62 protein-coding genes and 1 pseudogene (2 of these 63 cut by a window edge) are annotated in these 57,671 nt (G+C 35.4%); 25 read left to right on the forward strand and 38 right to left on the reverse strand.

Annotation, left to right across the window (positions count from 1 at the left end; genetic code table 11):
* The 3 genes from SJY24_RS19830 to exsG all read right to left on the reverse strand — a co-directional run.
* On the reverse strand, positions 1-621 hold the beginning of the coding sequence (locus SJY24_RS19830; RefSeq protein WP_377865899.1) for a lipase family alpha/beta hydrolase. 984 nt of this gene lie to the left of the window's left edge; only the first 621 of its 1,605 coding nucleotides appear in the window; its start codon is at positions 619-621; the stop codon falls past the left edge of the window.
* Positions 622-891: 270 nt separating this feature from the next.
* Positions 892-1,101 (reverse strand): hypothetical protein, encoded by a 210-nt coding sequence (locus tag SJY24_RS19835; RefSeq protein ID WP_000830289.1) that lies wholly within the window; start codon positions 1,099-1,101, stop codon positions 892-894.
* A gap of 238 nt (positions 1,102-1,339) precedes the next feature.
* A complete protein-coding gene (gene exsG, locus SJY24_RS19840; protein WP_000395676.1) occupies positions 1,340-1,492 on the reverse strand; it encodes an exosporium protein ExsG in 153 nt (50 codons plus the stop codon).
* Between the two features lie 208 nt (positions 1,493-1,700).
* Between exsG and SJY24_RS19845 the strand changes: the two genes are divergently transcribed.
* From SJY24_RS19845 to SJY24_RS19875, 7 genes are all read left to right on the forward strand, one after another.
* Entirely contained in the window at positions 1,701-2,651 is a 951-nt protein-coding gene (locus SJY24_RS19845) for an excalibur calcium-binding domain-containing protein (RefSeq protein WP_377865900.1), read from the forward strand.
* A 202-nt stretch (positions 2,652-2,853) separates the two neighbouring features.
* On the forward strand, positions 2,854-3,561 hold the full coding sequence (gene ric, locus SJY24_RS19850; RefSeq protein WP_377865901.1) for an iron-sulfur cluster repair di-iron protein: 708 nt from the start codon (positions 2,854-2,856) through the stop codon (positions 3,559-3,561).
* A gap of 255 nt (positions 3,562-3,816) precedes the next feature.
* Positions 3,817-6,222 carry an NADPH-nitrite reductase large subunit gene (gene nirB / locus SJY24_RS19855; RefSeq protein ID WP_377865902.1) on the forward strand — a complete coding sequence of 802 codons (2,406 nt, stop codon included), beginning with the start codon at positions 3,817-3,819 and terminating at the stop codon, positions 6,220-6,222.
* Positions 6,223-6,237: 15 nt separating this feature from the next.
* Positions 6,238-6,555, forward strand: coding sequence for a nitrite reductase small subunit NirD (gene nirD / locus SJY24_RS19860; protein WP_377865903.1), 318 nt, complete (start codon positions 6,238-6,240; stop codon positions 6,553-6,555).
* Positions 6,556-6,617: 62 nt separating this feature from the next.
* Complete coding sequence (locus tag SJY24_RS19865; RefSeq protein WP_377865904.1) at positions 6,618-8,042, forward strand: uroporphyrin-III C-methyltransferase; 1,425 nt, start codon at positions 6,618-6,620, stop codon at positions 8,040-8,042.
* Positions 8,039-8,752 carry a sirohydrochlorin chelatase gene (locus SJY24_RS19870; RefSeq protein ID WP_377865905.1) on the forward strand — a complete coding sequence of 238 codons (714 nt, stop codon included), beginning with the start codon at positions 8,039-8,041 and terminating at the stop codon, positions 8,750-8,752. Before SJY24_RS19865 ends, SJY24_RS19870 begins: the two co-directional genes overlap by 4 nt.
* Complete coding sequence (locus SJY24_RS19875) at positions 8,745-9,218, forward strand: precorrin-2 dehydrogenase (protein ID WP_377865906.1); 474 nt, start codon at positions 8,745-8,747, stop codon at positions 9,216-9,218. Before SJY24_RS19870 ends, SJY24_RS19875 begins: the two co-directional genes overlap by 8 nt.
* A gap of 194 nt (positions 9,219-9,412) precedes the next feature.
* On the opposite strand, the gene SJY24_RS19880 is transcribed toward SJY24_RS19875, so the two are convergent.
* The 7 genes from SJY24_RS19880 to moaA form a co-directional block, all read right to left on the reverse strand.
* Positions 9,413-9,610, reverse strand: coding sequence for a PspC domain-containing protein (locus tag SJY24_RS19880; RefSeq protein ID WP_377865907.1), 198 nt, complete (start codon positions 9,608-9,610; stop codon positions 9,413-9,415).
* Positions 9,611-9,879: 269 nt separating this feature from the next.
* Positions 9,880-11,049 (reverse strand): nitrate transporter NarK, encoded by a 1,170-nt coding sequence (narK, locus tag SJY24_RS19885; RefSeq protein ID WP_002031603.1) that lies wholly within the window; start codon positions 11,047-11,049, stop codon positions 9,880-9,882.
* 80 nt (positions 11,050-11,129) lie between these two features.
* The gene (moaD, locus tag SJY24_RS19890; protein ID WP_377865908.1) at positions 11,130-11,363 is read right to left on the reverse strand and encodes a molybdopterin converting factor subunit 1; all 234 of its coding nucleotides are present in this window, start codon (positions 11,361-11,363) and stop codon (positions 11,130-11,132) included.
* On the reverse strand, positions 11,360-11,830 hold the full coding sequence (locus tag SJY24_RS19895; protein ID WP_377865909.1) for a molybdenum cofactor biosynthesis protein MoaE: 471 nt from the start codon (positions 11,828-11,830) through the stop codon (positions 11,360-11,362). The genes moaD and SJY24_RS19895 overlap by 4 nt, the downstream gene beginning before the upstream one ends.
* Positions 11,831-11,874: 44 nt before the next feature.
* On the reverse strand, positions 11,875-13,164 hold the full coding sequence (locus SJY24_RS19900; protein WP_377865910.1) for a molybdopterin molybdotransferase MoeA: 1,290 nt from the start codon (positions 13,162-13,164) through the stop codon (positions 11,875-11,877).
* 42 nt (positions 13,165-13,206) lie between these two features.
* Positions 13,207-14,220: a molybdopterin-synthase adenylyltransferase MoeB gene (locus SJY24_RS19905; protein ID WP_377865911.1), complete on the reverse strand. Its 1,014-nt coding sequence runs from the start codon at positions 14,218-14,220 to the stop codon at positions 13,207-13,209.
* 17 nt (positions 14,221-14,237) lie between these two features.
* Complete coding sequence (moaA, locus tag SJY24_RS19910) at positions 14,238-15,251, reverse strand: GTP 3',8-cyclase MoaA (protein WP_377865912.1); 1,014 nt, start codon at positions 15,249-15,251, stop codon at positions 14,238-14,240.
* A gap of 477 nt (positions 15,252-15,728) precedes the next feature.
* Here moaA and SJY24_RS19915 point away from each other — a divergent pair, with 477 nt between their 5' ends.
* On the forward strand, positions 15,729-16,421 hold the full coding sequence (locus SJY24_RS19915) for a Crp/Fnr family transcriptional regulator (RefSeq protein WP_212090556.1): 693 nt from the start codon (positions 15,729-15,731) through the stop codon (positions 16,419-16,421).
* Between the two features lie 119 nt (positions 16,422-16,540).
* Here SJY24_RS19915 and narI read toward each other — a convergent pair whose 3' ends face one another.
* The 4 genes from narI to SJY24_RS19935 are packed head-to-tail and all read right to left on the reverse strand — an operon-like array spanning position 16,541 to position 22,946.
* A complete protein-coding gene (gene narI / locus SJY24_RS19920; protein WP_377865913.1) occupies positions 16,541-17,230 on the reverse strand; it encodes a respiratory nitrate reductase subunit gamma in 690 nt (229 codons plus the stop codon).
* A gap of 17 nt (positions 17,231-17,247) precedes the next feature.
* Positions 17,248-17,778 carry a nitrate reductase molybdenum cofactor assembly chaperone gene (narJ, locus tag SJY24_RS19925; RefSeq protein WP_377865914.1) on the reverse strand — a complete coding sequence of 177 codons (531 nt, stop codon included), beginning with the start codon at positions 17,776-17,778 and terminating at the stop codon, positions 17,248-17,250.
* 19 nt (positions 17,779-17,797) lie between these two features.
* A complete protein-coding gene (gene narH / locus SJY24_RS19930) occupies positions 17,798-19,273 on the reverse strand; it encodes a nitrate reductase subunit beta (protein ID WP_377865915.1) in 1,476 nt (491 codons plus the stop codon).
* Positions 19,263-22,946: a nitrate reductase subunit alpha gene (locus SJY24_RS19935; protein ID WP_377865916.1), complete on the reverse strand. Its 3,684-nt coding sequence runs from the start codon at positions 22,944-22,946 to the stop codon at positions 19,263-19,265. Before SJY24_RS19935 ends, narH begins: the two co-directional genes overlap by 11 nt.
* Before the next feature lie 480 nt (positions 22,947-23,426).
* Between SJY24_RS19935 and SJY24_RS19940 the strand changes: the two genes are divergently transcribed.
* From SJY24_RS19940 to SJY24_RS19960, 5 genes and pseudogenes are all read left to right on the forward strand, one after another.
* Positions 23,427-23,927: a hypothetical protein gene (locus SJY24_RS19940; RefSeq protein ID WP_377865917.1), complete on the forward strand. Its 501-nt coding sequence runs from the start codon at positions 23,427-23,429 to the stop codon at positions 23,925-23,927.
* A 47-nt stretch (positions 23,928-23,974) separates the two neighbouring features.
* A pseudogene (locus SJY24_RS19945) lies at positions 23,975-24,324 on the forward strand (hypothetical protein).
* A 507-nt stretch (positions 24,325-24,831) separates the two neighbouring features.
* Entirely contained in the window at positions 24,832-25,794 is a 963-nt protein-coding gene (locus tag SJY24_RS19950; protein ID WP_377865918.1) for an AAA family ATPase, read from the forward strand.
* Complete coding sequence (locus tag SJY24_RS19955; RefSeq protein WP_377867281.1) at positions 25,794-27,008, forward strand: DUF58 domain-containing protein; 1,215 nt, start codon at positions 25,794-25,796, stop codon at positions 27,006-27,008. Before SJY24_RS19950 ends, SJY24_RS19955 begins: the two co-directional genes overlap by 1 nt.
* Positions 27,005-29,233 carry a transglutaminase TgpA family protein gene (locus SJY24_RS19960; RefSeq protein ID WP_377865919.1) on the forward strand — a complete coding sequence of 743 codons (2,229 nt, stop codon included), beginning with the start codon at positions 27,005-27,007 and terminating at the stop codon, positions 29,231-29,233. Before SJY24_RS19955 ends, SJY24_RS19960 begins: the two co-directional genes overlap by 4 nt.
* A 96-nt stretch (positions 29,234-29,329) precedes the next feature.
* Here the strand turns inward: SJY24_RS19960 and bsaA are convergent, their stop codons facing one another.
* A complete protein-coding gene (bsaA, locus tag SJY24_RS19965) occupies positions 29,330-29,812 on the reverse strand; it encodes a glutathione peroxidase (RefSeq protein ID WP_000219424.1) in 483 nt (160 codons plus the stop codon).
* Between the two features lie 224 nt (positions 29,813-30,036).
* On the opposite strand from bsaA, the gene SJY24_RS19970 reads away from it, so the two are divergent.
* From SJY24_RS19970 to SJY24_RS19985, 4 genes are all read left to right on the forward strand, one after another.
* Entirely contained in the window at positions 30,037-30,246 is a 210-nt protein-coding gene (locus SJY24_RS19970) for a DUF3925 family protein (RefSeq protein ID WP_002127081.1), read from the forward strand.
* A gap of 98 nt (positions 30,247-30,344) precedes the next feature.
* Complete coding sequence (locus SJY24_RS19975; protein ID WP_377865920.1) at positions 30,345-31,316, forward strand: MBL fold metallo-hydrolase; 972 nt, start codon at positions 30,345-30,347, stop codon at positions 31,314-31,316.
* 85 nt (positions 31,317-31,401) lie between these two features.
* Positions 31,402-31,836: a hypothetical protein gene (locus SJY24_RS19980; protein ID WP_377865921.1), complete on the forward strand. Its 435-nt coding sequence runs from the start codon at positions 31,402-31,404 to the stop codon at positions 31,834-31,836.
* A gap of 310 nt (positions 31,837-32,146) precedes the next feature.
* Positions 32,147-32,389 (forward strand): hypothetical protein, encoded by a 243-nt coding sequence (locus tag SJY24_RS19985; protein ID WP_377865922.1) that lies wholly within the window; start codon positions 32,147-32,149, stop codon positions 32,387-32,389.
* Positions 32,390-32,443: 54 nt separating this feature from the next.
* Here the strand turns inward: SJY24_RS19985 and SJY24_RS19990 are convergent, their stop codons facing one another.
* A complete protein-coding gene (locus tag SJY24_RS19990) occupies positions 32,444-33,124 on the reverse strand; it encodes a DUF3600 domain-containing protein (protein ID WP_212090525.1) in 681 nt (226 codons plus the stop codon).
* Positions 33,121-33,699, reverse strand: a complete 579-nt coding sequence (locus SJY24_RS19995; RefSeq protein WP_000651115.1) for a sigma-70 family RNA polymerase sigma factor — start codon at positions 33,697-33,699, stop codon at positions 33,121-33,123. Before SJY24_RS19995 ends, SJY24_RS19990 begins: the two co-directional genes overlap by 4 nt.
* Before the next feature lie 206 nt (positions 33,700-33,905).
* Here SJY24_RS19995 and SJY24_RS20000 point away from each other — a divergent pair, with 206 nt between their 5' ends.
* Together SJY24_RS20000 and SJY24_RS20005 are read left to right on the forward strand one after the other, a co-directional pair.
* Positions 33,906-34,892, forward strand: coding sequence for a quinone oxidoreductase family protein (locus SJY24_RS20000; protein WP_377865923.1), 987 nt, complete (start codon positions 33,906-33,908; stop codon positions 34,890-34,892).
* Between the two features lie 29 nt (positions 34,893-34,921).
* Positions 34,922-35,560, forward strand: a complete 639-nt coding sequence (locus tag SJY24_RS20005) for a zinc dependent phospholipase C family protein (protein ID WP_377865924.1) — start codon at positions 34,922-34,924, stop codon at positions 35,558-35,560.
* 44 nt (positions 35,561-35,604) lie between these two features.
* Here SJY24_RS20005 and SJY24_RS20010 read toward each other — a convergent pair whose 3' ends face one another.
* From SJY24_RS20010 to SJY24_RS20035, 6 genes are all read right to left on the reverse strand, one after another.
* A complete protein-coding gene (locus tag SJY24_RS20010; protein ID WP_098477982.1) occupies positions 35,605-35,988 on the reverse strand; it encodes a VOC family protein in 384 nt (127 codons plus the stop codon).
* A gap of 70 nt (positions 35,989-36,058) precedes the next feature.
* Positions 36,059-36,853: a sugar phosphate isomerase/epimerase family protein gene (locus SJY24_RS20015; protein WP_097809110.1), complete on the reverse strand. Its 795-nt coding sequence runs from the start codon at positions 36,851-36,853 to the stop codon at positions 36,059-36,061.
* 382 nt (positions 36,854-37,235) lie between these two features.
* Positions 37,236-38,405, reverse strand: a complete 1,170-nt coding sequence (locus SJY24_RS20020; RefSeq protein WP_000588605.1) for a DEAD/DEAH box helicase — start codon at positions 38,403-38,405, stop codon at positions 37,236-37,238.
* Between the two features lie 19 nt (positions 38,406-38,424).
* On the reverse strand, positions 38,425-38,952 hold the full coding sequence (locus SJY24_RS20025; protein WP_000460232.1) for a hypothetical protein: 528 nt from the start codon (positions 38,950-38,952) through the stop codon (positions 38,425-38,427).
* A 90-nt stretch (positions 38,953-39,042) separates the two neighbouring features.
* Complete coding sequence (locus SJY24_RS20030) at positions 39,043-40,731, reverse strand: formate--tetrahydrofolate ligase (protein ID WP_377867282.1); 1,689 nt, start codon at positions 40,729-40,731, stop codon at positions 39,043-39,045.
* Positions 40,732-40,825: 94 nt separating this feature from the next.
* The gene (locus SJY24_RS20035; RefSeq protein WP_001051563.1) at positions 40,826-41,506 is read right to left on the reverse strand and encodes a class I SAM-dependent methyltransferase; all 681 of its coding nucleotides are present in this window, start codon (positions 41,504-41,506) and stop codon (positions 40,826-40,828) included.
* Positions 41,507-41,865: 359 nt separating this feature from the next.
* Between SJY24_RS20035 and SJY24_RS20040 the strand changes: the two genes are divergently transcribed.
* Positions 41,866-42,204: a hypothetical protein gene (locus SJY24_RS20040; protein WP_001253195.1), complete on the forward strand. Its 339-nt coding sequence runs from the start codon at positions 41,866-41,868 to the stop codon at positions 42,202-42,204.
* Between the two features lie 30 nt (positions 42,205-42,234).
* On the opposite strand, the gene SJY24_RS20045 is transcribed toward SJY24_RS20040, so the two are convergent.
* The 4 genes from SJY24_RS20045 to ytfJ all read right to left on the reverse strand — a co-directional run bounded on the left by SJY24_RS20045 (position 42,235) and on the right by ytfJ (position 44,251).
* Positions 42,235-42,447, reverse strand: coding sequence for a hypothetical protein (locus SJY24_RS20045; protein WP_000711203.1), 213 nt, complete (start codon positions 42,445-42,447; stop codon positions 42,235-42,237).
* Between the two features lie 69 nt (positions 42,448-42,516).
* On the reverse strand, positions 42,517-42,837 hold the full coding sequence (locus SJY24_RS20050; protein ID WP_000761191.1) for a hypothetical protein: 321 nt from the start codon (positions 42,835-42,837) through the stop codon (positions 42,517-42,519).
* Positions 42,838-42,888: 51 nt separating this feature from the next.
* Positions 42,889-43,665: a hypothetical protein gene (locus tag SJY24_RS20055; protein ID WP_000014098.1), complete on the reverse strand. Its 777-nt coding sequence runs from the start codon at positions 43,663-43,665 to the stop codon at positions 42,889-42,891.
* A 160-nt stretch (positions 43,666-43,825) separates the two neighbouring features.
* Positions 43,826-44,251, reverse strand: coding sequence for a GerW family sporulation protein (ytfJ, locus tag SJY24_RS20060; protein WP_377865925.1), 426 nt, complete (start codon positions 44,249-44,251; stop codon positions 43,826-43,828).
* Positions 44,252-44,383: 132 nt separating this feature from the next.
* On the opposite strand from ytfJ, the gene SJY24_RS20065 reads away from it, so the two are divergent.
* On the forward strand, positions 44,384-45,169 hold the full coding sequence (locus tag SJY24_RS20065; protein WP_377865926.1) for a GNAT family N-acetyltransferase: 786 nt from the start codon (positions 44,384-44,386) through the stop codon (positions 45,167-45,169).
* Positions 45,170-45,194: 25 nt separating this feature from the next.
* Here the strand turns inward: SJY24_RS20065 and SJY24_RS20070 are convergent, their stop codons facing one another.
* From SJY24_RS20070 to SJY24_RS20105, 8 genes are all read right to left on the reverse strand, one after another.
* A complete protein-coding gene (locus SJY24_RS20070) occupies positions 45,195-46,076 on the reverse strand; it encodes a phosphotransferase family protein (RefSeq protein WP_377865927.1) in 882 nt (293 codons plus the stop codon).
* A 31-nt stretch (positions 46,077-46,107) separates the two neighbouring features.
* The gene (locus SJY24_RS20075) at positions 46,108-46,536 is read right to left on the reverse strand and encodes a GNAT family N-acetyltransferase (protein WP_212090503.1); all 429 of its coding nucleotides are present in this window, start codon (positions 46,534-46,536) and stop codon (positions 46,108-46,110) included.
* A gap of 3 nt (positions 46,537-46,539) precedes the next feature.
* The gene (locus SJY24_RS20080) at positions 46,540-46,905 is read right to left on the reverse strand and encodes a cupin domain-containing protein (RefSeq protein WP_377865928.1); all 366 of its coding nucleotides are present in this window, start codon (positions 46,903-46,905) and stop codon (positions 46,540-46,542) included.
* Between the two features lie 11 nt (positions 46,906-46,916).
* Positions 46,917-47,402 (reverse strand): GNAT family N-acetyltransferase, encoded by a 486-nt coding sequence (locus tag SJY24_RS20085; RefSeq protein WP_377865929.1) that lies wholly within the window; start codon positions 47,400-47,402, stop codon positions 46,917-46,919.
* A complete protein-coding gene (locus tag SJY24_RS20090) occupies positions 47,399-47,965 on the reverse strand; it encodes a 2'-5' RNA ligase family protein (protein WP_377867283.1) in 567 nt (188 codons plus the stop codon). Before SJY24_RS20090 ends, SJY24_RS20085 begins: the two co-directional genes overlap by 4 nt.
* Complete coding sequence (locus SJY24_RS20095) at positions 47,966-48,532, reverse strand: GNAT family N-acetyltransferase (protein WP_377865930.1); 567 nt, start codon at positions 48,530-48,532, stop codon at positions 47,966-47,968.
* A 232-nt stretch (positions 48,533-48,764) separates the two neighbouring features.
* Positions 48,765-49,892 (reverse strand): metallophosphoesterase, encoded by a 1,128-nt coding sequence (locus SJY24_RS20100; protein WP_377865931.1) that lies wholly within the window; start codon positions 49,890-49,892, stop codon positions 48,765-48,767.
* 150 nt (positions 49,893-50,042) lie between these two features.
* On the reverse strand, positions 50,043-50,465 hold the full coding sequence (locus SJY24_RS20105; RefSeq protein ID WP_002127030.1) for a GNAT family N-acetyltransferase: 423 nt from the start codon (positions 50,463-50,465) through the stop codon (positions 50,043-50,045).
* A 131-nt stretch (positions 50,466-50,596) separates the two neighbouring features.
* Between SJY24_RS20105 and pdxR the strand changes: the two genes are divergently transcribed.
* Positions 50,597-51,997, forward strand: a complete 1,401-nt coding sequence (pdxR, locus tag SJY24_RS20110) for a MocR-like pyridoxine biosynthesis transcription factor PdxR (protein WP_377865932.1) — start codon at positions 50,597-50,599, stop codon at positions 51,995-51,997.
* A 46-nt stretch (positions 51,998-52,043) separates the two neighbouring features.
* Here the strand turns inward: pdxR and SJY24_RS20115 are convergent, their stop codons facing one another.
* Complete coding sequence (locus tag SJY24_RS20115) at positions 52,044-52,901, reverse strand: YitT family protein (protein ID WP_000732300.1); 858 nt, start codon at positions 52,899-52,901, stop codon at positions 52,044-52,046.
* A 169-nt stretch (positions 52,902-53,070) separates the two neighbouring features.
* A complete protein-coding gene (locus tag SJY24_RS20120) occupies positions 53,071-54,279 on the reverse strand; it encodes a macrolide family glycosyltransferase (protein WP_377865933.1) in 1,209 nt (402 codons plus the stop codon).
* A 386-nt stretch (positions 54,280-54,665) separates the two neighbouring features.
* Here SJY24_RS20120 and SJY24_RS20125 point away from each other — a divergent pair, with 386 nt between their 5' ends.
* From SJY24_RS20125 to SJY24_RS20135, 3 genes are read left to right on the forward strand one after another with little or no spacing between them, the layout of a single operon-like run.
* Positions 54,666-55,544 carry an aminoglycoside phosphotransferase family protein gene (locus tag SJY24_RS20125; protein ID WP_377865934.1) on the forward strand — a complete coding sequence of 293 codons (879 nt, stop codon included), beginning with the start codon at positions 54,666-54,668 and terminating at the stop codon, positions 55,542-55,544.
* Between the two features lie 23 nt (positions 55,545-55,567).
* Positions 55,568-56,455, forward strand: coding sequence for a GNAT family N-acetyltransferase (locus tag SJY24_RS20130; RefSeq protein ID WP_377867284.1), 888 nt, complete (start codon positions 55,568-55,570; stop codon positions 56,453-56,455).
* Positions 56,448-57,161: a class I SAM-dependent methyltransferase gene (locus SJY24_RS20135; RefSeq protein WP_377865935.1), complete on the forward strand. Its 714-nt coding sequence runs from the start codon at positions 56,448-56,450 to the stop codon at positions 57,159-57,161. The genes SJY24_RS20130 and SJY24_RS20135 overlap by 8 nt, the downstream gene beginning before the upstream one ends.
* Positions 57,162-57,181: 20 nt before the next feature.
* Here SJY24_RS20135 and alr read toward each other — a convergent pair whose 3' ends face one another.
* Positions 57,182-57,671, reverse strand: the final stretch of a protein-coding gene (gene alr / locus SJY24_RS20140; RefSeq protein ID WP_377865936.1) for an alanine racemase. It continues 686 nt past the right edge of the window; only the last 490 of its 1,176 coding nucleotides appear in the window; its start codon lies off the right edge, out of view; the stop codon is at positions 57,182-57,184.

Here is a 57,671-nt window from a genome sequence, read left to right on the forward strand (position 1 = left end):
TATTTGTAATGAATATGTCCCATCATCTTTTTGTCCTAATATAGAGGCAAGCCACCCTGCCCACCAACTATATGATAAATCCGCTAAATTTGATCCGTAATGTGGAGTGGCAAGCGTAATAACATTTCCAACAAATCGATTCGCTCCATATCCAACTAACGCAGCTTGTGTATCGATACCACCTTTACTGTGAGCTACAACATTTACTTTTTTACCAAAATGATTATAAATTTCTTCAAGCTTTTGTGCTAACAATTTTCCATTGTCCCATTGGCTAGCAGATCCTTTCCCCGCGGCATCATATAATTGAATCAATACAGTCTGATAGCCTGCTTTCAAAGCATAATCGTACATATCATTCATATCATGATATACTGTCTTTCCATACCAACTATCCGCATTACCATTTCTTCCTTGTACAAAGAGAATTGGTGGTTTATTCTCATCATAATTAGCAGGCTTCTGACCTAAAAACCATTCTCCAGGAGTAAATACTTCTTGATCTGGAAAGCCAGTCTTAAGCTCTGTTACAGCCTCTGCGTGTACATTTGTACTAACAACCATCGGACTCATAAAACAAAGTACAATAAGTAATACGATACACCTTTTCATAATCCCCATTAAAATCCCCCTTTTCCTCTTGAAAGAAAGTGCCACCATTACATTGGACATCAATTGTTTTAAAATTCCATTTAATCAATTACTTTTACGATACATTTGAATAAGAAATTAATAGCCACATTCCTTTCTTATCAAACGTTATTCTCTCAGCATTCCTTCATTCCTTTTTGCAAGAATCATTTTAAATATTTCTCAATAAAGCTTTCTCTTTACCAAAGAAGCTGCGTATAAAAGGTCTCTTTAATAACCTTTTATACGCAGCTTCTTTATTTAAAACTCGATGATGTACTCATCATCATATTTATCGTATTGCAAACCAGCTCCTATTTTCAATTCTGTAACTTTATCTCTCAGAAATGGTGCATCTTCTATTTTACTAGTTGCAATTTCAATTCCGTATTTCTTTGTTAAATGCGCTAACTCTATTAAAAACCATTCTCTTCGCAACGCGACTGGAATATCATACGTCCGTCTTTTCATATATACTAGCACCTCATATTTTTTCATTATTAAAAAAGTACCACTTCTACTTTCGATACACTTTTTAAAACTATCGTTTCTCATCAAAGGCCAATGAAACATTATAGTATATGCATGTCTGTTTTAAACGTGCTATGGCAAAAATAATATTAAAAAACTCATTTAGTTTACATAAAAAAATTATGTAATAGTAAAAGGGTAAGGCTTGTCCCTCATCCTTTTACTATCAAAAGCTAAATTAAGAACATCTTGGTACACCTAACGCTAAGAATAAACCTGCTACTCCTGCTGTAATTGGCACTTTCAACGTAATAACATCATCTACTTTTGTTACTAAAAAGTAAGCATTCCCTTCTTGTAACACGCAATTCACTAATAATTGAAATTCCATACAAATCTCCTCCTTTCAATCGATATACTATAATTTATGAAATCTCTTTCAAAAAGTAATAGTAAATATATCCATTTTTCCTTATATATAAAATAAATGTTTATATGTCTATTAAAAATATTAATTTTCTAAATTAATATAAAACGTGTACTATCCAATAAATCCCTATATAATCAATAGAGAAAATCTTACAAACGGAGGTATGAAAATGGCGATTTTGAGTAATATTGGTGTAGCTTTATTTTTGATTGCTATCATTCTTTTAATCTTATGCATCATTTCACTCTTTAAAAAAAATGGAAAAGCAAAACAATATGGTCGTTCTACCGTTATTCTTTTTATGATTTCAATTGTTTTAATGGTGACCGGCACAACAAAATCTGAACACCCATTCATCGAATTTTTTTCTACTTTAAGTTTCATTCTATTTGTATTCTTCCTTGTCCTAGCAATATTATCTGTAATTAAAAAGACAGGTGTAGCAAAAAAACAATTTATTATCACAGCTATTTTATTTGTCATTTTTGTTGCGCTATCAGGTATTTCAAGTCCTTCTTCTGAAAAAACGACAGCAACGAATAAACAAGTTGCTTCTAATAGTGAAGAGAAAAAAGATGACGAAAAGAAAAAGGAATTAGAAAAGAAAGAGGCGGATGAAAAAACTCGTAAGCAAGAAGATGAGAAACGCCAAGCTGAAGAACTAGCTCGTAAGCAAGAGGATGGGAAACGCCAAGCTGAAGAACAAGCCCGTAAACAACAAGAAGAGCAACAGCGTCAAGCTGAAGAACAGGCCCGTAAACAACAAGAAGAACAACGCCAAGCTGCTGAGCAAGCTCGTAAACAACAAGAAGAACAACAACGCCAAGCCGCTGAGCAAGCTCGTAAACAGCAAGAAGAGCAACAACGTCAAGCCGCTGAGCAAGCCCGCAAACAACAAGAAGAGCAACAACGTCAAGCCGCTGGACAAGCTCGCGTACAACAGGAACAACAAAAAGCACAGCAAACTCAAACAAAACCTGCTTCAGGAAATACAAGTAACGCATATTACAAAAATTGTGATGCAGTTAGAGCTGCTGGGAAAGCTCCTTTATATAGAGACCAACCAGGTTATAGCTCTAAACTTGATCGTGATGGCGATGGGGTTGCATGTGAAAAATAGTAGTAAAAAAGAAGCTTCTAGTAAGCTTCTTTTTTTATTATCAGAAACTATTGCGACGAATGCCCCTCCTCTTCCTTTTATAAAACTCATTTTATTATTCTCAAATCAGACACATAAAAAGTGATTTCAATCACCACATTATTTTTCATTTATCGCTATTCTTAATTTAGATATTACATTTAAACTTTATGGAGGCATTCATATGGAACATACATTTACTGAAACTTCAATTGTTGGTGAGATTGTTACACAATTCCCGAAAGCTAGTGATCTTTTTAAATCATATAGAATAGATTTTTGCTGTGGTGGTAATAAGCCACTTATTGATGCAATTCATGAAAGAAATTTATCAGCTTTTGAAGTAATTACAGAGTTAAATACGCTTTATCATAATACGAAACTATTAAATGAATCTGAAATTGATTGGAACAATGCTTCTTATCGCGAATTGATTGATTATGTAATTAATAAGCATCATCGTTATTTAAATGAAGAGTTACCGCAGTTAAGTCCATATGTGACGAAAGTATTACGCGTTCATGGAGCAAATCAACCTCATTTAGCTCAAATTCATAAGCTATTTCATGAACTTAAAATGGAATTAGAACAGCATTTAATTAAAGAAGAAACGGAAGATTTCCCATTAATTTTAGAATTTGAACAAAATCCAACTGATGAAAACTATGAAAAGTTACGCAAAGTAGTAGATGAGTTGGAAAATGAACATAGCCACGCCGGAAATATTATAAAAGAACTTCGTAAGATGACAAATGACTTTACTCCACCAGAAGGAGCTTGCGGCACTTACCGCCTTGTTTACCAGCGCCTTGAAGCCATTGAATCTGATTTATTTGAGCATATTCATTTAGAAAATAATATTTTATTTCCACGTGCAATTACAAAAGCATAAATAAAGTGCAGGACATGAGTATTTCTACTCATGTCCTGCTTTTTTATTACGTGAAAAACATTCACACTTCCCCATCTCACCTATCCACTCATATTAACAAATTATCCTCTCCCTTCTCCCTTCACATAAACTCGAATTTTAACAATTTGTGAATGATTATAAAAATGTGATAAATATCACATCTCCCCCTTTTTGGATTTTCTATAATAGAAATATAATTCTTTGTTCAGTATTTCACAGAAAGGGGAAATAAATATGAAAAAACGTTTAGTTATAATCGGAAATGGTATGGCTGGAATACGCTGTATGGAAGAAATATTAAAACATGATAGTGATTCATATGAGATTACTATTTTTGGAGATGAACCACATCCAAACTACAATCGCATTATGCTCTCTCATGTTCTACAAGGCAAAACAAATATGCAAGATATCATTATGAACGAATATAGTTGGTACGAAGAAAACGAAATAACTTTAAATACAAACGAGAGAGTTCAAAGTATTAACCGCGAGGAAAAAGTCATTGTCACAGAAAAAAATCGTACTCTTACATACGACAAACTCATTATCGCAACAGGTTCTAGTGCTTTTATTTTACCAGTTGAAGGTTCTACCCTTCCTGGTGTAACAGGATTTCGAACAATTGAAGATACACAATTTATGATGGATACCGCTAAAGAAAAGAAAAAGGCCGTTGTCATTGGTGGTGGATTACTCGGTTTAGAAGCCGCAAGAGGTCTTATTGACTTAGGAATGGACGTACATGTTGTTCATTTAATGCCTAGCCTAATGGAGCAACAACTAGATACGAAAGCCGCTTCCCTATTGCGTGAAGATTTAGAAGCACAAGGCATGAAGTTTTTAATGGAAAAGAAAACTGTAAAAATTCTTGGTACAGACTATGTTGAGGGCATTCAATTTGAAGATGGTGAAGTTGTAGATTGTGATTTAATCGTAATGGCTGTTGGAATACGACCAAATACGAAAATAGCAAAAGATGCTGGTCTCATTGTCAATCGAGGCATTGTAGTCAATGACTATATGCTTACAAATGATGAATCCATTTATGCAGTTGGCGAGTGTGCAGAACATGATGGTATCGCTTATGGACTTGTTGCTCCTCTTTATGCACAAGGGGCAATATTAGCGAAACATATAACGAATTTACAAACGAATGGATATACGGGCAGTATCGTCGGTACGCAATTAAAAGTTGCAGGTTGTGATTTATTCTCTGCTGGCCAAATATATGAAGATGATCAGACGAAAGCAATATCAATCTTTGATGAATGTAAACGTTCCTATAAAAAAGTATTAATTCGTGACAATAAAGTCATTGGTATCGTTTTATATGGTGATACAGCTGACGGTACACGCCTCTTTAGCATGTTAAAGAAAGAAGAAGATATACAAGAATATACAGCTGCTTCCCTTCTTCACAAAGCTGGTGAAGAAAGCGAACTTGACGTTGCTACAATGAGTGCGGATGACACAATTTGTGGATGCAATGGCGTTACGAAAGGTGCAATTGTTCATGCCATTTTAGAACAAGAGTTAACTACTTTTGAAGAAGTTAAAGGATGCACGAAAGCCGCAGGATCTTGTGGTAAATGTCGTCCGCTAGTAGAACAAGTTTTATCTCATACACTTGGAGATGCTTTTGATGCCTCTGCACAATCTGCTGGTATGTGCGGATGTACAACTTTATCACGTGATGAAGTTGTAGCAGCAATTCACGAGAAAGGTTTAAAATCGCCAAAAGAAGTACGAAATGTTCTTGGTTTTGCCCATGAAGATGGCTGTTCAAAATGTCGTCCTGCTTTAAACTACTATTTACGTATGGCGATTCCAGAAGAATATGCAGACGATAAATCGTCCCGTTACGTTAATGAAAGAATGAATGGTAACATCCAGCATGATGGTACATTCTCTGTTATTCCACGTATGTATGGAGGCGTTACAACAGCAGATGATTTAATGAAAATTGCTGAAGTTGCGAAAAAGTATGATGTTCCTCTCGTGAAAATTACAGGTGCGAGCCGAATCGGCTTATATGGTGTTAAGAAACAAGATTTACCTAACGTATGGGCTGACTTACATATGAATTCTGGATATGCGTATTCAAAATCGCTTCGTAATGTAAAATCATGTGTCGGTTCTCGCTTCTGTCGTTTCGGTACGAAAGATTCACTAGGACTTGGTATGCTCCTTGAACAGTCATTAGAAATGGTAGATACACCTCATAAAATGAAAATGGGTGTAACGGGTTGTCCACGTAACTGTGCGGAAGTACTGACGAAAGATTTCGGCGTTGTGTGTGTTGAAAATGGATTCCAACTTTATATCGGCGGAAATGGTGGTACGGAAGTACGCGAGGCTGATTTTGTAATGATTGTCCCTACTGAAGATGATGTCCTTCGCATCGCTACAGCTTACATGCAATATTATCGTGAAACTGGTATTTACGGAGAGCGTACTGCCTACTGGACAGAACGACTAGGCTTCGATCACATAAAAGAAATACTACAAGATACAAGTAAGGTCACGATGTTAAATGAGCGTTTCCAAACAGCTCGTAGCACATATACGGAAGCTTGGGGACAAGCACTAGAAACGAAGTCTTTAAAAGCGATGTATGAAGTAGAAACTGTAAAATAAGGAGCTGTGATCTATATGATACAAACGAAAGAAAAAATAAGAGTTATGTGTGCGGAAGACCTTCCTATTCAAATCGGTAAAGAGGTGCAAATAAAAGGTATGTCTATCGCCCTATTCCGCCTTTCAAATGGCGATATTCGAGCTGTAGAAAATCGTTGTCCTCATAAAAACGGACCGTTAGCAGAAGGAATTGTATCTGGAGAATTCGTCTTTTGTCCACTACATGATTGGAAAATTTCATTACTAACAGGTGAAGTTCAAAAACCTGATGACGGTTGTATTCAAACTTATGAAGTAGAAGTTATTAATGGTGACATTTATATATACATGTAATTTTTAAAAAAGGAAGCCTCCCCCTTGGCTTCCTTTTAAATAAAAATAGATGAGGTGCGATTATGAACGGATATGTATATTTAGTTGGTGCAGGACCAGGTGATGAAGGGCTTATTACAAAGAAAGCGATAGATTGCTTAAAGCGTGCAGATATCGTCTTATATGACCGCTTATTAAATCCTACCTTTCTTAATTATACGAAAGAAACATGCGAACTTATTTATTGCGGCAAAATGCCAAAGAATCATACTATGCGTCAAGAAATGATTAATGCCCACCTCCTTCAATTTGCGAAAGAAGGAAAAACCGTTGTCCGCTTAAAAGGCGGCGATCCCTCTATTTTTGGCCGTGTTGGTGAAGAAGCAGAAACTTTAGCAGCAGCGAACATTTCATATGAAATTGTACCAGGTATTACATCTAGCATCGCCGCTAGTAGCTATGCAGGTATCCCCCTCACCCACCGTAATTACAGTAATAGCGTGACTTTACTAACTGGGCATGCAAAAGGTCCTTTAACCGATCATGGAAAATATAATTCATCCCACAATAGCGACACAATCGCCTACTACATGGGTATAAAAAACTTACCTACAATTTGTGAAAGCTTACTACAAGCAGGAAAGAAAACAGATACGCCAGTAGCAGTCATTGAGTGGGGTACAACTGGAAAGCAGCGCGTTGTCACAGGGACACTATCAACAATAGTTCATGTCGTCCAAAACGAAAATATTTCTAACCCTTCTATGACAATTGTTGGTGATGTCGTTTCCTTACGTAATCAAATCGCTTGGAAAGAACGTAAACCATTACATGGTAAAAAAGTTTTATTTGCATCCGCAACGAATAAAGAAAGTTTAATAAAACAAATGTTACAAGAATCCGGTGCAGAAATATATCAAATTCCAACTTTCAAAAGGGAAGAATACACATTAACATCTGAACAAATCAATGAAATTTTTAACGTTGATCGCCTTGTATTTTGTTCAGCTGAAAGTGTAGAAATCTTGATGCGATCATGTAGTAAAGACCAGAAAGATATTCGTTCCTTACAGGCGAAACTGCAGTATATGAACGTTGCCACTCAAGAAAAACTTATGCAATATGGGCTACTAAGTAAACAAGCAGAGTTCTCTTCCGATACAACTATTTATTTAGGCAGAAATATTAATCGAATTGGTTTTATTCAAGAAAAAATTGGTGCTGGGTCTTATATGATGACTCATGAGTATACAATTGATCATCGCTTCGATGAAATTCATTCTCGTATGCTTTCTGAATTCTCATGGGATAGCATAGTATTTGAAGGACGTGCTTCTATTGATACGTTTCTAGCAGAAATAAAACGCCTTAACTTTATCGATATTCTTACTCTCCCATTCTCGTATACTGATATTCCAACTTTACACTATGCAAATAAAGTCGGATTTCATAACGTAGATCATCAATTACAAGATATTATTATGAAGAAAGACATGGTGGTACGATGAAAGGAATTGTATATGTTGGACACGGTAGTCGCCTGCAAGAAGGTAATGAACAATTCATTCACTTTATTCAATCTGTTATGAAAGAACGTAACGAACGGATTCAAAAAATGGCTTTTCTTGAACTTACAAATCCTACCATTCAGGATGCAGTTACAGAAGCAATAATAGAGGGAGCAACTGAAATAATGATTGTACCTGTTTTATTATTTGCGGCAGCTCATTATAAACGTGATATTCCTTTTGAAATAGAGCAACTACAAAAGAAATATCCATATATAGCATTTTCAGTTGTACCACCTTTTAGTACGCATCCACATATGGTGGAACTTGTAGCAAAAAGAATACGTGAAACTATGCCATTGCAAGGTGGTAGTAGTATTTTACTCGTAGGAAGAGGTAGCAGTGATCCTCAGCCCATTTATGAATTACAACAAATCGGAACAGCTGTCGAACGAAAACTCGGTATGTCAGTATCGTGCTCCTTTTTAACGAAAGGAACCCCCACTTTTACTGCTGAGCTCAAGACTATAACATCGACTGCGTCCCATGTATATGTCATGCCGTACCTTCTCTTTACCGGTTTGTTACTTCAAAAAATCAAATTGCATACAAAAAAATATGATCACGTTACAACTTGTAACTGCCTTCAGTTTGATACATACATGAAATTAGTATTATTAGAACGAATGGAGGAATGTGTGTATGTATAACATGTACCCTCTTATGTTTAATCTAAATAAAAAAGTGGTCGTTATCATTGGTGGAGGTAAAATTGCATATCGAAAAGCGTCTGGATTAAAAGGTACAGGCGCTTTTGTCACCGTTATCAGCCCAGAGATTTGCGAGGAAATGAAGGAACTTCCTTATATTACTTGGAAGCAAAAAACTTTTAGTAATGATGATATTAAAGATGCTCACCTTATTTATGCAGCTACAAATCAACATGATGTCAATATGATGGTCAAACAGGCCGCCCATAATTTTCAATGGGTTAACGTTGTAAGTGATGGTACAGAATCATCGTTTCACACACCTGGTGTCATACGAAATGATGAATATGTTGTAACGATTTCAACTTCAGGTAAGGATCCATCGTTTACGAAGCGTATGAAGCAGGAACTAACATCTATTTTTCCTAATCTTATAAAAAAGCTTTCTCGTACACATAAATCATAATCTACCTCTTATCTAACTATGAATGTACTTTGGACAAACGTTTTTTAGAGGCGTTTGTTCTTTCTATGATTAAACAAATAATTGACACTCCTACCGCTTAGTGGAAGTTCTTTTCTCATATCCTAGACGTGTAAGAGGCGGAGTGCCTTTATCTACTTGTTCTGTTAAAGGTCCTATTATTTAAGTTCATACATTTATCTCTTCATTTCTTTATCTGTAGGCAAAACAATTGCAGCTATTATATAAATTAACACTGTTAATCCACTAGTAAAAAAGGCTGATAATGCCGTCACTATTCGAAGGATACTAACATCAATTCCATACTTATCGCTTAAGCCACCTAATACACCTGATACTTGTTTATCTTGAGTAGACTTATATAATTTTTTCATCTAAACACCCCGATCCAATTAAATATTTGTATGCTAAAAATTAGTTTAATCTTTGGAAGAGATTTAAAATTCCTTTTACTAACCTACCCTTTAATTGAATAACATCTACTATCTATATATTAACATAAAATCCCATAAACCTTATGTTTTTCATTTTAAAACCATATTATTTTAGAAAACAAGCTTTTGTTAAGATAGCAATAAAACATGTTGAAGCCTATTACTAAAAGAACCATCCCATAATACTTTGGGACGGTTCTTTTTCCTTATTAATGATTCTTTAACATCACTAACAGCTTCTCTTGGCTATACATCCACACTGTAATGATTAAACAAGCAAGCGCTACTTCTGATAATGCCATAAATCCAATTGCATAATGACCTGTCAGTTGGAATAGTAATGTTAAAATTAATGGCGGGAAGAATCCTCCTAATCCACCTAAAGCTGACACAACCCCATTTACAATCCCTGCTTGCTCAGAGAAGTACATTGGGACAAGCTTAAAGATTGTTCCATTTCCAATACCTGCACAGAATGCAACTAGTAAGCAACCAAACGTATACACGTTCATGCTAGGCATGAATGATAAAACAATACCAGATAGTGTTAAGCCGATAAATACGAAGATTAATATTTTAAATGGATTAAACTTATCCCCGAGCCAGCCACCAATTGGGCGCATCATTGTTGCTAATACGATGAATCCAGCTGTCCGCATGCCTGCATCTACTTTCTCTAATCCGAAGTGAGATACTAAAAAGTTTGGTAAATATACTGTAAATGCAACAAATGATCCAAATGTTAAAAAGTAAAAGATACATAGAAACCATAGCTTTTCATTTTTATATACACCTTTTATTTGTTCCATTAATGGTGTATTCACCTTTTTTTCCTTACGATCGCCTAATAAAAAGTTCATAAGTGCAAATGCTGCAAGTAAAACTAAATAACACTGTACTGTCGTTCTCCAGCCAACTGATGTCGCAATTACAGGTGCTAAAAATGAAGTAATTGCTGTTCCGGCGTTACCGACACCGTAAATACCATTTACAAAACCGTGACTCTCTTTCGGAAAGTATTTCGGTAAAGAAGTTACCCCTACGGAGAATACGGCCCCACCGATCCCTACAAATAATCCACCAATAATTAAATCCATCATTGAATTGGCAACACTAATATAAAAGACAGGAAATAATAATAGAATAAAACTAATAAAGAATAATTTTCTTGCTCCGTAACGATTTGTCCAATAACCAATTGGAATACGAAGAATAGAACCTAAAATAACCGGTACTGCTGTGACCATAGAAATTTGTCCCGCAGTTAATGGAATATCCGCTTTAATATAAGGCATTAATGATGATAAAATGACCCATACCATAAAACCGATAACTAGATTAGAAGTTTGTAAACTTAATTGAAAATTAGGACTTTTCATCCTGTTCCCTCCTATGTATGCATAGTTATATTCATTCTCTCCAGCCTAATCACGTCCTAACATGATTAGGCTGAAAAGAATCAACCACCACTTACTGGCGGAATCATTGCTACAATATCGCCAGTTTGAATGATGTCATCTTCATTTGCATACTCTTCATTTATGGCGACCATAACCTCGTTTGAAATTGCTACGTTATATTCCTTAACCAGAACTTCCTTTAGTTCAGCAACCGTAATATTTTCACAATCTATATGCAAGGCCGGTTTACTTGCTTCTTCTTGCAGATGTGCAAATAATAGTACTTCAATCATGTTCTCATCTCCTTTTCAGGCTCGCCATTTGCATATGCTATTTTCTCTAACTGATCACCTATCCATGACTCACCATCTTCCCAAAACTCTTTCTTCCAAATCGGAACAGCTTGTTTTATGCGTTCCATAATATATTCATTCGCTTCATAAGCTGCTTTCCGATGTGGCGTAGAAACGGCGACAACAACAGCAAGATCAGAAATTTCCAATGTACCAATGCGATGTGTAATTGCTACATATGTCCCAGGCCACTTCTCTTCTACTTCATTACCAATTTTCTCAAGCTGTTTTTCCGCCATCGTCTTATAAGCTACATACTCTAAATATAGTGTACGACGTCCTTTCGTAAATTCTCTGACAGTACCAATAAAAGTAGTAACCGCACCACATTCACGCCGAATTACTTTATTCGTAACACTTTCAATTGAAATAGGAGTATCAATTACTTCATAATACGCATGTGTCATTTTGCACCTCTTATCTTTGTATAAGTTAGCAATCTATTTTTCTATTATTTGTATGATCGAAGTGGTTCTTCCCATGGCCACTCGCTTCCTAAGCTCGATTCTAATAACAGCACCGAAACAGTTATTCCTGCTTCAAATCCTCTCGTCCCTCCCGGCAGGACGATAAATGCATTCGCTTCTGCAAGTGAAGAAATTGCACTAGATTTATCTAAACCAACTGGTGTAACTTGCAATTGGCCATCTACAATTTCCACTCTCCCTCTTACAAAACGAGTAAATGGGTTTGCTTTCGGAAAATCTTTCTGTAAAATCGCTTCTGCACGATATACGTGCGGATCTTTTCTATGCAAATATGTTTGAATAACTGGTCTAACATATAATTCACATCCGACATAACAAGCAGAAGGATTACCAGATAGACCGAATAATAGTTTTCCTTCTAGCTCAGCTACAGTAGTCACGCTTCCTGGTCTCATCGCTATTTTATTGAAAAGTACATTAGCTTGTAATCTCTCATAAATAGCAGGTAAATAGTCATAGTCTCCTATCGAAACGCCACCAGTTGTAATTAAAATATCGACTTCTTTCATCGCTTTTTTTACAGTGTTATAACACGTCTCTAATTCATCAACGAACTGTCCATAATACCTTACAATTCCACCCGCTCGTTCAATTTGAGCAGCAATCATATAAGAATTACTATTTCGAATCTTCCCTGGCTTTAATTGTTCATGTACCTCAAGCAGTTCACTTCCTGTCGTCACAATTCCAATAACCGGCTGTTTTACAACATGTACTGAACTATAACCAAACGTAGCAAGAAGCGCCGCTACTCCAGGGTTAATAGAAGCCCCTTTTTTCACAAGTATGGCATTTTGTTTTACATCTTTTCCTTGAAAAGAAATGTTATTACCAGCAGCGAAAGAGCGTTTTAATGTCATATACGTCTTTTCGTCTTCTTCAAACCCTTCCGTTAGCTCTAACATAACAACGGCATTACACCCCGCTGGAATTGCCGCACCTGTCATAATACGGACAGCTTGAAATGCTTTCACTTCTTTTCTAAAAACAGAACCTGCCCCGATCTCACCAATCACTTCAAACCGAATCGGATTACTGCTACTTGCTTCTTTTGTATCTTCTGCTCGAATTGCAAACCCATCGTACGGAGAGCGATCAAAATGCGGGACATCATGATCTGCAATAACATCTTCTCCAAGCGTTCTACCGTAGCTTTCTATAAGAGAAACCTTTTCTATTTCACCCCGGTAAGCATAATCCATTACACGTGCAACTGCTTCTGCTACTGGAATTGGTTCACGTTTTTCTAGCATTCTTTTTCACCTCGTTTTGGTAAGGATAAACTCTCTTTCTGCTCATCCTATATATTTTGCGTATAATCGTTTTGCCATTTTCACATCATTTGTCCCATGAATAAATGCCCTACCGTCTGTAAATAAAACAAAACGATATTCATCTACTAGAAACGATAGTAAATATGGAGTTTTTTTGATACTCACGCTTTTTTGTAAGCGCTTTTGAACTTCTTCTAAATTAAGAACTCGCTTTATCCCTGGACGGATTTGAACTGTATTACGCCCGCATAGCACTTCAGTTTTCATCTGTGATTCAAATGTTAAACTTGGATACGTGCGTACACTTCCACAAGATGGACATGTACTTTTTTTCTGTCTATTTACTTTTAATGAGAGATATTGATTGTTCCAAATATCAAATGATAACATCGTCCCTCTTAGCGACTGAAAATCATCCACCAATATTTTCATCGCTTCTGTCACTTGGTGAGCAACGACCATTTGTACAGCTGGCTGAATGATTCCTGCTGTATCGCATGTTGCGCCGCCCATAGGATGATCCATCAGACAGCGAAAACATGGTGTTTTCCCAGGAAGAATTGTATACGTTACACCGTAACTTCCAATGCATCCACCATATATCCAAGGTATATTTTCTTTTTGTGAAATGTCATTTATAAGTAGACGCGTATCGAAATTGTCAGTCGCATCTATTATGAGATCCACTTCTTTTGTTAATTCTTCTATTTCTTGCATTGTGACATCTGTTATAACTGGCTCAATCTCCAATTCAGAATTAATCTTTCTTAAATGTTCTGCCGCTGCAATTGCTTTCGGTTTAGACTGCTGTGCATCTTCTTCTGTATATAACTGTTGCCGCTGTAAATTACTCCATTCAACGTAATCACGATCGGCAATTGTCAATTTCCCAATTCCCATCCTAACGAGCGCTTCTGCATTCGCAGTTCCAAGTGCACCCGCACCGATTAGGAGCACATGTTTTTTTCTTATTTTTCTTTGTCCCATTTCACCAATTCCAGAGAACAATACTTGCCTTGAATATCGCTCTTGCATAGAGAACCCTCCTTTCGCTATCCGCCAATGTAAGACATTTCAACTTTTGGACGTTTATTTGTACTTTCCGCCGTTCTTTCATCTGAATACCGATCTGTTCTGTACTCCCATGTATGTTGGAGAATTTTTAATAATGAAGCATCAGAAATATTTTCTCGAAGAAGCGTTCGCAAATCCGTTCCTTTCGTTCCAAATAAGCACGTAAAAAACTTGCCGTCTGCCGAAATACGAGCTCTCGTACAAGAAGAACAAAATGACTCAGATACTGAAGTAATAAATCCAACTTCTGCATCGCTCCCTACATATCGATACAATTTCGCAACTTCGCCAAAGTAACGAGGTTGAACAGGCTCAATCGGATATACGCGATTGATCTTCTCTATTAATTGTTCCTTCGTAATAACTTGTTCAAAATTCCATCCGTTCGTACTGCCTACATCCATAAACTCAATGAAACGGAGCTGAATTTCTTGTTCTTTAAAATAACGAGCCATATGAAGAATTTGACTATCATTCATACCTTTTTTTACGACCATATTTACCTTTACTTCTAATCCTGCAGCCTTTGCTGCTTCAATTCCTTTCAATACAGGTTTTGTACTTACATTTCGTCCATTAATTTTTCGGAAGACATGATCTTCTATCGCATCTAAACTAATGTTTACACGTTTTAATCCCGCTTCTTTTAATGCCCTTGCCTGTTTTGCTAAATGAATACCGTTTGTTGTGAGTCCAATATCATTTAAGCCCTCTAGCTTTGCAAGCCTTGCGATTAACTTCGGTAAGTCTTTACGCAATAAAGGTTCACCGCCAGTAAGTCTAATTTTATTTATTCCCATACTTATAAATAATTTCGCTAACCTTTCTATTTCATCGAACGTTAATAAAAACTCTTCCTGTAAAAAAGCGTAATCAGGTCCGAACACTTCAGCTGGCATACAGTATGTGCACCTAAAATTACAACGATCAATAACTGAAATACGTAAATCTTGAAGTCGCCGCTCTAAAGAATCTTTCATCTTCTCGTGCATCTATATCCCTTCTTTTCTACTGTAATCCTTAGTAAGTTTCAATTTTTTATTTGCCTTTATTATAAAAAAGAAGCTACATATTCAATGTGACTTTTCTCACATTACTTTCCCCATTCAAAAATTCTTCACAAATCCGTTCGAATTTTGTTCACATCTTTAGTCCCATCCACTTTGCGTATTGAACCTTTCAAACTAAAAACTTAAGATCACCTCCCCTTACGGTCATTGAAATTTTAATTTATTTTTAAAATAGCTCTTGCATTTTCATCATAGTTACATTCAAAATAGAAAATGTATTGCTTATCCCGCTATTCGCCGGGCAGTAAGACCCCCACCTCAAAATTCGGCTGGGACAAAGAAGTTAGGTGGGGATCAACTGCCCGTAAAAGCCCGATTGGTTCAACTAATAATCAGTGGGGAATGAACAAAATCCCCCACTGATTAAAGTTTCACTTTATGAGAAGAAAGGTGACCGCTGTGGCAAACAGTATGACATTATCTCAAGATTTAAAGGAATTACTTGCATCTGTTGAATATAAAATGCAGATTAAAAAAGGAAGTTTTATTTTCCAAGAAGGTATGGAGGCAACAGAACTCTATATCATCCACTCCGGAAAAGTACAAATTAGTAAACTAAGTGCTGATGGGCAAGAATTAACACTTCGTATTTGTTCTGAATATGACATTATTGGTGAATTAACATTGTTCACGGACAATGCAAAGTATTTATTAAATTCAAAATGCCTTGAAGATGTTGAAGTAGGAGTTATAAAGCGTGAAACCTTAGAAAAAGCATTACTCCAAAAACCCGCTCTTGTATTTGAATTTATGAAATGGATTAGTGAACATTTAAGAAGAATGCAAACGAAGTTCCGAGACTTAGTATTACACGGCAAAAAAGGTGCCCTATATTCTACTCTCATTCGAATGACAAATAGTTACGGTGTGTTAAAAGAAAATGGGATTCTCATTGATTTACCATTAACGAATCAAGAACTTGCTAATTTCTGTGCAACTTCGCGTGAAAGTGTAAATCGAATGTTAAATGATTTGAAAAAAAAAGGTACGATTTCTATTCATAAAGGAAAGATTACAATCCATGATTTACAATTTTTAAAATGTGAAATTGCTTGTGAAGATTGCTCTGCCTCTGTTTGTAGTATTGATTAGCATCTTATTTAGATGCTAATCTTTTTTTCTTGCATACAGTTATTTCCTAAAAAAAGACGAGGCCTTCCATTAGACCTCGTTTCATGTTAGCTGCTAACTTCTATTCGTTTACTGTGGCATTATTTTTTCAATTCATTAGGAATACGTCTTCTGTAAATCACATAACTACGGCTTAAATATTTAATTGGAGCACTAAATACATGTACAAGTCTAGTAAATGGCCATACTGCGAATAGCCCCATACCTGCAATTATATGAATTTTAAACCATACTGGTACTTCCATCATATATTCAACTTTCGGTTGGAAAATAAAGAGACTTCGGAACCACGGACCGATTGTTGTACGATAATCAAACCCTTTTGAGTCGATATTTAAAAAGGTTGAAGAAAGTCCTGCTAGCATTACGATTAGTAATAAAATAAGCGCAATATAATCTCCCTTTGTACTCGTTGCAATGATGCGTTTTACTGTTACACGGCGGTACGTTAATATAATTAAGCCGATGATAGAAGCAACACCCGCCGGAAGCCCGAAACTAATTGCCATTATGTGATACATATGCTCAGAAATACCTATTGAACGGTATACAGACTCTGGAATTAAAATCCCCATAACATGACCACCAATGACGAACATGATCCCAAAGTGGAATAATATACTTCCGATTCGGAGCATTTTCTTTTCTAATAGTTCGCTAGATTTTGATGTCCATCCAAATTGATCATAATTGTATCTAAAAATATGTCCGCCGATAAAGATTACAAAAATGATATAGGGAAACAACACCCATAGAAATTGATCCATCATTTTGACAACTCTCCTTTCTAATTTGTCTGTATACCCCATGTATCGATAGCGAGTAGTACAGCCGCAAGAATTGGTTCATACATACTATCTGCTTCTTTTAACTGAACGTGTAATGCTTGTATGTTCTCCTTGTATTTACTCATAATTGGTTCACTATCTTGCTCATTTGCATTTGCAAAAAACTCAAGCAAAAGCGGTAAATAATCAGGTAGTTCTTTATCTGTTACTTCAAAACCAGATTTTTTATAATGCTGCTTTAACTCTAGTAATTCAATACCTCTTTCTCTTTGTTCACCAGTGTTCATATACGTTAAATACATATTTGTCTTTTTACCAAAATCGAATGTATATACGTAAGAATCAATTAATTGATCATTCGTTTTATTTAGTGCTTGTTTTATAAATGCTGTAAGTGCTGCTTTAACGTCTTCCTGTTCAATCACTTCAATCTCTTCTTGTAATTCAGTTAAAGCTTCTCCCCACCCAAGTTCTGGATAGGAGAGAAGAAAAGAAGAACAAGAAAAAGCAGTTTGTAAACTTTGTTTCATAATTTTCTGCCCCCTTTATTTAAGAAATTGTCGTGCAAGATCCTGGGCCACCTGCGAAGGAAAGACCACAACTTCCTTGTTCACTATATAAATCTGCAACTTGTTCGCGGTGAGAGGCCGGAATGACGAAGCGATCTTTATATTTCGCGATAGCAAGAAGACGATACATATCTTCTACATCCTGTTTCGTTAAACCAATTTCTTTTAATACAGCTTCATTTGGTTCTTTATTAATTTGCAATGCTCTCATATGCGTTCGCATAACAGCCATTTTTTTCAATGTAAGTCGAATATGTGATTCATCTCCTGCAGTAAGTAAATTAGCTAAATATTGAATTGGAATACGCATATTATCAATAGCAGGGAAAATCTCTTCTGCTTGCCAGTTACTACCTTTCCCCTCCACCATATTCATAATTGGGCTAAGCGGCGGGATATACCAAACCATTGGCATAGTACGATACTCTGGGTGAAGCGGTAGAGCGATTTTCCAATCGATAATCATTTTATAGATTGGTGACTGTTGTGCCGCTTTAATCCATTCTTCAGGAATGCCTTGTTTTTTCGCTTCAGCTGCTACTTCTGGATCATTTGGATCTAGGAAAACAGTAAGCTGAGATTCATATAAATCTTTTTCATCTTCAACAGAAGCTGCTTCTTTCACTTTGTCAGCGTCATATAGCATTACCCCAATATATCGAATACGTCCTACACATGTTTCCGAACAAATCGTTGGCATACCAGCTTCAATACGAGGGAAACACATGGTGCATTTTTCTGCTTTATTTGTTTGCCAGTTAAAATACACTTTTTTATACGGACAAGAAGATACACAAAATCTCCATGCACGACATGCATTTTGATCTACAAGAACAATCCCATCTTCTTCACGTTTATACATCGCACCAGATGGACAAGAAGATACGCAAGATGGATTCATACAATGTTCGCATATGCGTGGTAAATACATCATAAAGACATTTTCAAAATCTGTTTTAATTTCTTCTTCCATTTTCTTTACGTTCGGATCTTGCAATCCTGTTATATGTCCACCAGCTAAATCATCTTCCCAGTTTGGACCCCATTCAATTTTGTCGATAAATTCGCCTGTAATTGCTGATTTCGGACGAGCAACTGGTTGATGCTTACGCTGCGGGCTATTTGTTAACGTTTCATAATCATAGTTCCAAGGTTCAAAGTAATCATCAATTGTTGGTTGATCTGGATTGTGGAAAATATTCATAAGGCGTTTCATTTTCGAACCGGATTTCAGCTGAATTTCACCATTTTTCAATTCCCAGCCGCCTTTATATTTCTCCTGATCTTCCCATTGTTTTGGATAACCAATTCCAGGTTTCGTTTCTACGTTATTGAAGTACATATATTCAGCACCTGGACGATTTGTCCAGGTGTTTTTGCACGTTACGCTACAAGTATGACAGCCGATGCATTTATCTAGGTTCATTACCATTCCGACTTGTGCTTTAATCTTCAAGCCAATCTACCTCCTTCAGTTTGCGAATTACAACGTTTAAGTCGCGCTGGTTCCCAGTTGGACCATAATAGTTAAATCCATAGCTTAATTGACCATATCCACCAATCATATGTGTAGGTTTGACGTGAATTCGAGTTGGACTATTATGCGTTCCCCCGCGGTTACTCGTTAATTTCGTACCAGGTACGTTAATGTGGCGATCTTGTGCATGGTGCATAAATGCCATTCCTCTCGGTATACGGTGCGTTACGACAGCACGCGCTACGACAACACCGTTACGGTTAAAGCACTCGATCCAATCATTATCTGCAACACCAGCTTCATTCGCATCATCTTTATTCATCCAAACAGTTGGACCACCTCTAAACAGCGTTAACATCGGTAATGAATCAAAATACATACTATGAATCGACCACTTATTATGCGGTGTTAAATAGTTTAGTGTAATTTCTTTTCCTTCTACTTCGGGACGTGATTTACGGAACGGTTTATGTTGCAGAATTGGTTTAAATGTTGCCATCGTTTCACCAAATTCTTTCATCATGTCATGATCTAAGTAGAAAGATTGTCGACCCGTTATCGTTCTCCAAGGGATAAGACGTTCCACATTTGTTGTAAATGGTGAGTAACGTCGTCCACCTTTTTCAGAACCTGTAAAAGCTGGTGAAGTAATTACTGTTTTTGGCTGCGCTGTAATTTGTTCGAATGTGAAGCATTCTTCTTCACGCTCTTCTGCTAAATCACGTAGTTTTAAATCCGTTTGTTTTTCAAGTGCTTCCCATGCTTTTACAGCCATATGACCATTTGTTGTAGAAGAAAGCGTTAATACCGCTTCAGCAGCGTTAATTGCTTCTTTTATGTCTGGGCATCCTTTCGCAATAGTATCCGTTCGAACGACTCCTAATCGACTCTTTAATTGCTCATATTCTTTTTCTGCGGACCAAGAAATCCCTTTCGTACCAATCGGTTGCTTTCCGGCATTTGGTCCAAGTGCTGTCATTTTGTCATAAATCGTTTTATAATCCCTTTCGACAACATGAATTTGCGGCATCGTTTTACCTGGGATTGGTTCACACTCGCCTTTGCTCCAATCTTTAATCTTGCCAAGTGGTTGCGCTAACTCTTGCGGTGTATCGTGAAGAAGTGGTGTTGCAACAACTTCTTTCATTGGTTCAAGATCGATTTTCTTCGCTAAATCGGACACAGCTTTAGAAAGAGAGGTGAAAATATCCCAGTCAGAGCGTGCTTCCCACGGTGAACCGATTGCTGGATTAAACGGATGTACAAATGGATGCATATCTGTACTACTTAAATCATGCTTTTCATACCAAGTTGAAGCAGGTAAGACGATATCAGAATAAAGTGCTGTTCCAGCCATACGGAAATCTAAATTAATGAGTAAATCAAGCTTCCCTTCTGGTGCTTCTTCATGCCACTTAATTTCTTCTGGTCGCAATGAATCACTATCGTCATTCATTAATCCGTTTGTTGTACCTAATAAATGTTTTAAGAAATATTCGTGACCTTTACCAGAACTTGAAATTAAGTTTGCACGCCATACGAATAAGTTGCGTGGGAAGTTATTTTTATTATCTGGATCCTCAATCGCAAATTTCAGTTCTTTTTCTTTTAGTTTTTGTGCAACATATTTTCCGATTTCTTCTTGCGTTGTTGCACCAGCAGCAACAGCTTCTTTATATAATTCAATTCCATTTTTCTCGAATGTTGGATAAGAAGGTAACCAACCAAGTCGTGCTGCTAATACGTTGTAATCACCGTGATGTTGATAACGAGAGTTGCCCTCAACTGGTGATGCTAAATGTCCAACCGGTGTATCTTCATAGCGCCATTGATCTGTTACGAAATAGAAGAAAGATGTACCGTTTTGTAATTTCGGTGGCCCCTGCCAATCTTTTGCCATCGCGATTGTTTGCCATCCTTCTGCTGGGCGTAATTTTTCTTGCCCAACATAATGCGCCCAACCGCCGCCGTTTACACCTTGTGCCCCGACGAGAAGAACAAGATTTAAAACTGCGCGATAAATCGTATCAGAGTTAAACCAATGGTTAATACCCGCCCCCATAATAATCATTGAGCGACCATTTGTATCAACAGCATTTTGTGCGAACTCACGAGCGATTTGAATAATAAGCTCTCGGTTCACTCCTGTCATTTTCTCTTGCCATGCAGGTGTAAACGGTACGTCATCATTGAAATCTTTCGGCTCTTGTCCGCCAAGCCCTCGGTTCACACCGTAATTCGCTAACGTTAAATCGTATACAGTTGTAACGAACACTTCTCCTTCTTCTGTCATAACTTTTTTCACTGGAATGGTACGTTCTAATATTGTATTTCCATCATCAGAGAAGTATGGAATTTGTACCGTTTCAACACTATCTTCCATTCCAAGTAAAGAAAGACGTGGATCAATCTTTTCACCTGTTTCTTCATCTTCTAAACGTAAGTTCCATTTCTTTTCGTTATCCCAACGTGATCCCATTGTGCCGTGCGGTGTTGCAAAATCTTTTGTGTTCTCGTTCCAAAGAACAGGCTTCCATTCTCCTAACTTCGTTTCACGTCCAATATCAGTAGCATTTAAGAAACGATCAGCGACGAATTGCTCTCCTTTTTGTTTCAATGTGACAAAGAAAGGAAAATCAGTATATTGCTTCGCATACTTTGTGAAGTATTCCACTTGATTATCTACGTAAAATTCTTGTAAGATCACATGCCCCATTGCCATCGCAAGTGCACCGTCTGTACCTTGTTTCACACTAATCCAATCATCCGCAAACTTAGTAGACTCGGCGAAGTCAGGACTTACAGAAACGACTTTCGTCCCTTTATATCGAACTTCGGCTAAAAAGTGTGCATCTGGTGTTCTCGTCATCGGTACATTTGAACCCCACGTCATAATGTAACCAGAGTTATACCAGTCACTACTTTCTGGCACATCAGTTTGATCACCCCAAATTTGCGGAGAAGCTGGTGGTAAATCCGCATACCAATCATAGAAGCTAAGCATCGGTCCACCCATAAGTTGCATAAAGCGGCTACCCGCTGCATGACTTAACATCGACATAGCTGGAATTGGTGAAAAACCAACATTTCGGTCTGGGCCGTATTTAATTATTGTGTAAAGTAACGAAGCAGAAACGAGTTGTAATACTTCATCCCAATTCGCACGAATGAATCCCCCTTTACCACGCGCCTGCTTATACGTACGTGCTTTTTCAGGGTTTTCCACAATGCTTTTCCAAGCATCTAGTGGTGACTCGTTATTTTGTAGTTCCTCTTGCCACATATTCCAAAGAACACCACGTACATACGGATATTTCACACGAAGTGGACTATAAATGTACCAAGAAAAACTCGCTCCACGTGGACATCCTCGTGGTTCAAAATCAGGCATATCAGGACCTGTCGTTGGATAGTTAAGCTCTTGCCCTTCCCAAGTTACAATTCCATCTTTCACATAAATGTTCCAACTACATGAACCAGTGCAGTTCACGCCGTGTGTAGAACGAATTACTTTATCATGCTGCCAACGCTTTCTGTACACATTCTCCCATTCGCGATCTTCATATGTTTCTTGTGTATGATTATCGTTATAACGATCTATTGGTGAAAAATATTTTAAACGTCTCATTAGTGCTGAAGGTTTCTTCTTCATACTGTTCACTCCTTTAATACGTCTCTCTTACATACCCTTACTATAAGAGAGGTTGTAAAATACAGATGTGATATTTCGCACAGTTCAAGAGATTGTCATAAATTCAGTGGAAAATATGAAAAAATTAAAATCTAATCATTGTGAGGTTCACATCCTTCACTGACTGTTACATTACTTCCTCGCTTCTAGCTAAGTTTAAGATGAAGTACAGATAATAATGAGCATGCAAAATATTTCTTATATAATAGAGGTATTAATTTAAAAGTAGTTGAATTTGATATACCTAAATCGTTAGATGATTTTATAAATAAAAATGCAATACTTTAAATCAAATTCGCTAAACCAAGGGCAAATGTCCTGAAAATAGTTGCCCCAAAAACGTCAGGAAATTCTTATGAATTGCCAGCACCTTGGATTGAATGTAGAGAAGAATACGCCAAGAATGGCGGGATTATAAGGTAATAATAAAAGGAGGATATTATGATATTAGAACCACTTTATGCAGAAAACATTGTAGTAGCCGTCATATATAATAATGAATTTAGATGGTATGTAACAGATAAAGAACTATGGTTTTTGGATTATAATAAGTTAGATAATGCATATAAAAATTTAGGTGTAAGCATTGAAGATAATGACGAAACTGAAGAAAGAAATGGAATAAAAGTATTAGACAATGAAAATGTAGAAGTATTTTTACAAAGGATTAATAAATATAACACAACTAAAGAGGAATTAAATTATTTACTACTTGAAAATATTAAAAGTCAACATGCAGGAGAAGATCTATTAGATTTTAGTCCGGTGTTATTAATTAACTTTGATGATAAAATACTATATTCCATGTTTCCAGAACCAGCATCATATGAAGAATATGTACCAAAAGATTGGATAGGTAAATATGAAAGTTTCACTGAATTCATACCTGAATCAGAGAACTATTGGATAGATGAGTTTCATAATAATCTACTTTTACAATAATTTAATTAGGACAAGAGTGATGCTAGGTATAAAGGAGTTGAATAGTAATAAAATACCCATATAGTTTTGAAGTACCTAACAATAGAGATTTAGTTATGAGACTTCCTCAAGAAATTAAACTTGTTGAAACTTTTTTAGGAGTTGAAGTTTCTGCTTTTGGAGATTGGATTTTAGAAGAAATACATAGTGTTTTAAACGGAGAAAAAATTACAGAGTAGTAAATGGCAACATTTGCGGTTTAGAAATTCGGAACGACACAACTACTGTGCTAGACAATTTAGCCGAAGATGGTAAAGGTGAATATTGTGAGGTAAAAACAATAGAATTGGTAGAATTAATTCATATTTGGTTAGATAAACAAAAAGAATTAAAAAAAGAGAAAAATAAAGAATTGTAATAATTTAAGTGGCTAGCCTCTACATGAAGTCGGCTTTATTTATTATTTCATATAATTTTTTATCATAAAACGTATGATATATGTTTCCAACCTTTACGCGTAGGAATTCCTACGCTATTTATTTTGGTCACCGAGATCACTCTTTCCTTCCCCTATTTTCACTGAAAATACTATTTTATATAAAACTATAAATCATTATTTACTGTATTGCTCTTATTTACGGAAACAATTATACTAAATGTAATCTGATATAATCTGAATATTCATAAAATTTCGAGCGGGATTCCCTTTAAAGACATAGACATTATAAAGTATATGTCCGCTAATTTTTAACTTATAAGTTTCTTCCTACTAATATGAATTCTCAATATGAACTTATATAACCATTACTAATTACCTCTTAGATTACTATCATACTGCAATAAAATAAAGGAATCCCTTCTTATTAACATGAATTTTTTTCCAATAAATGAATTAAAAAACGATAATAAAATTAGGAGGGTTACAATGCCCCAGCTTGATTCACTACATCCCCTTGTAGAAAAAATCATCAACAATATTGAAAAATTAATGGTCGGAAAACGAAAAGAAACGATTTTAGCCTTAACAGCTCTCTTAGCTGAAGGTCATGTACTATTAGAAGATGTTCCCGGTGTCGGGAAAACAATGCTAGTACGTGCTCTTTCAAAATCAATTGATGCCGATTACAAGCGCATTCAATTCACACCTGATTTACTGCCGTCAGATGTAACAGGTGTTTCTATTTACAATCCAAAAGAGCTCCAATTTGAGTTCAAGCCTGGACCAATTATGGGGAATTTTATACTTGCTGATGAAATTAATCGTACATCTCCAAAGACACAATCTGCCTTACTTGAAAGTATGGAAGAAGGCAATATCACAATAGATGGCATTACAAGACCGTTACCAAAACCGTTCTTTGTAATGGCTACACAAAATCCGGTCGAATATGAAGGAACATACCCTTTACCAGAAGCTCAGCTCGATCGTTTCTTGTTGAAGCTAAGAATGGGATACCCGACACCAGAAGAAGAATTTGAAATTTTAAACCGGATGGAAAAAACAAATCCACTCTCTCATTTACAATCTATTACTACAATAAAAGAATTACTTTATTTACAACAAAGCGTTCGGGATATAAGCATGGACAAAGCAATCAAACATTACATTGTAAAGCTTGTTAGTCAAACTCGTTCTTATAGTTCTATACAGCTAGGTGCAAGTCCACGCGGCTCAATTGCTTTAATGAAAGCTTCACAAGCTTATGCATTCATCCATGGCAGAAATTATGTTATTCCAGACGATGTTAAATTTTTAGCTCCTTACGTGTTAGCTCACAGACTCATTCTAAAAATGGAAGCAAAATTTGAAGGAATAACAGGAGAACAAGTTATCGCCAAAATCGTTGCACGAACTACTGTGCCGACTCAAAGGACGAAGCAACTTTGATGAAACGACTACTACGGGCGCTATATCACATTACCAAGTTATTACTAATACCTTTATGCCTAGTCTTAACATTTGTATACGCTATGCTTCAAGGAGGATTTGTAAGTTGGTTTTTGTTTTACAGTACGATTCCTATTGGCCTTTATTCACTACTACTTCCCTTCTACGCTTTACGGGACGCTGAAGTAAAACGAATAACAAACCAAAATGAATATGCAGCAGGAGAACAATTTTTAAGCACGATTACAATAAAAAGAAGATTTCCTTTCCCCTTACTTTATTTAATTATAGAAGATGAACTGCCATCACAATTTACAAATTGTAGACAAACGAAGGTGAATAAGGTAATACTCTTTCCAGGATTGAAACGAAATATTTCGTTTCAATATGCAATTGACACAATCCCTAGAGGAGAGCACACTTTTTCAAGCGTACGTGTCAAAACTGGTGCTCTATTCGGAATGATGGAGAAAGAAGTAACTTTTTCAGTTCTAGATACATTTTTAGTCTATCCCCAGTATGTAGATATAACGTATCGACAATTAGAAAATCATTTCGAACAAGGAGCGCTTTCAGCAAATATAAATTTAGCAAAGGACTCTACAATTTCTGTCGGTGTCAGAGAATATAAGCCTGGTGATCGCTTTTCATGGATTGATTGGAAAGCAACTGCACGAACAAACAACATTATGACGAAAGAATTTGAACAACAGCGCAGCCATAATATTATGATATTCATGGACAGAACCCCATCCCCTCTATTCGAATCAGTCGTAACATTTTCCGCCTCTATTGTAAGGGCTGTATTGAAGCAAAATTCACCAGCGTCATTCGTATCTGTCGGAAAAGAACGAACTTTTTTCCCTTTAGACAATGGAGATAGTCAGTTGCATCAAATCTTTTGTCATTTAGCGAAAGTACAAGCGGACAGTGTATTCCCGCTCTCCCGGAGTGTAGAAATAGAATTAAGAAAAATTTATGAGCCCGTAACGATTATACTCGTAACAAGCGATCTTTCTCCCGATATTCAAAAGGCGGCTGACTTTGCTGCTATAAAAAACAGAAAATTAATGGTGTTTGTCGTGAAAGAAAAAGCAAATCAACTCTCACATCGAGAACTAAGTATTCTAGAAACTCTACAAAAACGAAAAATATTTGTAAATGTGGTTTATGGGAACCGGTATACAAACGTGTTTTTTGAGGTGAGCAAATGATAACATTACGAACAAAATACAAATGGGATATGAGCAGATTCTTCATGCATGTATGTGCACTTCTACTTTTACTAGAATGGCTAAGACCCCTTATAGGTATTACAAACGTAGGTAGATTAGATATTTTTGTAATATTTATAGGAATTTGCTTCACTCTCTCTTTTTTTCAAACAAGGTGGCAGGTTCCAATAAAGATCGTCACGATCTTATTCATCATTCATTTCCTGTATTATAAAAATGCTTTTATAAATCCATCTTGGCTAACGAAATTTTTTTCTGATATTTCTCAAAATTCCTCCCTGTTATTTCAAGGGAATTTGCTAGATATTTCTCCAGTTTTTCCAACACTTTTATTTTTTTTATCATTTTGGTTTTTGAGTTCTTTCATCTCTTTTTGGATGATTCATAAAAAACGCGGGTTGTTATTTCTTATATTGACTATTATTTATATCATAACTTTTCATAACTTACATTTATACAATGCAAACTACGCTATTATTCGTACTGTTGTCATCGGCCTTTTTATGCTTAGTCTTCTTCAAATAGAACGAATAAAAGAGATTGAACACTTACAAAATTATGCTAGAGTAATCTCAAAATTACTTAGACCTCTTACAATATTTATTGTATTGTCAGCAACCATCGCATACTTCGCTCCAAAATTTGGCCCTCAATGGCCAAACCCAATGGATTTTTTAAAACTCAACACATCCGAAGCGAGTAAAGAACAAGAAGTTTCTAAAATTGGGTATGGTTTAGATGACTCGCAATTAGGTGGTCCTTTTAAGGCCGATAATACAATTATTTTTACAGCACAAACGCAAAACAAACAATATTGGAGAGTAGAAACAAAAGATTTTTATACAGGAAAAGGTTGGGATGTTTCTGAAAATAGAAAAAAGGTTTCTTTTAAACATAAAAACGACGTCGTGAGCTGGTACGAACAAAATACAAAAACGGAGATAACTGAGGCAACAATCACCATGAAAAAAAGTTATCCTCACCTTACCTATCCAGCAGGATTAGTATCAATTGAGGCTTCTTCTGATGTATCATACAGCGTTGACCCATTTTCAGAAAAAATCTATACGATGCATGGAGACTCTTCTACTACTTTAAATTCGTATAAAGTAACATATGAGATCCCGGAGTTTTCCATAGAAAACTTGAAAGCTGCAAAAACGAATGAAGGTCAAGAAACAAGTCCTTATTTCATGACAAAGTACACACAACTTCCCGAATCATTACCGCAGCGAGTAAGAGACTTAGCTGTTAATCTAACAAATGATAAAGACAACCGATATGACAAAGTATTAGCTATTGAAAATTATTTCACAGACCATTCTTTTGTATACGAAACAACGGATGTGTTGATTCCTGCCAAAAACCAAGATTATGTAGATCAATTCCTTTTCGATACAAAAAGCGGCTACTGTAATAATTTTTCGACGTCTATGATCGTGTTACTTCGTTCTGCCGGGATTCCCGCTCGATGGGTAAAAGGCTATACAGAAGGAACTCTTGAGAATACACTTGCTAGTACAGAAGGTGAGAATGTTTATAAAATCGAAAACAATAACGCACACTCTTGGGTCGAAGTATATTTTCCTGGATACGGATGGATTCCATTCGAACCAACAAAAGGATTTACCAATCCCTATAATTTTACAAATAATACTCCTGCTCCTACTTTTCAAAATAGCGAAGAAACTAATTCTCAAAACGAGCAAATGCACCAAAGAAACAATGAAGCGAAGCTCAAAAGTTTAATAGAAGATACAGAAGAAGCCTCTACTAAAAAGATCACAAATTCTAAAAATGGTTTTTCTTGGTGGTACGTATTCCTCTCTGCGATACCGATTAGTATCATAGGATACATTCTCTTCACCACAAGAATGAAATGGATTACATTTTTTATTATTCTTTTCTATAAATATCGAAAAGATGATGCTGTTTATAGAAAAGCTTACGGTGCACTTTTAAAACAATTTGCGAGAATCGGCATACCGCGGGGTGAAAGTCAAACATTCCGAGAATACGCTCTTCACATCGATACACTCTACAACTCGGCTGATATGCAACAACTTACTTTCAGTTATGAGAACGCTATGTATCAAAAAGAACAATCCGCAGCAGAATGGCAGAAATCCGTACACTTATGGGAAGTGCTTATGAAAAAAGCAGCTTCTCTGCCTAAATCAAACGACTACGATAGAGTGATTTAATCTTGATAATATGAGTTTAAAGAAAACACCTCAAAGAACTACATTGTTCTTTGAGGTGTTATTTAATAAACATAATAAAAGATAGCGAACTCCTAATTATTCCCCAAGTACCTTCTCAATCTCAACTTCTAAATCCACCGGCTTCGTCTGCGGCGCAAAACGCCCTACTACTTTCCCATCTTTTCCAATTAGAAACTTAGTAAAGTTCCATTTCACTGCTTTCATACCAAGTAAACCTGGTGCTTGTTCTGTCATGTATGTATAAAGAGGATGAGCCTTATCACCTTTCACATCAATCTTTGCAAACATCGGGAAGTTTACACCGTAGTTTAATTCACAAAAACTAGTAATATCAGCTTCCGTTCCCGGTTCTTGCCCTCCAAATTGATTACAAGGGAAGCCTAATATTTCTAATCCTTGATCTTTATATTTATCATATACTTCTTGTAATCCTTTATATTGCGGTGTAAAACCACATTTGCTAGCTACATTTACAATAAGAAGCGCTTTTCCTTCGTAATCTTTTAACGATTTATCTTCTCCTGTTATCGTTTTAGCTGAAAAATCATAAACTGTCATTGATCCTACCCCTCTCTTTACTATCATTCTATGTTTATACTATACTACATTCGTGAATATACAGCTCTTATTACGTACTTACACACCAAAATGATAGCGCTTTATTTTGGTTCGGAAATTCGACACAATATACTAGACTTTTATGATGGAAAGTTTTACAATTGAATTGTGAACAAAATGTGACAGTTTATATTCCATTATAAAAGAAAAGGATGGTGTTCATTATGAAAACTGCACAACATGAAACGATTTCAAATCGCGAGTTTTATTTCGTACTATATATGATGTTATTGTATGTTATTGGCTGGGTAATCGATGTAAATGGTTTATTTTTAAGCTCCTACTTTAATTTAGCAGGAGAGATTATGCTTCCAATCGTTGGTGGCATTGTTGGACTGTTCGTTATGTCTATCAATAAAGAACAAACGAAATAACTACATTACAAAAAGGCAGAAGACGAGGTTTCGTTTTCTGCCTTTTTGCATTTTTAGCGTATAATAAAAAACATAAAAGTATATAAGGAGTGGTAAAGATGAAAAAAGTAGAACAATTATCTTCTCACCTATATCTTATTGATGATTACGACTTACAACATATTGAACGAACAGGTACGTACGTTTTATTAGATGACGACATTACTTTAATTGAAACTTGTGCAGCCCCATCTCTTCCCTATATTTTAGACGGCTTACAACAACTACATATTGATTTAAAAGATGTAAAAAATATCATTGTTACACATGTTCATTTAGATCACGCAGGTGCAGCAGGGCTAATGATGGAAAAGTGCCCAAATGCTACTTTATTTGTGCATTCTCGTGGTGCTCGTCATATGATCGATCCAACGAAACTCATTTTAGGTGCAAAAGCTGTGTACAAAGAAGATTTTGATAAACTTTTTGATCCCATTCTTCCAATTGAAGAAGAACGTGTTCGTATTGTACAACATGGTGATACGTTAAAAATTGCAGAAGACCGTACACTTACATTTTACGATACACCGGGACATGCTAAGCATCATATTAGCATTCACGATTCATTAACAAACGGCATTTTTACTGGTGATACAATTGGAATTTACTATCGAGAGCTAGCTGATCTTGGTGTAGAACTATATCTACCATCAACTTCACCTTCACAATTCCAACCAGAGGCGATGATCGCTTCTAAAAATCATATTCAAAGTATGGATGTAGATACTATTTATTTCGGTCATTACGGCGCATCATCCAATGTTACAGAAGTATATAACCAACTTGAACATTGGTTACCTATTTTTGTTGGTACTGGTAAAGAGGTCTTTGAAAAGTATAATGATTTCGATGAAGCGACTAAAGCTTTGCAAACTTTATTAATGGATAAAATCTCTTCTCATCTTACAAAGTTAAACGTTCCATCAAATCATTCCGTTTATAACATTTTACATCTAGATATGGAAATTAGTGCAATGGGCATTATTGATTATTTCACGAAGCAAGAAAAAGCAAACTCCACTATTAACTAACAGTAAAAGAAGAGATATACAACAGTAGTTATTGTATATCTCTTCTTTTTTTGAATATATTTTGAGTAAAGGATGGTGGAATGCAATGCAAAAAGTGATTCTATACCTCTGCTTCACATTATTTATCGTCTTATTATTATTTGTCGGAGTGAAAATTCAATTTTATTTAGATACAGACGCGCAGGTGAACTTTAACGTTTATCCAAGATTATTCTACTATACACTCTTCCCTCTTTTGGTCGGCATTTTATTACGATTCCTTCAATCCATTAATCGTGAAACAAGTAAACAAAACTGGAACTTTCAGCCGGATAAATTTATCGCTATTACGTTGCCTACACTATTCATTTCCTTTTCTCCAGCTCTACTCTTTTCACCAGTTGGAAAATACCTACCTTATTTAACTAGTATTATTCTTATAAATACAACTTTCGTTACCATTATTAGTTTAATAGCTGGTTACTCACTTTTAGATTGTTTGATACAAAAAGACAAGGAGACTGGGAAGGAATATAACTAAGTGATTTCCCACTTTCACTTATTTAGCAAATCAAGATAATTCTGCCCATGACTTGTATGCAAAAGAACCTAATGTTCAATTTTTAAGTGTCGTTGGTTATGGTGGTTTATTTATAAGTGCAATACTCCTTGTAAGAGTTGCTATACATGCGGTAAGGAAATTTAAGTAATAACAAAACGAGTATGAAATCGCATAGATTTTATACTCGTTTTTTATTGTTCATATATTTAATTGATAATAGGAAATTTATGTTAAACTAAAGAAAGTCGTGCACTAAATCAAAATACATTTCAAACAAGGGAGACTTATTATGAAATTTGGGACTTTCTCGTTTCTAACGTTTATCGCAAGTATATGTTCTTTCTTTATTTTAAGAGGACCTAATGCAAATTTAACATTAATTATTGTGCTTCTAAGTACTCTTTCATTACTCGGTATTATTTTTGCGATCGTATCAAAGAATTGGCTATTTAAAATAGTTGGTACGGCATTAAATGGAGTAATACTAGTATTTGTATATTTCTTATTGCTAGCAAAAGGCATAGGTGGTTAATATATTTACGTTTCAATAAAGAAAGCTCACAGCTTAAGCTATGAGCTTTTTTACTTATCTCACCTTTTCATCTACATACTCCATAAAATGTTCTGCTTTAATAAATCTTTCTTTATACGCTTCAGGTACTTCTTCTACTGTTATCCCACCACTCGATTTCGCTTTTACTAATACAGTTTGATATGACATTAACGCTTCCATATATTGTTCATACTCTTCTGAAGTTAATACTTCTTTACTAGATTTATGGCCATTTAATTTATCAAAATACGGCTGAAGTTCCATTTCTACCTTTTTCATTTCCTCTTTTTTAGCTGGTGATAATTGATCATAATCAATATTACCGTTCGAATCCCCGTACTCAAGCTTTGCATTTGTTAATTTCTTTAGTTCTTTTGTAAACTCTTCATATTCCTTCGCACCCATTTCGTCTTTCGCTTGTGATAACTTTGCATTAAAACGCATATACGCTTCTAATGTCATCGCTCCGGCATGTTTTTTTAAGTTCTCAAACGACCCGTATATACCATCCGCCATAATAGATTGGTAAGCAAAACCAGTCGTTGGGATTAAAAATGCTGCTGCAAGCACTCCTGCAATAAGGCGCTTCTTCCTTTTGTTCCCCCCTCGCTTCATTTTAATCTGAACAATTACTTTTTCTTTTAACTCCGGCGGGGCAATAATCCCCTTCGCTTCTTCTTGTATGGATTCTCTAACTCTACAATCTAAGCTCATTTCACATTCCCTACCTCTCCTAAAAAGATTTCTTCTACTTGCTCTTTTTGACGTAGTTTCTTTAATGCCGCATGAATTCTAGACTTCACTGTACCGATTGGAATATGTAATATTTGTGCTACTTCTTCTTGAGAGTAATCGTGTAAGTATCTTAAGATAATAACTTGTTTCAATTTATACGGTAACTTATGAATGAGTTCGATTAATTTTTGATTTGATATTTTACTTACAACATCGCTAGAAAAATCAATTTGTACTGGCTTTCTTTGCTCTTCTGCTTTTTTTACAATTCGCAGTCGCATCCACCTCTTTCTTCTATAAGAATGAATTTGTTTAATCGCCAGTCCAATTAGCCAAGGTCTAAATGGCTTCTCGCTATCATATTTACGAAGCGATTCATATAGCTGTATGTATATTTCTTGAACGACATCATCTACATCTGCTTTGTCTTCTATTAAAAAATGTGCTGTCTTATATATTTCTTGAATCGTTTTATCATACAATTCGCTATACGCTTCTTTATTGCCTGATAAAGTTAATTGGATTAAATCTGTATACACTGTTTCATCCTTCATGTACCATCCCTCCTTTGTCTTACACTATATATTGGCAAGAAAACGATATTTCGTTCGATTTTTCAAAAAAGTTTTTTATATACATTAATATAATAATCTAATGACTTCATAAGCTTCACTTATAACCTTGCATAACAATTATATAATTTTCCAATTCTTAAAGAAGATTTAAAATGATTTATATAGTCAAATTTAGGAGGATATATATGAAAGCTATCGTTGTAACTTCGTTCGGTGGTCCTGAAGTGATGAAATATACAGACGTGGAGATACCGGCTATTTCAGACAATCAAGTATTAATTCGTGTTGTTGCTACTAGTGTTAATTTTGCCGATATTAAATCACGTTATGGCAAAAAAGGAAACAAAGCCTTACCTTTTATCCCAGGGATAGATGCAGCTGGTATTGTAGAACGCGTAGGTTCTCATGTGAAAAACATTTATCCTGGCCAACGAGTCATTGCTTTTCCTCAAAATGGTTCTTACGCTGAATATGTTGTTGCAAATGAAAATCTTACTTTCGTATTACCTGATGAAGTTGATTTCCAAACTGCAGCCGCTTGCCCTATCGTATCTTTTACAAGCTACAATTTACTTGTAAATGTTGCAAGACTTCAACATGGTGAATCTGTTCTAATTCATGCAGCTGCTGGAGGAATTGGTACTACCGCGATTCAACTCGCAAAATTATTAGGGGCTAAAAAAGTAATCGGGACTGTCGGAAGTGAAGCAAAAAGAAAAATTGCTTTAGATGCTGGTGCTGATTATGTTATTTGTCATCAAGATGAAGATTTTGTAGAGAAAGTCAATGAGCTGACAAACGGAGAAGGAGTTAATGTAATTTTAGACTCTATTTCCGGAACTGTTTCTGAAAGAAGTTTAAAATGCCTTGCTTATTACGGTCGTCTCGTCCATTTCGGCAATGCCAGTGGAGAAGTTGGTAATTTTCAAACGAAAGATTTACACGCAAGTTGCCGTTCTATACTCGGTTTTAGCTTTGGCACTACACGAAAAAAACGTCCTGAATCACTCCAAGAAACTGCGAAGCAAGTTTTCCGTTATTTACGCGATGGAAGTTTACAAATTAATACTACGAAATCTTTTCCTCTTCAAGATGCAGGGAAAGCACATGAATGGGTCGAAAGTAGACAAAGTACAGGGAAAGTCATACTAAACGTTCAGACAGCTCCCTAAAATGAATACATGAAATAGAGGTGTTATTCATGGGATCACGAATTATGCATATCATTATCTCGAGCGGTATTGCCGAAAAACTATCTATTCAAGACAAAACCTCTTTCTTACTTGGTGGTGTAGCTCCTGATGCTGTTCATTCAAAAGAAAAAAAAGGAACTTCACATTTTTACGCTGGTACCACGAAGAACTATACGAGAAGAATAGATTATGATTCATTTATTCATAAATACGAAGATCATATGGATTCCCCTTATATTTTAGGTTATTATACCCACCTCATTGCCGATGATAATTGGCTAAGCGGCTTTTTTCTACCTTGGCTTAAAAACAGAATGGAAAACGACGAAACTATCGCACCTATGTACTATAACGATTTTAAATTGTTGAACGCAAAGTTGTTGCATCATTACGATATAGATCAAAAGCTCTTCTCTCTTCTAAATCAAGAGGCTCACATTATGGATATCGAAGAGGTTTCTAAAGAAAACGTTTTAGCATTTCGAGCATACCTTTTTGAAGATATGCTGTATCCGGAGCAACATTTGCATGAAGAGTTACAGGTTTTTACGTTTGATCAAATCGTTGGTTATATTGAGACCGCTATTGAAAAAGGAACATTTTTTATAGAACAACTCGCTAATAAAAAATTCACTTCAAATATTTAATCCCCCTCATGATTTACGAGGGGGATTTTCACATAACAATATTATTATTGGTTCTTTTCCATAACCGCAAAATAGTTCCCTTCACTATCAGCAAAGTTAAACACTTTACCCGAAGGCATAGTTACCATTTCGCCAACAGTAACATTTTTATTTTTTAAATCTGTATATAATTGATCAAGATTTTCTGAGAAGAACATTAAAGATGGTGTACCAAGATTCAATTCTGGGCTCATTTTCGAAATAACTTCTTTATTATGTAGTATAATACCTGTTTCCGCATCGTTTGTTGGAGCAATTTCAATCCATCTCATTCCTTGCTTGTTATCTTCCTCTGCAACTACATGAAATCCTACTTTTTCAGTCCAAAAATTTACTGCCTCATCTTGATTATTTACGTATAACATAATTTGTCCAACTTTATGGATCATTTGTTTTCCCCCTAATGGTTTTTATACTCTATGTAGGTTTCTACAAGTACTATTGTTATTCCTTTTGAGTTTATATGTACCTCTTTACAAAATTTACCGACTGATTCATCCCGTCAAGTTCGTTAAAATAATCATTTCTTTCAATCATGTTATACCCGTCGAATCCGATTTCATCTAATGCCTTGAAGAATATATCGAAATCTACTTCACCATTTCCTGCTGCGACTTCTATATACTTACTTGAACTATCGCTTTTCACCTCTTTACAATCTTTAATATGAGTTTGTACTATATAATCTTTTAATAGTAATAAACTCTCTATCGGATTTCCATTTACATCGCTAATTAAATTTGCTGGGTCAAAGTTAACAGCAAGTCCTTTGGAGTTTGTAGTTTCTAAAAATTGTTTTAATACTATTGCTTTTTCAGATCCTGTCTCAATAGCGAAGACTCCCCCTAATTTTAATAATAAATCCCCTATCTCATAACAAGCCCTTTGCATCTTTTCATATCGCTCGCTCTTTTCAACATCTGGAATTTTTCCAATGTGAGCCGTTATTATATTTGCTCCTAATTCTAATCCCTTATCAGCAACACGTTTCAACTGCTCTATTACATTTTCATCCTCCGCCCCTACAATTCCACTTTCTCCAAAACTAATTGCTAATGATGGAACTTTAATTCCATTAAAAAATAAACTTTTCTTTAAATTGGTCCATTCTACCTTTGAAATATTTGCTAAGTTGAAAGTCGTATTCATAGCATATAGTTGAATATATTTTAAATCCCATTCTCTCGCCTTTTTTATTCCTTCGTTCACTTCAATATGTTTAGTATTTAAAAACATTCCTAATTTCCTGTTCATAAATGTACCTTCTTTTTATTATTTCGTATCATGTTAATATTCGACTCTTTTTATGTTGCTTCCTTGTACAAACTAAACTAGAAATGCTACACCTTTATCAATAATCCCTGTAGAATCATTAATATTTTTAAAGTTACGATAGATGAAATTTTAATAATCGTTAATAAAATTTCATCTATTATTCCACAAAAAAAGACGTAACTACGCATAGTTACGTCTTTCCTTTTATTTATCCCACTATTTGCCGTGCAGTAAGACTCCCACCTCAAAATTCAGTTAGAGCAAAGAAGTCAGGTAGGAGATTAACTGCACGTGAACGCCCGATTGGTGAAGGCTAATAATCAGTGGGGAGGAACACCCGCCCACTGATTAAAGTTTCACTTTATCTAGGTTTTTTCTTCCCAGTAAATGCTGGTTTCTTTTTCTTTGGTTCTTGTGGTTTCGATTCTACAAATGTTCCTTTGAACATTTCTTGTTTCGTAAACACGATACCTAATTTTTTCGCAAATTGAAGTAATTTACGTTCTTCTTGTTCTGTTACAAGAGAAACTACTGTTCCTTCTTTACCCATACGTCCAGTACGTCCTGAACGGTGAATGTATTGGTCTACAGTGTCAGGTAACTCTAAGTGAATTACATGTGTTAAATCATCAATATCTATTCCACGTGCTGCAATATCAGTAGCAAGTAGAATTTCTAATTTCCCACCGCGGAATGCACGCATCGTTGCTTCACGCTCTTGCTTGCTTGCCTCTGCATGAAGAGCTGCTGCTTTCATTTTACGGAATTTCAATTTCTGAGTAATTTCATCTAAACGGAATGGGTCATTTAAGAAAGCAACTGCTTTTACATCGCCCATATGCATAATTCTTCTTACGTAATCATTTTTTTCGCGTCGCTCACAAATGATATACGTATGCTCAACTAAGCTTTTTGACTCTGCACGAGTTACACGTACTAATTGTGGTTCAACTGCTAAATCACGTGCTGCATCTTCTGCCGCTTTTGTCATTGTTGCTGAGAAGAATACTAATTGACGATCGCGCATCGTTGATTTAATTACATCCTGTGCAGCGCCCATCATTTTTTGCTTTACAATTTGATCAAACTCATCAAATACAATTGTTTTCACTTCATGCATTTTTAGCTTTTTCATACGAATTAATTCTAAAATACGGCCTGGTGAACCGACAATTACTTTCGGGTGTTTCTTTAATTTTTCAACTTGGCGCTTAATATCTGCACCACCAATTAAAGATGCACCTGAAATTTCAGTTCCTGCTGTAAATTTTTGAACCTCTTCATGAATTTGCATTACAAGTTCACGCGTTGGAGCTAAAATAACAACTTGTGGCTGTTTTACTTCAGGATTAATTTTATGTAAAAGTGGTAATAAGTACGCTAATGTTTTTCCTGTTCCAGTTGGAGATTCAGCTATAACGTCTTGTCCTTCTAAAATAGTTGGAATCGCTTGTTTTTGAATTTCAGTTAATTCTTTAAAACCAGCCTTCTCCCAAGCTTGTTGTAAAAATGGTTGCATATCTTTTATCATTTGTTTTTCTCCTTTATCTCTATTTTTGAAGAAAATGCTGTATTGTTCGCACCGTTTCTATCATGTGTGAAATAACAGCTATTAAATCATCAACATGGTCTTCTGTAATCGCTTTTTGAAATAGAACCTCTACCTTATTATGATATGAAATCGCTTGCTTATTATATTCGTATGAAATTTTCTGCGTAATCATTCGCTCTTTTCCCCATATAGAATGCAATAAAGTTTCAATTTCTTCGCATCCTATCTCTGGTTGTTCCATTTCGAACGAGAATTCCAGCTTCATTTCACAACCTGGTATAAACTGAGGTACTTCTAATATTTCACCTGATAAATTCTTTGCATCAACAGATAGTGAAAATGTTGCCTCTACCATCGTTTTAAATGGTTCTGTTAGTTGAAATGAAATACTATACATACGACTCAATGAAGCAAGGTCCATCACATCTTTTCGATCTGTTACGAGAATATCACCGTGTAAATCGAAATCATAGACAGCTCCTTCCACAATTACCTTTAAATTTTCAAAAGCAGTTGGATCAAACATAATTTCCTCCAAAAAACAGGCGCCTTTCGATGGAAAGGCGCCACTTGATGTATATATAGTGTACAGATAAACGAGATGAATTACAACCTTTTAGAATAAACCTACTGCTTTTCCATCTTCATTTACATCCATTTGCAGCGCAGCTGGCTGTTTCGGAAGACCTGGCATTGTTAACATTGTTCCTGTTAACGCAACGATAAACCCTGCACCGATAGATGGTTTTAATTCACGAATTGTAACGATAAAGTCAGATGGGCGACCTAATTTCGTTGCATCATCAGAAAGAGAGTATTGTGTTTTCGCCATACAAACTGGTAGCTTACTCCAACCTTCTCCTTCATATTGAGCTAATTGCTTACGTGCTTTCGGAGCAAATTCAATATCTTTTGCACCATACACTTTTTGAGCAATTGTACGAATTTTTTCTTCCAATGGTAATTCTAATTCGTAAAGTGGTGCGTAGTTGTTCTCACCTTTTTCGATTTCTTTTAGTACTTTTTCAGCAAGGTCAACTCCGCCTTGGCCACCCTTCTCCCAAACTTCTGTTAAGGATACTGCATAGCCACGCTCATTGCACCATTCTTGTAAATATGTAACTTCTGCATCTGTGTCTGTAATGAATTTATTAATTGCAATTACGAAAGGCACACCGAAGCTTTGAATTGTTTCAACATGCTTCTGTAAGTTTTCCATACCTTTTGCTAATGCATCTACATTTTCTTCTTTTAATTGATCTTTTGCTACGCCGCCATGCATTTTAAGCGCACGAATAGTCGCAACAATAACAACTGCTTCTGGTTTAATGCCAGCTGCACGAGCTTTAATATCTAAAAACTTCTCAGCACCTAAATCCGCACCGAATCCAGCTTCTGTAATAACATAATCACCTAATTTTGCTGCCATTGTCGTAGCGATAACACTGTTACAACCGTGAGCGATATTCGCAAATGGTCCGCCATGAATGATAGCTGGTGTATTTTCTAATGTTTGTACTAAGTTCGGTTTTAATGCGTCTTTTAATAATAATGTTAACGCACCTTCTACACCTAAATCTTTAACCGTTACAGGTTGATTTGCAAAATTATAAGCGACAACAATGCGAGCTAGACGCGCTTTTAAATCTTGAATATCTGTTGCAAGGCAGAATACGGCCATAATTTCAGATGCTACTGTAATATCAAAACCGTCTTCACGTGGTACACCTTGAACCGGTCCACCAAGGCCAATTACTACATTACGAAGGGCACGATCATTTAAGTCAACACAGCGTTTCCAAACGATTTTACGCGTATCAATTCCAAGTGTGTTTCCTTGTTGGATATGATTATCAATAAACGCCGCTAACGCGTTATTGGCAGTTGTGATCGCATGGATATCTCCAGTAAAGTGAAGGTTAATGTCTTCCATTGGTACAACCTGTGAAAAACCACCACCTGCTGCTCCGCCTTTTAGTCCCATCGTTGGTCCAAGAGATGGTTCGCGAAGTGCAATTACTGTTTTCTTACCAATTTTATTAAAAGCTTGACCTAAACCAACTGTTACTGTTGATTTACCTTCTCCAGCTGGAGTTGGGTTAATCGCTGTTACTAAAACAACTTTACCGTCTTTTTCATCCTGTAAGCGCTTAAAAATATCAAGAGATAACTTACCTTTATAATGTCCGTATGGCTCTAATTCATCTTCTAAAATATTTAATTCAGCTGCAATTTCTTGAATCTTCTTCATACTCGCTTCTTGTGCGATTTCAATATCGGATTTAACTGTTGTAGTAGTTGTCATATACCCTAGTCCCCCTTTAATTGGTTCTGATGATATTGTATCAGTTTTTTGTATTTTCTGCACTTATTTACCTCCTAAAAATTCTTTCATTTCTTTATACGTTTTTTAACATAAATACCCATAAGAATGTTAACGATTGTTGTAACTCTGTAGGTAGTTGACCTAACATCTTCTCATTTACTCCGCGCTTATATACACCGATGCCATCTACAACTTCAAAACCTTGTTCTTTCGCTAACTGTTCAAATTCCCAAGGCATCATCGTATTACAAACAACGTCTTTGCCGTATAAACGAGGATAACTATTCTCTCGAGGCTTTGCTGTCGGTCCTAAAATTGCAATACATGCGTATCCATCTTTCTTTAAAACACGCTTTATTTCATTTAATGCTTGTAATGGCTCCTCAGTCCATTCTAAAGAATTAATTGCCATTATTGCTTCAAATTGCTCATTTTCAAATGGTAATGCAGAAAGATCACCTTTTATAAAAGATAAATTTGAGCCCTCTCCGCGTTCCTTACCCTTTTGAATCATCACTTCCGATAAGTCCACCCCAACTGCTTTGTACCCAGTAACACTTAATTTATATGTACCATACCCATCACCACAGCCAACATCTAACACTTGTGCTTCTTTTTCGACGTACTGCTCAAAAAATGGAATGATTGTACTCCTGCTCCCGCTATCCCACATTTCTTGACTATTTTGATTCCAAAACTCTGCATTGTTATCCCATTTTTTCTCTGCCGATTCATGCCAATTAAACTTCGCCATACATTCCCCTACCTTCAGTTATTATCATTCATTTCATTCTACATCATTTTCCAAAATTCCTGTTTATCTTCATAAGGAGATAAAGTGAAGCTTTAATCAGTGGGGGATTTTGTTCGTCCCCCACTGATTATTAGCCCTCACCAATCGGGATTTTTCGGGTAACCCGGCTCCACCTAAATTCTTTGCTCCAGCTGAATTTTGAGGTGGGAGCCTTACTGCACGGCAAATAGCAGGATGTACAGGATAACAACGGAATCTACTTTCTCCAATTTTTGCTTTACTTGGGTTTAACTCATACTCATGTTCTTTTCCTTATGAAGGATACTATAGATACACCCAATTGAAAGAGAGGGATGTACATGCGAAGAAAGAGAAATCATCATTTTAAAAGTGGTGAAAAAAACGAAGAGTATGCAGCTGAAATATCACCAGCTGGTATTCCGATTAGACATGAGCGCAAAGAAATTGCAAATGAAATAGAAGGTACAAATACCGGAGCAATGATAGGCTATGTCGCATTATTTCTTTCGTTATTCTCCATTGCTTTTTATCCTGTTACACTCGGCTCCCTTGCAATTTTAGTTGGCTTATTAGCTGTCAACTTTGGAGCGAGAACACTTGGATATACCGCAATTGGTTTTGGCAGTTTTTCTGTTTTATTCACTTTACTATATCCGCTTGCTTTATCAGCGTTTTAAAAAAAACACACCAAGTTATACTTGGTGTGTTCATTCATGATACAACATGATATGACCGCATCCACAACAATGCTTGGCTGTAATTTCTTGAAAGACTGGATAATTTTCTTCGTCCCTTTGTTCAATAAACACCTTTTCAAATCGGTACATGTTTGGTGCATATGCCCAATCTTGTTTCGTACGTGCATATAATGTTGATGAAAAAAACTCCTCACCACCACAAACGATACACTCCTTCTTCATTAATACCCCTCCTATGCTTGTCTTACTTCATCTATATGAACATAAGCATAAAAAAAAGACCTTCTATTACTAGAAAGTCTTCTCTGAAACAAAAAGAAATGTACCAAACATCCCTACTCCGCTATATTCTTTTGTAACACCAGCTTCTGTTTTATACGTTTGCTTTACAGTCATAAAGAAAACACCATTTCGCGCATCAATACTTTCAAACTGTAATTTTTCTTTTTTTCCATCTACATTTTGCGTGCATTCAAAGCTACTCTCGTCACATTTCAATGCATACTTATCCTCTAAATACAATTTGAAATCTGATTCTTTCGGACAAGTTATAAGTAATATCGCCACGAGAATAATACTTACCATACCCACAATTGTATAATATTTCTTCATTTGTTCTCCTTTCAAAAGACAAGAAAACTTGACTTCATGCGCCAAGTTTTCTTAGTCTACTACCCATTGCCACTCTTGTTCTTTCTTATCAAAAATGAGCCAACCTGTTTCTGTTGCGTCCGCTTTCAATTCATCGATATTATCTAGTACCTCATCCGTACTTTCGAATGATCCTACTACATATACCGGAATTTCAAGACCTCTTCTTGACTCAATTTTCCCCGCTAAATCAATGTATAACCCATCTTCCATTAACGGAACAAGCCCAAGGATAACTTCCTTTGAAATTGCTGGGAAAATTTTTGATTTTTGGAAGAAAGTAAAACGTTTCTTTCCAAACGAACCGAGTTTATATGGAATTACTTTACTTAGCATTCCTACAAAATCACCGATTCTACGGTAATACACTTTGTTGTACCAACCATCATCATGTGAAAAATAAACGAATCTATTTTTCAGTAACGGGAAGAACGTTCTTCCAAGTGGTTCTTTTTTGTGAGCCAAATATAATAATTCTGCAATTTCTTTTGGCTCTAACTCATCTAAATCGCTTGCATCATCAAAATCTACCCAACAAAATTCATCAAATTCATCAATCTCTGCTTGAATGAGTTTATGTATGTTTTCTTCCTCGACATATTCAAATAAAGTATGATAATGAAAATCTGTCCACTCAAAATTATGCTTTAAAAGTAATACTTGATGAAGCGGTGAAGGGATGTTACTTGCAAACTCTTTAAACGTAATTCCAGATGTAATAAAACAATGACCCCGACGATTACCATTAATATATATCATATTGTTTACTTGGTCAGATCCTCCAGACAAAGCACCCAGCCACCTTCGTTTTATATGTTTCAATTCTATAGCATATTTTAACATGAAAAATTTTAGAAACATAGAAAAAACTTCAAAAACTATTTACAATTTCATGTGTTTTATTACATACTGATTACAAGAAAAAACGCCTGCTCATAAGCAGGCGTTTTTAAAGGATATCATCTGGGTTTTGAGGGTGATGATTTTCCTCTTTCTTTTCTTCTTTTTGGAACATCGATTGGATTTTATCAATTGTTTGTGGAGCTAATTCAATCATTTTTTCCGCTAAATGTGTCGCATTTTGTAAATGAAGAATATTTACCCCATCTTTATTTACAACTAGAAATGCTACCGGTGTAATTGATACTCCACCCGCGCTACCGCCACCAAATGCAGGGTTACCATTCGCTCTTAGTCCATCATTCGTCTGGAAATCAGAACCTCCTGCTCCAAAACCGAACGCTACTTTAGAAACCGTTAATACTACACCACCGTCAGCCGTTTGAACAGGCTCTCCAACAATCGTATTTACATCGACCATTTCCTTCAAATTTTCCATTGCTGCTTTCATTAATCCTTGAATTGGATGATCCACCGTTCATAACCTCCTTTGTCATATCTTTCCTAGTTTTTCCGAAAGTTTGTGAACTAAACATAAAATTTTATATTGATTTCAAAAAACTTAAGTTGTAATATTTAGAAAAATAAAAAAAGGGGTCGAATCGTGATGATGCGAAAATTAACAAAGAAAGATCATGAACAAGTATTTTCTTTTCTAAAAGAAGAAGCAGCCCTTAACTTATTTATCATTGGAGATATTGAAGCTTTCGGTTATGACACAGATTTTCAAGAATTATGGGGCGCATTCAAAGAGAACGGAACATTAAAATCAATTTTGCTACGCTTCCATGAAACATTTATACCGTATAGTAAAGGAGAGTTTATAGTCGCTGACTATGAGGCACTTCTTTCCGCATATAAGCCGCTTAAACTCTCTGGCAAGTCAACTATTGTAGAAAGATTTGAAACTGCTTCAAATATACAACTAGGTACTAAAAATGAAATGTATTTTTGCGAATGTCTAGATGACAACAACTTACCTAGCACACCAATTCATGAAACAATTAAACTTGCCTCACTCGATGATATGGAACGAATTATGAAATTACGAAGTAACATCGCTGAATTCCCGACTGCTAATGAATCAGAGAAAATATTAAGACAAGCTATCGAAACTAATACAGGACGTACATACTATATTGAAAAAGACGGTGCAATCATCGCATCCGCCTCTACATCCGCTGAAAATTCATTATCGGCTATGGTTGTTGGAGTCTGTACACATCCGAATCATCGCGGGAATGGATATGCTTCGCTCATATTACAGAAAATGATCCAAGACTTTACGAAAGAAGGCCGAACGCTTTGCTTATTTTATAACAATCCAGCAGCTGGACGAATTTATAAACGTTTAGGGTTTAAAGATATTGGAATGTGGACGATGTATCGATAATAAAAAGCCGATTTGATATCGGCTTTTATACATATTCTGCTATTCCAGCTTGAAAGGCTTTTTTATCATTATTCAGGACACCAAATAATGCTTCTTGAAGAGCAAATGTACTTTTGTAAAAATACATTCTTTCCTTTACTGCTTCTAAATTAGGATAATGAACCGAAAAGAGTTGTAAAAACTCCTCTCCATAACTAGCTAATATCCCCGCAAAGTCATAAGCAGGATCTCCCATGCTCGCACCACCAAAATCTATAACTCCTGAAATATCCCGCTTTGTTGCACTATATAAGATGTTTGTCATGCCAAAATCCCCATGAACAAGACTAGGGGTAAAGTTAAAGTGACTAGATTCATTTAAATATAACTCAAATGATTTTGAGATCTCTTTTCTCGCTTCAGTTCTCATGAATGGATAAACATGTTCTTGTAATTTGCTATATAAACTATTTATTTCTGAATACATATCAGTACCATCATATTGCATAATACCTTCAAATGTAGATAACGGAATTTCGTGTAACTCTTTTAAAAATCCCGCTAATGTGCACGCAAGTTTCTGTATTTGTTTTTCATCATTTATTTCTGTAAAAATGTCTTTCCAAAACGGTTCTCCCTCAATCATTTCATATCCTGTAAATACTTTCCCTGGCACTTCATCTTGAAATCTTTGATAACATGGATTGGGAATATGGAGCGTAATGAAGGGTCTTATTTTCTCTAACAGCTTTGTTTCTACTCGAAGTTTCTGAATACCTTTTTCATATTTCGGAAAACGAAATACTATATTATCATTTACAATTAATACATCATTATTTTGACCTATTTCATTTACATAAACCGATTTTATTTGTAATTGAGGATATATCCTTTGTAAATACGCAACATACTCATTTTCTTTTCTCATTCTTTCTCTTCTCCCGTTCAGGCTATTGTACTTACTTCAAAGTCATAATTACCTGTCTTTCAACAAACCCAAGTTCTTCGTACATCTCTTTCGCAAAATTCCCAGCAAATACATTTAAGCGAATTTCTGAATACTTCTCCTTCAATTCCTTAATACCGGCCTCCATCAGTTCTCGTGATAATCCTCTCCCGCGATATTCTGGGAATACGTACAGCTCATATATAAATCCAAGTTTTTCACGAGAAAAATAGTCTGTGTTTTCCCCTATTAATATCCATCCCATTACTTTATTTTCTTCTTTAATGACTAAATAATATGCCCCTTTTTCTATTATTGGCTTTGTAATTTCAATCGCTTTCTCTTTACTTAACTGACAATTCCCTCTCGTCCCTTCAAAAAGCGCTTGAGCTGCATAATGTAATATTTCTTTTGTATCTTCTCGATTCGCCTTTACTATCATTTTTCACAACTCCCCCTCACTAATAGGCATTAATATGGCTTGTTCAAGATTCTCCGACTCCATAACAATTGCCATCAAGCCCTTTTCCGTACTCGTCTCATGAAACTCACCCTTCTCCCAAAACACAGCTTGTCCAGCTTCTACCTTCACTTTTTCTTTATTTGCTCCACACACATATCCTTCACCATCCACAATAAGAAGCAGTTGAGATACAACTGCTTCATGATATCCGATAATTCCATTCTCTTGTAAATGCATGGCACCGATATGTATATTCCCTTGATGATTTAATATTTTTGCCATTATGAAATTAGATTGAAATGCTGAGATGTGTTTCCCAACTTCTGCACTGAAATCAAATATTTTCATTCCTGCTCCCCCTATATGTATAAAACCATCCTTACTGTCTGCATCAAATGTCCTTCAAAATCTTCTTCAAATTGCTCTAAAGCTGCAAAACCTTTCGCTTCATAAAAGCGCTTTCCCTTTTCATTTGCTGCTTCTACATGTATGTACAGCTTCCGAATCCCTTTTAGTCCCTTAATCCCTCTTTTTAACAAAGCACTTCCTATCCCTTTTCCTTGCTGATCTGGTAACAAATAAATCGCACCTAATTCTGCTTCGGTTTGCAGTCTAACAGGTGAAAAATTCGCAAATCCAATTACTTCTCCCTCTTCTTCTGCAACGAATAAATGTGTATTTTTAAGACGATATTTCATTTTTTCATCAGAATAGGCTTCATCTAAAAAACTATCTTGAATCTCTCTCGGAATAATTCCTTCATAAGTATCATGCCAAGCTATTTTTGCTACGTTTTGTACAGCATGAATATCTTCTTGCTTCATTTCTCTAATTACATATGTCATCTCGATGTCTCCATTCTCTTTAAATTATATTCTGCTAATATACTAGAAGAAATGGCAAAACCATCTTCATAATTTACCTTAATTAATTTTAACTTCCCAATCGAAGCTATTGTAACATCAAATTTTTCATATATATATTCCATTACACTTAAAAATTGATTTGAATTTAACCCATTTGCAATCGTGCAATGCGGAATCCATTTTCCCGGAACGTAATAGGACTGTGGATTATCATGAAAAGTTTTAAAATAATCATGATAAGAATGATGAAGTCTTATTAATTCATCAGTAATGGTTGGTGCTAGAAAGATCGTTCCGTTAGTAGGAAAAGTTCCAACAGAAGGAAAAGTTACAGCAGCAATGTTCTCCTGAAAAACTACAAATCCCTCTAATTTCTTCGTATATAAATTAACGTCTAACTCATTATAATCAGCCAATGTTATATGCGGTTCTACTCCGGCTAGTTCATTTGTTTCAATTATATTCGTTAACTCATTTTGCAATTCTCTAACTTTATTAGTGAACACACAATCAAATGTAGCAATAATAGCGTATACACTTATTCACCCCTTTGTTACACATAGTGCTTCCCACTCTTCACGAATCATTCCCATTCGAATAGAGTCATAGTATGTCCCGTTATAATAACGGCATTTTCGCATTCTACCTTCTAATCGCATTCCTATTTTCTCCGCTACTTTCATCATTCGTTCATTACCAGACCAAGTCGTAAGTCCTACTCTACCAATCTCCATATTTTCAAATAGTAAGTCCCTATATAATGTTAATGCTTCTGTACCGTAGCCACCATTCCAGTATTCTGGGTCATAAATTACGATTCCCATTTCTAACCAACGCGTCGGTTTATGTTCCCAATAAAATCCGACTGTCCCTATAATTTGACCGTTATTTTTTATTATTAAATTTGATAGCGGTTCTTCTTGTAAACGAGTTTGCATCTTCTCTTTATAGGACGAATATTCTTGCATTGCAAACGGAAAATACGGTGCATCCCATTTTTTCCACTCTGGATTTTCTTCTTTATATATGAAGCTCCATAATGTTTTTATATCCGATTCTTCAATTGTACGAATTGTAACTTTGTTCCCCTTTAATATAACGTTTTGCATAATTTCCTCCTACATTCCTCTTTATTTCATATATAATTATAATGTTTTTTCAGAAAAATCAAAACAAAAACCCTTTATTATATTGTATAATTTTGTTATAAAATACAAATTATTTATGTAAATTAGCCAATTTTTTCGAGTTTAATTTAGAAACGGAACTTCGGAAAAAATTAGATGAAGTACGAACTCGTAACATAGTTAATAAAAAATAGGAGGTTATATTCCTCCCATTTTAGCTAAATATTGTATTTCCCTTCTTTTCTATCTCAAGTAGAATCCCTTTCTCTATCCAGCCCTCTACTCCATCTTTTTTAATTAAATCATATCCGGCACAACTACCATCAATGAGAGAAACAACATCCCCGTTTCTAACGCTTAATTGTGCACAGGAAATATCCGTTTTCACTGTATACTCACCTGATTCAAGTTGCTTTATATACTCGTTTTTCACATGAAGTAATTCATTTGTTCCTAGTTGTTTACATACGGTAAAACCTTTCATTCTCTCCACAGGCTCTATGTAATAATGCGGATATGTAACCCCGCCCTGCATTACTGAATTCGCATTAAAATCGGCCAATACTTCATACTGCGGAAAATGATCTACATATGTATAAGAAAACGTATCACCTGAAGTTGTCCTCTGAATAATAAATGCGTTTAATTGCCCTGCTTCTTTAATCGCATTACCACCATCAATCGCAATAATTTTTTTCTCCTTATCAATAACTGGATTGTTAGACGGCGCCTCTTCGGAATAGTTCACAACAGGCCAATGTCCAACAATTACGTACTTATCCGCTCTATGTGATTTATTAAAAAACTCTGGCATTGCAATTGCATTTTTCCTGTCTGTTTGTCTCCAATTCTCTCTATCTTCAAGGCCAGCATGTACAAAGATATAATCTTCTGTTTCAATCGCTGTCGGTAATTCTGTTAGCCACTTTATTTCTTTTGAAAAATGGCCCATCAATATGTTTTTCACTTCACAAATATCACTTTCTTCATTAACGGTAACGTTCAATTCCGCTAGCCATTCATTAAAAATTGTATTCTTTCTCGTACATAAATAATTTATTAGCGCAGGATTTTCATTTACAAGTGCTTCAACTACAACTTCACAATTCCCTTCAATTACATAAACATTTGGCTTGCTAACTACTAAATCCATCACATAGTTTACGACGCCAATGCTATCGTTCCCCTTCTCACAAAGGTCGCCATTTATAATTAAATAATCATCATCTTTAAAATTAACTTTATGTAATAATTCCTTTAAAAGATTTAATCCGCCATGAATATCAGATATTACAATAACTCTTACACCTTTTGGGATTAATAGTTTCTGAATTTTTTCCAAGTATAAACTCCCCTAACCTTCTTTTAATTCAATATTATCGTCTCAATTATAAAGAGACTATTCGACAAAATAAGTAATTAACCCTCCTCATTCTTCAATTCTAAATTAAAAGGGGTTCCATATGTTCTCACACATAGAACCCCCTTAATATTATAATTCTTTATAAAAAGAATAGCTTACCTTATCATAGCCTTCTCTTTCATAAAAACGATGTGCATCAACTCTTGGAAACGCTGATGTAAGAACGATAGAACTGCACCCTTTTTCTTCCCCCCATTTTTCTACATATGACAGCAGAACCTTGCCATATCCTTTTGATCTGTGAGCTTCTGCAGTTACAAGATCATATACGAAAACATGTTTCTCATTATAAAAATTCGTACAAATCGCTACACCAGCTAGACTAACAACTTCGTCATCTTCATTCTGTAACGAGAGTAGTTTATAATTTTCTTTTTTCATTTTTTGAAATAAAGAACTTGCTTCTTCTCTTGAAATTTTTGTTCGTAATTGCTGTAATACGGGGAATACATCATGTAAATCAGCTTCTGTTACTACTTCTCTAATATTCATTATAACTCTCTCCTTGCTATTTATTAATTTTTCTAAATGTTATATCATCATTATAAAAAGTAACTGCCCTTGACTTAAGTGACAGTTCGATTATTTTTTATATGGCCAGTTTTTAAAGGAGAATTCTTAAAATGGACCTTACTATCCCATTACAATTAGAAAGTAAAACACCAATTTACTTACAAATTTACGAATATATGAAACGAGAAATTTCTCAGGGATCACTACCTGCCGGTACACGCCTTCCTTCTCACAGAAATTTAGCGATACAACTTAATGTTAGTCGTATTACTATTGAATCTGCTTATCAACAATTACTAGCTGAAGGTTATGTAGAAAGTAAACCGAAACGCGGGATTTTTGTTGCGGAAGTTGATATTGATGTCATTCAAAATAAACAACAAGTTGCGTCAAACAGCGCTAACAATATAAAGAAAGAACAATATGACTATGATTGTAGCCAAGGCCTTATTGATCAAAAAGCTTTTCCAATTACAAACTGGAAAAGAGCATTACAAGAAACTTTATTCCAGTATGAAAATGAATTATTTGCTAAAGAAGATCCTCAAGGTGAGTTCATTCTACGAGAACATATTTCAAAATATTTATATCATGCTCGCGGGGTACATTCTACACCTGATCAAATTATTATTGGAGCCGGTACACAGCCTCTTCTTTGGCTACTACTCCAACTGCTTGGTTCAAAAAAAGAATATGGAATCGAAAACCCTGGATTTCACCGTATAACTGCTATGATTCAAAGTTCTGCTCTTCCTGTTCACCCTATATCTCTAGATGAGAAAGGGATTCATATTTCAGCTTTACGTGAATCAAGTGCTAATGTAGCATACGTCACTCCATCTCACCAATTTCCTCTTGGAATGATTATGCCATTATCTAGAAGGCTCGAATTATTAAGATGGGCCAATGATTGCGAAGGATATATTATTGAAGATGATTATGACGGGGAATTTCGTTATGTAGGAAAACCTATCCCCTCTTTACAGGGACTAGATTCAAATGAACGCGTTATTTATATGGGAACTTTCTCGAAATCCTTTTTACCTTCTTTGCGAATGGGGTATATCGTTTTACCACCTCATCTTTTAAAAATCTATAAAGCGCTTGGAGGCATGTTTAAACAAACTGTTTCTACCCTGCAGCAACTTGCCTTTGCAACCTTTATTCAAAATGGGGATTGGGAACGCCATATTAATCGAAGTCGTACGTTATATAAAAGAAAACATATTTCTTTAGTTAAATCTATTACAAACGAAATGGGCAATAACGTTCATATACTCGGTGAACAATCCGGGGTTCATATCGTACTTCATGTTCATAATGGGATGAACGAACAAGAACTTATTCATGCTGCTGCAAAACAGCGAATCAAGTTGTATCCTCTCTCCACATACGATTCTGTTCACAATTTAAAGAAGGCATCGTATGTATTACTCGGTTTCGGCAGTATTCCCGAAGATAGTATCGAAACGGTTGTCAAATTATTAAAAAAAGTCTGGTTCCCTAAATAAAAATAACTCCACGTAAGTTATACTTACGTGGAGTTATTTTTATTCACTATTCTTCTGATACTTGCCCTGATCTCGCTGTCCTTCCTGGACGCTTTACACCAGTTGTTTCTGTTGAATAAGAAGCCTCAATTATAGCACTTGGATCTACAGAGAGAACGAGATCTTTCATTTTTGGATAAATGAAACGGTTTGTAATACAATAAATAATTCTCTGGTGCTCTCCTAAAAAACCACCTTCTCCATGTAGATACGTAACAGACAGCTGTAATTCTTTCATAAGCAGTTCGCCAATTTCTTTATTTTTATTCGAAATAATCATGACGCTCTTTCCTTGATTAATACCGTCTAATATGAAATCTATCATCTTCGTAACAATATAGAAAATTGCTAATGAGAACATCGCTTGCTCAATTGAAAATAAAATAGCAACAAATACAAAAATAACCGCATTTACAGCAAGTAAAAATGTACTAATTGGTACTTTAAAATGCTTGTTCATCCAAACAGCTAACATTTCTGATCCATCAATTGCTCCGCCCATTTTTACAACAATCCCTACACCAACACCAAATAGAACTCCTCCATAAAGTACAATTAATAATTCCGAAGTCGTAATTGCTGGAAATGGTTTTAAATAAATCAATCCGAGTGTTGTAACAACATTTGCATAGGATGTACGGATGAAAAACTTCTTTCCCATTACTTTTGCAGTAAATAGTAAAATCGGGATGTTAAGTCCTAAAAACACTCCGTAAAGCGGTAATCCAGCAACTTTATTTGCCATAATAGCAATCGCGGTTACCCCACCGTCTACTAAGCCATTTGGCGCTAAAATAAGCTCTAATGAACCCGCTACAATAATGGAGCCAATTGTTAATAATACGTATTCAAATAATTTTTTCATTCATTACCCCCAAAACTTATGTATTTTCTTAGTATTATTTTAACGTAATTTTACTACTAATTCAAAGATATGAGTTTATATACACAAAAGTTTCACCTTTACAGTGATTTTTTATGTAATTTATTTATAGAAACACACTTACATATTACAGTAAGTGTGCTCCAAACATTTATTTAAGTTTTGAGTACGAATTCATTTTCATTTTTAATATTTCATCAACTGCCCTATTATACCCACCAGCATTTCGAAGTGACTCTCCAACTTTACGACTATTTTCCTTAAACGTTACATCATACGTTACTTTCTCTACAGCTTCACGTAACGATTCAGAAGTTAATTCTTTACAATTAAGCCTTATTCCAGCTCCTACTTCACTCACTCGCTTCGCAACTAAAGGCTGATCTCCTGTTACCGGAATTACAACTAATGGGACACCATAATATAGTGCTTCACTTGAACTATTCATACCACCGTGTGTCACGAATACATCAGCATGCTGTAATACTTCTAATTGCGGCACATAATTAAACAACTTAAAGTTATTCGGAATGTTTTTAAATTGACTTATATTTATCTTCTTACCAACAACTAATATGACTGTCGTTTCTACATCTTTAAACGCTTCAAAACATTTTTCATATAGCTCAGGTTGTTCATTAAAAACTGTTCCCATAGAAATGAAAATCAATTTTTTATCTTTTAAATCTTCCATAGGAAAGCGCCCTACTTCTTTACGCGTAGCAATTGATGGGCCGACAAACTTATACGATTCATCGAATACCTCTGAACGCGGCTGATATTCCTTTGAAGTATATACAATAGTAATATCACCAGGATGGTTCATAATATCATACATACTATTACATTTCATTCCATACTGTCTATTCCATTTTTCCATTCCTGCTAAACAAGATTGATACAATGGATTCGTTTCATCTACTTTTCTTGATTCATGTTCATCGTTAAAAGTAATGTACTGATTAAAAGCAAACGTTGTACAAGAAGAAACGCTAGGTAATTTTAAAAAATTGGCTATAATACGTCCTACTGGAAAATGATTATCGTATATCAAGTAATCATACTTTTCCCCTTTTGTTTCTTCTACAATTTGAGTAACAATACGCTCTGATGCTTCAATCATATGAGACAGCATCGTCAAAGGACTCCCACCTTCATTTACTCGCTCCATAATATTAATTTGAGAGAGGAAATTCTCAAACATTCGGAATTCTGCACCTGTTGCTTCAATCTTCTTTCTATAATCTTCAATACAATACGAAACAACTGTCTCCCCTCGCCGAATTAACTCACTTACAATAGCTAAAGTCGGATTTATATGACCTTCTCCAGGGAAATTTATTACGAGTACATTTGCCATCATATTCTCTCCTATCTAATATTATTAATGATTAATTATATTAATTAATTTAAAACTATTATAAAGGAATCTATTCTATTTCTTCACATTTTTCTCTTCATTTTATTATTGAGAAATATTTTTCATAACCTACATGATAACTCTCATAAAAGAACACTTAACTCTTCATTTACTGAAAAATAAGAGATTTATATTTGGGTATTTTTATAGATTTATCATCAGAAACATTATTTTGATAATTCATACAAAACTAGAAAAATATAATTTACACACTGATTTCTCACCATGAATGTATTTAAGTTCTATGTTGTTCCTATCATTATCCACTTGGAACATATTCTGTTATATAATGAATTTATAGAATTTACAGAAAAAGGAGCAACTTCATGCTACAGCAACTATTCACTTCACCTATTTTATCTGTTCAAACTTTGCATCCAGGCTATGTAGACCATGCAAGCGACGTGTTTCTTGTTAAAACAGAAGCTGAAGAAGTTATTGTTCGTTCCTCAAAAATGACTGAAAAGACCAACAATGATTTTTGGTGGGGATGTAAAAACCTTTTTGGAATTGATCCAAGGCATGTACATCATTTAGAAACAATACACGCATTATTGAAAAAGCATACTACCCTACCCATCCCTACTATTTTGCAAAAACATGTTTTAAATGAGCGAGAGTATGTAATCGTCGAAAAACTAACCGGAAATACGCTGCAAACATTTATCGGACAACCTGATTCTATTTTATTCAGCCTTGGAAAAGGACTAGCAGAAATTCATTCGTTTCAAGCAAAGTTTATAGGAAACCCATCAAGTACTTTCCACATTCCACTAGCAGAATTTAAGTCTCACATATTAAAAGTCAGTAAAGATCTTGTAAATGGGTTCTATTCCGATAACGCGAGCATCCATAACGCATTTCATACTTTTGGATCACAGCTATCTTCCTTGCCTGTACCAAAGGAATCTACACTCGTTTTAATTGATATGGATCCTACTCAGTTTTTATCAGATGGTACAACTATTACGGGTTTAGTAGATACAGAAGCCTATGCAGTTGCTCCTCGAGAGTTTGATTTTATCGGCTTAGAATATGTATTTACAGAAAAAGAGGCTCGTGCTTTTAAACGAGGTTATGAGACCATTATGCCCATTCCTCATCTTGATCAATGTAGACAGCCTTATCGTTATTTATATCGCTTATTATCTGTTCAAGGTAGTGTGGAGTTAGAAAAGTGGTTACGTCACCCAACTTATTTTTAAAACCGATTGCGAGGGATTATGAAATGAATATTGAACAAAAGAAATCTTTAACAGCAAACGAAATTCAGCAAATGAAAGATTTATCTCATATTTGCGGACAACACGATCAAATTGATTACTCGTCAGATTTACATGTCAACTTTTTAACTGCCCGTAATAAAGAAAAGATAAATGATTTTATATTTTATGATGGTACTCAATTAATTGGTGCATTAAGTATGTATGACTTTGAAAGGCCGACAAAACTGGAGTTAATAGGGTTTGTTCATCCAAACTATAGGAAACAACATATAGGCACCACTCTTTTACAAACCGCAATGAAAGAAATACGAATAAGGGAGGCAGATGAAGCTCTTCTTATTATGAATGGGGCTTCTGCTTCTGGGAAAGAATTTGCAAAACAAATGAAGTTACCTTATTTATATAGTGAATATAGTATGGAGTTCAAAGCAAAAGAAGTGCAAAAAACAACAAAGAATACTATACAGCTCACTCTTGCATCTTCAGAATCACTTCTTAATCTTATTGAAATTTCCAGTAAAGCCTTTGGAGATTCTGTAGAAAATACCGCTACATGGTTACAGAAAATGATGAATTCACCTTCTCATCAAGTTTACATTGCTCTTATTAATGAAAAAGCAATTGGAACGATTACCGTTTCTGAGCAAGAGCAATCTACTACACTATCAGGATTCGCAGTTCATCCTTCTTATCAAGGTAAAGGGTATGGTAAAGATATTCTTAGTTATATGGTACATACACTTATTATAGAAGGAGTTTCAACAATTGAATTAGACGTCGAAACGAAAAATAATAATGCTTTAAAACTATATACACAATGTGGTTTTGAAATTAAGACGAAGCATGACTATTATAATTTAATGAATTTTGAGCAGAATACATATGTCTAAAAAACTAATTTATTCTGATTATGATATTTTTGCAGACATCTATAATAAACATTGGGGACATTTTGCAGAACACTCTTATCCAGCCTATCATAAATTCGTTTTACAAGATGCCGCTCCCCACTCCCGTATATTAGACCTTTGCTGCGGAACCGGTCATCTTTCTAAAATATTAATCGATAACAATTTCATTGTCACTGGTATAGACGGTTCAGCTCAAATGATTGCACATGCACGCAAAAATGCATCAGAAGCAACCTTCCTTGTTGATGATGCGCGCTATTTCAAAGTAGATGAGCAGTTCCACTATGTCATCTCGGCCGGCGATAGCTTCAACCACATTATGAAATTAGATGAACTAAAAAATACTTTTCATAACGTTTACTCTGCGTTATATGATGGCGGCTCATTCGCATTTGATATGAATATGGAAAAAGGCTTTCTTGAAAATTGGAGTGCTTCCTTTCATATTTCAGAACGCGAATATGTTTGTACCATCGATTCCACTTATGATAATGAAAGTCACAGAGCAGAGATGAATTTCATTCTATTTAAACATGACATAAATGATAATTGGAAAAGAAGTGACTTTTCTTTTGAGGAAGCTTGTTACTCCAATGAAGAAATAATTTCTTCGTTGGAATCTGTAGGATTTAAAAACATTCAACTACATGGCACAAATAGAACATTTTTCATTTGTGAAAAATAAAAAAACTGAATCATAACGATTCAGTTTTTTCTTAATATATTTACAACAGCAGTTATTTCATTATTTTTTTTATAAACACGTGGGATTCTTCTGTCTAACATACATGTAACTTCATAGTTAATTGTCCCTAACATATCTGCTATTTCTTCTACCGCTATTTCTTCTTCGCCTTGTTTGCCATAGAATACAACTTCATCTCCAACTTGTACTGGCATTGCTTTCGTAATATCTAGCATAAGCTGATCCATACAAACACGGCCAATAACAGGTACTCGAACTCCGTTTATTAATGCATGTCCTTTATTAGACAACTGACGATTATAACCATCCGCATAACCAATCGGTACAGTTGCAATACATTCTTCGCCCGTTGTTACATACGTATTTCCATAACTAACACCACGATTTTTCTTCGCATGTTTAACATGAGCTACTTTTGATTTTAAAGACAACGCTGGTTTTAACGCTACAACAGTATGATCAACTTCTTTCGAAGGATACATTCCATAG

The sequence above is a fragment of the Bacillus sp. R86525 genome (genome assembly GCF_042466195.1).
GTDB classification, from domain to species: Bacteria; Bacillota; Bacilli; order Bacillales; family Bacillaceae_G; genus Bacillus_A; species Bacillus_A nitratireducens.

What these genes read in the sequence shown, in the direction of transcription:
- SJY24_RS20045 (WP_000711203.1), bottom strand. Translation starts at nt 42,447, where the DNA reads ATGAAGAAGGAGTGTATCGTTTGTGGTGGTGAGGAGTTTTTTTCATCA.
- SJY24_RS20035 (WP_001051563.1), bottom strand. Translation starts at nt 41,506, where the DNA reads ATGGCGAAGTTTAATTGGCATGAATCGGCAGAGAAAAAATGGGATAAC.
- SJY24_RS20050 (WP_000761191.1), bottom strand. Translation starts at nt 42,837, where the DNA reads ATGAAGAAATATTATACAATTGTGGGTATGGTAAGTATTATTCTCGTG.
- SJY24_RS19955 (WP_377867281.1), top strand. Translation starts at nt 25,794, where the DNA reads ATGAAACGACTACTACGGGCGCTATATCACATTACCAAGTTATTACTA.
- SJY24_RS20125 (WP_377865934.1), top strand. Translation starts at nt 54,666, where the DNA reads ATGCTACAGCAACTATTCACTTCACCTATTTTATCTGTTCAAACTTTG.
- SJY24_RS19985 (WP_377865922.1), top strand. Translation starts at nt 32,147, where the DNA reads ATGAAATTTGGGACTTTCTCGTTTCTAACGTTTATCGCAAGTATATGT.
- SJY24_RS20130 (WP_377867284.1), top strand. Translation starts at nt 55,568, where the DNA reads ATGAATATTGAACAAAAGAAATCTTTAACAGCAAACGAAATTCAGCAA.
- SJY24_RS20010 (WP_098477982.1), bottom strand. Translation starts at nt 35,988, where the DNA reads ATGATCCATAAAGTTGGACAAATTATGTTATACGTAAATAATCAAGAT.
- SJY24_RS19880 (WP_377865907.1), bottom strand. Translation starts at nt 9,610, where the DNA reads ATGAAAAAATTATATAAGTCTACTCAAGATAAACAAGTATCAGGTGTA.
- SJY24_RS19980 (WP_377865921.1), top strand. Translation starts at nt 31,402, where the DNA reads ATGCAAAAAGTGATTCTATACCTCTGCTTCACATTATTTATCGTCTTA.
- SJY24_RS19970 (WP_002127081.1), top strand. Translation starts at nt 30,037, where the DNA reads ATGAAAACTGCACAACATGAAACGATTTCAAATCGCGAGTTTTATTTC.
- SJY24_RS19895 (WP_377865909.1), bottom strand. Translation starts at nt 11,830, where the DNA reads ATGACACATGCGTATTATGAAGTAATTGATACTCCTATTTCAATTGAA.
- SJY24_RS20040 (WP_001253195.1), top strand. Translation starts at nt 41,866, where the DNA reads ATGCGAAGAAAGAGAAATCATCATTTTAAAAGTGGTGAAAAAAACGAA.
- SJY24_RS20005 (WP_377865924.1), top strand. Translation starts at nt 34,922, where the DNA reads ATGGGATCACGAATTATGCATATCATTATCTCGAGCGGTATTGCCGAA.
- SJY24_RS20030 (WP_377867282.1), bottom strand. Translation starts at nt 40,731, where the DNA reads ATGACAACTACTACAACAGTTAAATCCGATATTGAAATCGCACAAGAA.
- SJY24_RS19960 (WP_377865919.1), top strand. Translation starts at nt 27,005, where the DNA reads ATGATAACATTACGAACAAAATACAAATGGGATATGAGCAGATTCTTC.
- SJY24_RS20105 (WP_002127030.1), bottom strand. Translation starts at nt 50,465, where the DNA reads ATGAATATTAGAGAAGTAGTAACAGAAGCTGATTTACATGATGTATTC.
- moaD (WP_377865908.1), bottom strand. Translation starts at nt 11,363, where the DNA reads ATGATTGAAGTACTATTATTTGCACATCTGCAAGAAGAAGCAAGTAAA.
- SJY24_RS19900 (WP_377865910.1), bottom strand. Translation starts at nt 13,164, where the DNA reads ATGCTAGAAAAACGTGAACCAATTCCAGTAGCAGAAGCAGTTGCACGT.
- SJY24_RS20085 (WP_377865929.1), bottom strand. Translation starts at nt 47,402, where the DNA reads ATGACATATGTAATTAGAGAAATGAAGCAAGAAGATATTCATGCTGTA.
- bsaA (WP_000219424.1), bottom strand. Translation starts at nt 29,812, where the DNA reads ATGACAGTTTATGATTTTTCAGCTAAAACGATAACAGGAGAAGATAAA.
- SJY24_RS19950 (WP_377865918.1), top strand. Translation starts at nt 24,832, where the DNA reads ATGCCCCAGCTTGATTCACTACATCCCCTTGTAGAAAAAATCATCAAC.
- exsG (WP_000395676.1), bottom strand. Translation starts at nt 1,492, where the DNA reads ATGGAATTTCAATTATTAGTGAATTGCGTGTTACAAGAAGGGAATGCT.
- SJY24_RS20080 (WP_377865928.1), bottom strand. Translation starts at nt 46,905, where the DNA reads ATGAAAATATTTGATTTCAGTGCAGAAGTTGGGAAACACATCTCAGCA.
- SJY24_RS20020 (WP_000588605.1), bottom strand. Translation starts at nt 38,405, where the DNA reads ATGATAAAAGATATGCAACCATTTTTACAACAAGCTTGGGAGAAGGCT.
- SJY24_RS19990 (WP_212090525.1), bottom strand. Translation starts at nt 33,124, where the DNA reads ATGAGCTTAGATTGTAGAGTTAGAGAATCCATACAAGAAGAAGCGAAG.
- SJY24_RS20000 (WP_377865923.1), top strand. Translation starts at nt 33,906, where the DNA reads ATGAAAGCTATCGTTGTAACTTCGTTCGGTGGTCCTGAAGTGATGAAA.
- SJY24_RS20135 (WP_377865935.1), top strand. Translation starts at nt 56,448, where the DNA reads ATGTCTAAAAAACTAATTTATTCTGATTATGATATTTTTGCAGACATC.
- moaA (WP_377865912.1), bottom strand. Translation starts at nt 15,251, where the DNA reads ATGCACGAGAAGATGAAAGATTCTTTAGAGCGGCGACTTCAAGATTTA.
- SJY24_RS19995 (WP_000651115.1), bottom strand. Translation starts at nt 33,699, where the DNA reads ATGAAGGATGAAACAGTGTATACAGATTTAATCCAATTAACTTTATCA.
- SJY24_RS19940 (WP_377865917.1), top strand. Translation starts at nt 23,427, where the DNA reads ATGATATTAGAACCACTTTATGCAGAAAACATTGTAGTAGCCGTCATA.
- SJY24_RS20115 (WP_000732300.1), bottom strand. Translation starts at nt 52,901, where the DNA reads ATGAAAAAATTATTTGAATACGTATTATTAACAATTGGCTCCATTATT.
- narK (WP_002031603.1), bottom strand. Translation starts at nt 11,049, where the DNA reads ATGAAAAGTCCTAATTTTCAATTAAGTTTACAAACTTCTAATCTAGTT.
- SJY24_RS19870 (WP_377865905.1), top strand. Translation starts at nt 8,039, where the DNA reads ATGAAAGGAATTGTATATGTTGGACACGGTAGTCGCCTGCAAGAAGGT.
- pdxR (WP_377865932.1), top strand. Translation starts at nt 50,597, where the DNA reads ATGGACCTTACTATCCCATTACAATTAGAAAGTAAAACACCAATTTAC.
- SJY24_RS20075 (WP_212090503.1), bottom strand. Translation starts at nt 46,536, where the DNA reads ATGATAGTAAAGGCGAATCGAGAAGATACAAAAGAAATATTACATTAT.
- SJY24_RS20025 (WP_000460232.1), bottom strand. Translation starts at nt 38,952, where the DNA reads ATGTTTGATCCAACTGCTTTTGAAAATTTAAAGGTAATTGTGGAAGGA.
- nirB (WP_377865902.1), top strand. Translation starts at nt 3,817, where the DNA reads ATGAAAAAACGTTTAGTTATAATCGGAAATGGTATGGCTGGAATACGC.
- SJY24_RS19845 (WP_377865900.1), top strand. Translation starts at nt 1,701, where the DNA reads ATGGCGATTTTGAGTAATATTGGTGTAGCTTTATTTTTGATTGCTATC.
- ric (WP_377865901.1), top strand. Translation starts at nt 2,854, where the DNA reads ATGGAACATACATTTACTGAAACTTCAATTGTTGGTGAGATTGTTACA.
- SJY24_RS20070 (WP_377865927.1), bottom strand. Translation starts at nt 46,076, where the DNA reads ATGAGAAAAGAAAATGAGTATGTTGCGTATTTACAAAGGATATATCCT.
- SJY24_RS19975 (WP_377865920.1), top strand. Translation starts at nt 30,345, where the DNA reads ATGAAAAAAGTAGAACAATTATCTTCTCACCTATATCTTATTGATGAT.
- SJY24_RS19835 (WP_000830289.1), bottom strand. Translation starts at nt 1,101, where the DNA reads ATGAAAAGACGGACGTATGATATTCCAGTCGCGTTGCGAAGAGAATGG.
- narJ (WP_377865914.1), bottom strand. Translation starts at nt 17,778, where the DNA reads ATGAAACAAAGTTTACAAACTGCTTTTTCTTGTTCTTCTTTTCTTCTC.
- SJY24_RS19875 (WP_377865906.1), top strand. Translation starts at nt 8,745, where the DNA reads ATGTATAACATGTACCCTCTTATGTTTAATCTAAATAAAAAAGTGGTC.
- SJY24_RS19865 (WP_377865904.1), top strand. Translation starts at nt 6,618, where the DNA reads ATGAACGGATATGTATATTTAGTTGGTGCAGGACCAGGTGATGAAGGG.
- SJY24_RS20095 (WP_377865930.1), bottom strand. Translation starts at nt 48,532, where the DNA reads ATGCAAAACGTTATATTAAAGGGGAACAAAGTTACAATTCGTACAATT.
- SJY24_RS19935 (WP_377865916.1), bottom strand. Translation starts at nt 22,946, where the DNA reads ATGAAGAAGAAACCTTCAGCACTAATGAGACGTTTAAAATATTTTTCA.
- SJY24_RS20065 (WP_377865926.1), top strand. Translation starts at nt 44,384, where the DNA reads ATGATGCGAAAATTAACAAAGAAAGATCATGAACAAGTATTTTCTTTT.
- SJY24_RS20015 (WP_097809110.1), bottom strand. Translation starts at nt 36,853, where the DNA reads ATGAACAGGAAATTAGGAATGTTTTTAAATACTAAACATATTGAAGTG.
- nirD (WP_377865903.1), top strand. Translation starts at nt 6,238, where the DNA reads ATGATACAAACGAAAGAAAAAATAAGAGTTATGTGTGCGGAAGACCTT.
- SJY24_RS19905 (WP_377865911.1), bottom strand. Translation starts at nt 14,220, where the DNA reads ATGCAAGAGCGATATTCAAGGCAAGTATTGTTCTCTGGAATTGGTGAA.
- narI (WP_377865913.1), bottom strand. Translation starts at nt 17,230, where the DNA reads ATGATGGATCAATTTCTATGGGTGTTGTTTCCCTATATCATTTTTGTA.
- SJY24_RS20120 (WP_377865933.1), bottom strand. Translation starts at nt 54,279, where the DNA reads ATGGCAAATGTACTCGTAATAAATTTCCCTGGAGAAGGTCATATAAAT.